This window comes from Pseudoalteromonas sp. NS-SX12 (genome assembly GCF_057367955.1).
On the sequence record NZ_CM170635.1, the window covers coordinates 1,441,788 to 1,499,458 of the forward strand.

At 41.3% G+C, this 57,671-nt stretch carries 60 protein-coding genes (2 of these 60 cut by a window edge); 39 read left to right on the top strand and 21 right to left on the bottom strand.

Features of this window, described 5'->3' with window-relative positions:
* The 4 genes in view from AC2IOM_RS20820 to AC2IOM_RS20835 are tightly spaced (at most 20 nt apart) and all read right to left on the bottom strand, a layout consistent with a single transcriptional unit that may run on beyond the window.
* Nucleotides 1–842: the 5' portion of a carbohydrate kinase family protein gene (locus tag AC2IOM_RS20820; protein ID WP_486360038.1), read on the bottom strand. It extends 151 nt beyond the left edge of the window; only the first 842 of its 993 coding nucleotides appear in the window; the start codon lies at nt 840–842; its stop codon lies beyond the left edge, outside the window.
* A complete protein-coding gene (locus tag AC2IOM_RS20825) occupies nt 839–2,047 on the bottom strand; it encodes a sugar MFS transporter (RefSeq protein WP_486360039.1) in 1,209 nt (402 codons plus the stop codon). The genes AC2IOM_RS20820 and AC2IOM_RS20825 overlap by 4 nt, the downstream gene beginning before the upstream one ends.
* Entirely contained in the window at nt 2,047–4,572 is a 2,526-nt protein-coding gene (locus AC2IOM_RS20830) for a GH92 family glycosyl hydrolase (protein ID WP_486360040.1), read from the bottom strand. Before AC2IOM_RS20830 ends, AC2IOM_RS20825 begins: the two co-directional genes overlap by 1 nt.
* 20 nt (nt 4,573–4,592) lie before the next feature.
* On the bottom strand, nt 4,593–6,926 hold the full coding sequence (locus tag AC2IOM_RS20835; RefSeq protein ID WP_486360682.1) for a GH92 family glycosyl hydrolase: 2,334 nt from the start codon (nt 6,924–6,926) through the stop codon (nt 4,593–4,595).
* Between the two features lie 185 nt (nt 6,927–7,111).
* Between AC2IOM_RS20835 and AC2IOM_RS20840 the strand changes: the two genes are divergently transcribed.
* The gene (locus AC2IOM_RS20840; RefSeq protein WP_486360041.1) at nt 7,112–8,143 is read left to right on the top strand and encodes a LacI family DNA-binding transcriptional regulator; all 1,032 of its coding nucleotides are present in this window, start codon (nt 7,112–7,114) and stop codon (nt 8,141–8,143) included.
* A gap of 54 nt (nt 8,144–8,197) precedes the next feature.
* Here the strand turns inward: AC2IOM_RS20840 and AC2IOM_RS20845 are convergent, their stop codons facing one another.
* On the bottom strand, nt 8,198–9,706 hold the full coding sequence (locus AC2IOM_RS20845) for a serine hydrolase domain-containing protein (RefSeq protein ID WP_486360042.1): 1,509 nt from the start codon (nt 9,704–9,706) through the stop codon (nt 8,198–8,200).
* A 203-nt stretch (nt 9,707–9,909) separates the two neighbouring features.
* Between AC2IOM_RS20845 and AC2IOM_RS20850 the strand changes: the two genes are divergently transcribed.
* Complete coding sequence (locus AC2IOM_RS20850) at nt 9,910–10,302, top strand: MerC domain-containing protein (protein WP_486360043.1); 393 nt, start codon at nt 9,910–9,912, stop codon at nt 10,300–10,302.
* A gap of 46 nt (nt 10,303–10,348) precedes the next feature.
* Here the strand turns inward: AC2IOM_RS20850 and AC2IOM_RS20855 are convergent, their stop codons facing one another.
* Both AC2IOM_RS20855 and AC2IOM_RS20860 read right to left on the bottom strand, forming a co-directional pair.
* Nucleotides 10,349–11,311, bottom strand: coding sequence for a hypothetical protein (locus tag AC2IOM_RS20855; RefSeq protein ID WP_486360044.1), 963 nt, complete (start codon nt 11,309–11,311; stop codon nt 10,349–10,351).
* A 231-nt stretch (nt 11,312–11,542) separates the two neighbouring features.
* Nucleotides 11,543–12,721: an MFS transporter gene (locus AC2IOM_RS20860; protein ID WP_394224536.1), complete on the bottom strand. Its 1,179-nt coding sequence runs from the start codon at nt 12,719–12,721 to the stop codon at nt 11,543–11,545.
* A gap of 120 nt (nt 12,722–12,841) precedes the next feature.
* Here AC2IOM_RS20860 and AC2IOM_RS20865 point away from each other — a divergent pair, with 120 nt between their 5' ends.
* On the top strand, nt 12,842–13,639 hold the full coding sequence (locus AC2IOM_RS20865) for an AraC family transcriptional regulator (RefSeq protein ID WP_486360045.1): 798 nt from the start codon (nt 12,842–12,844) through the stop codon (nt 13,637–13,639).
* A 22-nt stretch (nt 13,640–13,661) separates the two neighbouring features.
* On the opposite strand, the gene AC2IOM_RS20870 is transcribed toward AC2IOM_RS20865, so the two are convergent.
* Entirely contained in the window at nt 13,662–14,405 is a 744-nt protein-coding gene (locus tag AC2IOM_RS20870) for a substrate-binding periplasmic protein (RefSeq protein WP_054979329.1), read from the bottom strand.
* A gap of 178 nt (nt 14,406–14,583) precedes the next feature.
* Here AC2IOM_RS20870 and AC2IOM_RS20875 point away from each other — a divergent pair, with 178 nt between their 5' ends.
* The 4 genes from AC2IOM_RS20875 to AC2IOM_RS20890 all read left to right on the top strand — a co-directional run bounded on the left by AC2IOM_RS20875 (nt 14,584) and on the right by AC2IOM_RS20890 (nt 17,969).
* Nucleotides 14,584–15,273: a hypothetical protein gene (locus AC2IOM_RS20875; RefSeq protein WP_486360046.1), complete on the top strand. Its 690-nt coding sequence runs from the start codon at nt 14,584–14,586 to the stop codon at nt 15,271–15,273.
* A 194-nt stretch (nt 15,274–15,467) separates the two neighbouring features.
* Nucleotides 15,468–16,205: a hypothetical protein gene (locus tag AC2IOM_RS20880; protein WP_010559453.1), complete on the top strand. Its 738-nt coding sequence runs from the start codon at nt 15,468–15,470 to the stop codon at nt 16,203–16,205.
* A gap of 16 nt (nt 16,206–16,221) precedes the next feature.
* Complete coding sequence (locus AC2IOM_RS20885) at nt 16,222–17,229, top strand: sensor histidine kinase (protein ID WP_486360047.1); 1,008 nt, start codon at nt 16,222–16,224, stop codon at nt 17,227–17,229.
* The gene (locus tag AC2IOM_RS20890; protein WP_486360048.1) at nt 17,226–17,969 is read left to right on the top strand and encodes a LytR/AlgR family response regulator transcription factor; all 744 of its coding nucleotides are present in this window, start codon (nt 17,226–17,228) and stop codon (nt 17,967–17,969) included. Before AC2IOM_RS20885 ends, AC2IOM_RS20890 begins: the two co-directional genes overlap by 4 nt.
* Nucleotides 17,970–17,987: 18 nt before the next feature.
* Here the strand turns inward: AC2IOM_RS20890 and AC2IOM_RS20895 are convergent, their stop codons facing one another.
* Complete coding sequence (locus AC2IOM_RS20895) at nt 17,988–18,917, bottom strand: LysR substrate-binding domain-containing protein (RefSeq protein ID WP_486360049.1); 930 nt, start codon at nt 18,915–18,917, stop codon at nt 17,988–17,990.
* 125 nt (nt 18,918–19,042) lie between these two features.
* Here AC2IOM_RS20895 and AC2IOM_RS20900 point away from each other — a divergent pair, with 125 nt between their 5' ends.
* Nucleotides 19,043–19,813 carry an isocitrate lyase/PEP mutase family protein gene (locus AC2IOM_RS20900; protein WP_486360050.1) on the top strand — a complete coding sequence of 257 codons (771 nt, stop codon included), beginning with the start codon at nt 19,043–19,045 and terminating at the stop codon, nt 19,811–19,813.
* Nucleotides 19,814–19,877: 64 nt separating this feature from the next.
* Here the strand turns inward: AC2IOM_RS20900 and AC2IOM_RS20905 are convergent, their stop codons facing one another.
* From AC2IOM_RS20905 to AC2IOM_RS20925, 5 genes are all read right to left on the bottom strand, one after another.
* Complete coding sequence (locus tag AC2IOM_RS20905; RefSeq protein WP_486360051.1) at nt 19,878–20,273, bottom strand: ExbD/TolR family protein; 396 nt, start codon at nt 20,271–20,273, stop codon at nt 19,878–19,880.
* A 268-nt stretch (nt 20,274–20,541) separates the two neighbouring features.
* Complete coding sequence (locus AC2IOM_RS20910; RefSeq protein WP_486360052.1) at nt 20,542–20,877, bottom strand: 5-carboxymethyl-2-hydroxymuconate Delta-isomerase; 336 nt, start codon at nt 20,875–20,877, stop codon at nt 20,542–20,544.
* A gap of 273 nt (nt 20,878–21,150) precedes the next feature.
* Nucleotides 21,151–23,682: a carboxypeptidase-like regulatory domain-containing protein gene (locus tag AC2IOM_RS20915; RefSeq protein WP_138628435.1), complete on the bottom strand. Its 2,532-nt coding sequence runs from the start codon at nt 23,680–23,682 to the stop codon at nt 21,151–21,153.
* 433 nt (nt 23,683–24,115) lie between these two features.
* Nucleotides 24,116–25,249, bottom strand: a complete 1,134-nt coding sequence (locus AC2IOM_RS20920; RefSeq protein ID WP_486360053.1) for a PepSY-associated TM helix domain-containing protein — start codon at nt 25,247–25,249, stop codon at nt 24,116–24,118.
* Nucleotides 25,250–25,977: 728 nt separating this feature from the next.
* Nucleotides 25,978–26,373 carry a VOC family protein gene (locus AC2IOM_RS20925; RefSeq protein WP_010559442.1) on the bottom strand — a complete coding sequence of 132 codons (396 nt, stop codon included), beginning with the start codon at nt 26,371–26,373 and terminating at the stop codon, nt 25,978–25,980.
* Nucleotides 26,374–26,388: 15 nt separating this feature from the next.
* Here AC2IOM_RS20925 and AC2IOM_RS20930 point away from each other — a divergent pair, with 15 nt between their 5' ends.
* Nucleotides 26,389–26,661: a ribbon-helix-helix domain-containing protein gene (locus tag AC2IOM_RS20930; RefSeq protein ID WP_010559441.1), complete on the top strand. Its 273-nt coding sequence runs from the start codon at nt 26,389–26,391 to the stop codon at nt 26,659–26,661.
* A gap of 134 nt (nt 26,662–26,795) precedes the next feature.
* Entirely contained in the window at nt 26,796–27,074 is a 279-nt protein-coding gene (locus tag AC2IOM_RS20935) for a superinfection immunity protein (RefSeq protein ID WP_100914947.1), read from the top strand.
* Nucleotides 27,075–27,160: 86 nt separating this feature from the next.
* On the opposite strand, the gene AC2IOM_RS20940 is transcribed toward AC2IOM_RS20935, so the two are convergent.
* A complete protein-coding gene (locus tag AC2IOM_RS20940; RefSeq protein WP_105171953.1) occupies nt 27,161–27,739 on the bottom strand; it encodes an outer membrane beta-barrel protein in 579 nt (192 codons plus the stop codon).
* A gap of 584 nt (nt 27,740–28,323) precedes the next feature.
* Between AC2IOM_RS20940 and AC2IOM_RS20945 the strand changes: the two genes are divergently transcribed.
* The 3 genes from AC2IOM_RS20945 to AC2IOM_RS20955 are packed head-to-tail and all read left to right on the top strand — an operon-like array spanning nt 28,324 to nt 29,338.
* Nucleotides 28,324–28,641 (top strand): DUF883 domain-containing protein, encoded by a 318-nt coding sequence (locus AC2IOM_RS20945; RefSeq protein ID WP_105171952.1) that lies wholly within the window; start codon nt 28,324–28,326, stop codon nt 28,639–28,641.
* Nucleotides 28,642–28,656: 15 nt separating this feature from the next.
* Nucleotides 28,657–29,082, top strand: a complete 426-nt coding sequence (locus tag AC2IOM_RS20950) for a hypothetical protein (RefSeq protein ID WP_486360054.1) — start codon at nt 28,657–28,659, stop codon at nt 29,080–29,082.
* Nucleotide 29,083: 1 nt separating this feature from the next.
* Entirely contained in the window at nt 29,084–29,338 is a 255-nt protein-coding gene (locus tag AC2IOM_RS20955) for a hypothetical protein (RefSeq protein ID WP_486360055.1), read from the top strand.
* 10 nt (nt 29,339–29,348) lie between these two features.
* Here AC2IOM_RS20955 and AC2IOM_RS20960 read toward each other — a convergent pair whose 3' ends face one another.
* Nucleotides 29,349–29,786, bottom strand: a complete 438-nt coding sequence (locus AC2IOM_RS20960) for an MgtC/SapB family protein (RefSeq protein ID WP_486360056.1) — start codon at nt 29,784–29,786, stop codon at nt 29,349–29,351.
* A gap of 328 nt (nt 29,787–30,114) precedes the next feature.
* Here AC2IOM_RS20960 and AC2IOM_RS20965 point away from each other — a divergent pair, with 328 nt between their 5' ends.
* Entirely contained in the window at nt 30,115–31,410 is a 1,296-nt protein-coding gene (locus tag AC2IOM_RS20965) for a Glu/Leu/Phe/Val family dehydrogenase (RefSeq protein ID WP_138628445.1), read from the top strand.
* Nucleotides 31,411–31,753: 343 nt separating this feature from the next.
* The gene (locus AC2IOM_RS20970) at nt 31,754–32,266 is read left to right on the top strand and encodes an alpha/beta hydrolase (RefSeq protein WP_486360057.1); all 513 of its coding nucleotides are present in this window, start codon (nt 31,754–31,756) and stop codon (nt 32,264–32,266) included.
* A gap of 19 nt (nt 32,267–32,285) precedes the next feature.
* On the opposite strand, the gene AC2IOM_RS20975 is transcribed toward AC2IOM_RS20970, so the two are convergent.
* The 4 genes from AC2IOM_RS20975 to AC2IOM_RS20990 all read right to left on the bottom strand — a co-directional run bounded on the left by AC2IOM_RS20975 (nt 32,286) and on the right by AC2IOM_RS20990 (nt 34,305).
* Nucleotides 32,286–32,687, bottom strand: coding sequence for a DUF3291 domain-containing protein (locus AC2IOM_RS20975; RefSeq protein ID WP_486360058.1), 402 nt, complete (start codon nt 32,685–32,687; stop codon nt 32,286–32,288).
* 100 nt (nt 32,688–32,787) lie between these two features.
* On the bottom strand, nt 32,788–33,012 hold the full coding sequence (locus AC2IOM_RS20980; protein WP_486360059.1) for a hypothetical protein: 225 nt from the start codon (nt 33,010–33,012) through the stop codon (nt 32,788–32,790).
* A 33-nt stretch (nt 33,013–33,045) separates the two neighbouring features.
* Entirely contained in the window at nt 33,046–33,417 is a 372-nt protein-coding gene (locus AC2IOM_RS20985; RefSeq protein WP_138628451.1) for a VOC family protein, read from the bottom strand.
* 57 nt (nt 33,418–33,474) lie between these two features.
* A complete protein-coding gene (locus tag AC2IOM_RS20990) occupies nt 33,475–34,305 on the bottom strand; it encodes a mechanosensitive ion channel family protein (RefSeq protein ID WP_138628453.1) in 831 nt (276 codons plus the stop codon).
* A 179-nt stretch (nt 34,306–34,484) separates the two neighbouring features.
* On the opposite strand from AC2IOM_RS20990, the gene AC2IOM_RS20995 reads away from it, so the two are divergent.
* The 3 genes from AC2IOM_RS20995 (at nt 34,485) to AC2IOM_RS21005 (ending at nt 36,750) form a co-directional block, all read left to right on the top strand.
* Entirely contained in the window at nt 34,485–34,811 is a 327-nt protein-coding gene (locus AC2IOM_RS20995; RefSeq protein ID WP_486360060.1) for a hypothetical protein, read from the top strand.
* An 81-nt stretch (nt 34,812–34,892) separates the two neighbouring features.
* Nucleotides 34,893–35,339 (top strand): YaiI/YqxD family protein, encoded by a 447-nt coding sequence (locus AC2IOM_RS21000; protein WP_054980777.1) that lies wholly within the window; start codon nt 34,893–34,895, stop codon nt 35,337–35,339.
* A gap of 31 nt (nt 35,340–35,370) precedes the next feature.
* On the top strand, nt 35,371–36,750 hold the full coding sequence (locus tag AC2IOM_RS21005; protein ID WP_486360061.1) for an MATE family efflux transporter: 1,380 nt from the start codon (nt 35,371–35,373) through the stop codon (nt 36,748–36,750).
* A 26-nt stretch (nt 36,751–36,776) separates the two neighbouring features.
* Here the strand turns inward: AC2IOM_RS21005 and AC2IOM_RS21010 are convergent, their stop codons facing one another.
* On the bottom strand, nt 36,777–39,368 hold the full coding sequence (locus tag AC2IOM_RS21010; protein ID WP_486360062.1) for an EAL domain-containing protein: 2,592 nt from the start codon (nt 39,366–39,368) through the stop codon (nt 36,777–36,779).
* A gap of 236 nt (nt 39,369–39,604) precedes the next feature.
* Between AC2IOM_RS21010 and AC2IOM_RS21015 the strand changes: the two genes are divergently transcribed.
* From AC2IOM_RS21015 to AC2IOM_RS21115, 21 genes are all read left to right on the top strand, one after another.
* Complete coding sequence (locus tag AC2IOM_RS21015; protein ID WP_486360063.1) at nt 39,605–40,831, top strand: alpha/beta fold hydrolase; 1,227 nt, start codon at nt 39,605–39,607, stop codon at nt 40,829–40,831.
* A 154-nt stretch (nt 40,832–40,985) separates the two neighbouring features.
* Nucleotides 40,986–41,717, top strand: coding sequence for a beta-ketoacyl synthase chain length factor (locus AC2IOM_RS21020; protein ID WP_486360064.1), 732 nt, complete (start codon nt 40,986–40,988; stop codon nt 41,715–41,717).
* The gene (locus tag AC2IOM_RS21025) at nt 41,711–42,484 is read left to right on the top strand and encodes a lysophospholipid acyltransferase family protein (protein ID WP_486360065.1); all 774 of its coding nucleotides are present in this window, start codon (nt 41,711–41,713) and stop codon (nt 42,482–42,484) included. Before AC2IOM_RS21020 ends, AC2IOM_RS21025 begins: the two co-directional genes overlap by 7 nt.
* Nucleotides 42,477–42,731, top strand: coding sequence for a phosphopantetheine-binding protein (locus tag AC2IOM_RS21030; RefSeq protein WP_010559422.1), 255 nt, complete (start codon nt 42,477–42,479; stop codon nt 42,729–42,731). The genes AC2IOM_RS21025 and AC2IOM_RS21030 overlap by 8 nt, the downstream gene beginning before the upstream one ends.
* Before the next feature lie 13 nt (nt 42,732–42,744).
* Complete coding sequence (locus tag AC2IOM_RS21035; protein WP_010559421.1) at nt 42,745–42,993, top strand: acyl carrier protein; 249 nt, start codon at nt 42,745–42,747, stop codon at nt 42,991–42,993.
* A 5-nt stretch (nt 42,994–42,998) separates the two neighbouring features.
* A complete protein-coding gene (locus AC2IOM_RS21040; RefSeq protein WP_486360066.1) occupies nt 42,999–43,598 on the top strand; it encodes a COG4648 family protein in 600 nt (199 codons plus the stop codon).
* A gap of 6 nt (nt 43,599–43,604) precedes the next feature.
* Complete coding sequence (locus AC2IOM_RS21045; protein ID WP_486360067.1) at nt 43,605–44,918, top strand: AMP-binding protein; 1,314 nt, start codon at nt 43,605–43,607, stop codon at nt 44,916–44,918.
* Nucleotides 44,911–45,267: an ApeI family dehydratase gene (locus AC2IOM_RS21050; RefSeq protein ID WP_394228509.1), complete on the top strand. Its 357-nt coding sequence runs from the start codon at nt 44,911–44,913 to the stop codon at nt 45,265–45,267. Before AC2IOM_RS21045 ends, AC2IOM_RS21050 begins: the two co-directional genes overlap by 8 nt.
* A 4-nt stretch (nt 45,268–45,271) precedes the next feature.
* Entirely contained in the window at nt 45,272–46,006 is a 735-nt protein-coding gene (locus AC2IOM_RS21055; protein ID WP_486360068.1) for a glycosyltransferase family 2 protein, read from the top strand.
* A gap of 13 nt (nt 46,007–46,019) precedes the next feature.
* Nucleotides 46,020–46,934, top strand: a complete 915-nt coding sequence (locus tag AC2IOM_RS21060; protein ID WP_486360683.1) for a lysophospholipid acyltransferase family protein — start codon at nt 46,020–46,022, stop codon at nt 46,932–46,934.
* A gap of 13 nt (nt 46,935–46,947) precedes the next feature.
* Nucleotides 46,948–48,501: an HAL/PAL/TAL family ammonia-lyase gene (locus tag AC2IOM_RS21065; RefSeq protein ID WP_486360069.1), complete on the top strand. Its 1,554-nt coding sequence runs from the start codon at nt 46,948–46,950 to the stop codon at nt 48,499–48,501.
* Complete coding sequence (locus tag AC2IOM_RS21070; protein WP_010559414.1) at nt 48,494–48,925, top strand: acyl-CoA thioesterase; 432 nt, start codon at nt 48,494–48,496, stop codon at nt 48,923–48,925. Before AC2IOM_RS21065 ends, AC2IOM_RS21070 begins: the two co-directional genes overlap by 8 nt.
* The gene (locus AC2IOM_RS21075) at nt 48,918–49,457 is read left to right on the top strand and encodes an outer membrane lipoprotein carrier protein LolA (RefSeq protein ID WP_486360070.1); all 540 of its coding nucleotides are present in this window, start codon (nt 48,918–48,920) and stop codon (nt 49,455–49,457) included. Before AC2IOM_RS21070 ends, AC2IOM_RS21075 begins: the two co-directional genes overlap by 8 nt.
* 1 nt (nt 49,458) lies before the next feature.
* The gene (locus tag AC2IOM_RS21080) at nt 49,459–51,702 is read left to right on the top strand and encodes an MMPL family transporter (protein WP_486360071.1); all 2,244 of its coding nucleotides are present in this window, start codon (nt 49,459–49,461) and stop codon (nt 51,700–51,702) included.
* A complete protein-coding gene (locus tag AC2IOM_RS21085) occupies nt 51,699–52,946 on the top strand; it encodes an NAD(P)/FAD-dependent oxidoreductase (RefSeq protein WP_486360072.1) in 1,248 nt (415 codons plus the stop codon). The genes AC2IOM_RS21080 and AC2IOM_RS21085 overlap by 4 nt, the downstream gene beginning before the upstream one ends.
* Nucleotides 52,928–53,467 carry a DUF3261 domain-containing protein gene (locus AC2IOM_RS21090; protein WP_486360073.1) on the top strand — a complete coding sequence of 180 codons (540 nt, stop codon included), beginning with the start codon at nt 52,928–52,930 and terminating at the stop codon, nt 53,465–53,467. Before AC2IOM_RS21085 ends, AC2IOM_RS21090 begins: the two co-directional genes overlap by 19 nt.
* A gap of 1 nt (nt 53,468) precedes the next feature.
* Nucleotides 53,469–54,644, top strand: a complete 1,176-nt coding sequence (locus AC2IOM_RS21095; protein WP_486360074.1) for a beta-ketoacyl-ACP synthase — start codon at nt 53,469–53,471, stop codon at nt 54,642–54,644.
* 150 nt (nt 54,645–54,794) lie between these two features.
* Nucleotides 54,795–55,250, top strand: a complete 456-nt coding sequence (locus AC2IOM_RS21100) for a hotdog family protein (protein ID WP_394228518.1) — start codon at nt 54,795–54,797, stop codon at nt 55,248–55,250.
* Nucleotides 55,247–55,972: a 3-oxoacyl-ACP reductase FabG gene (gene fabG / locus AC2IOM_RS21105; RefSeq protein ID WP_486360075.1), complete on the top strand. Its 726-nt coding sequence runs from the start codon at nt 55,247–55,249 to the stop codon at nt 55,970–55,972. Before AC2IOM_RS21100 ends, fabG begins: the two co-directional genes overlap by 4 nt.
* Nucleotides 55,972–57,195, top strand: a complete 1,224-nt coding sequence (locus tag AC2IOM_RS21110) for a beta-ketoacyl-ACP synthase (RefSeq protein WP_395388650.1) — start codon at nt 55,972–55,974, stop codon at nt 57,193–57,195. The genes fabG and AC2IOM_RS21110 overlap by 1 nt, the downstream gene beginning before the upstream one ends.
* A 3-nt stretch (nt 57,196–57,198) precedes the next feature.
* Nucleotides 57,199–57,671, top strand: the 5' portion of a protein-coding gene (locus AC2IOM_RS21115) for a MipA/OmpV family protein (protein WP_100914972.1). Its footprint extends 331 nt past the window's final position; the window shows 473 of its 804 coding nt (coding positions 1–473); it begins with the start codon at nt 57,199–57,201; its stop codon lies beyond the right edge, outside the window.

The following is a 57,671-nucleotide window of genomic DNA, read 5'->3' on the forward strand; positions in this document are numbered from 1 at the left end:
TCATCGTTTAAAAGTGCGTCTAGGGTGATGCGCTCACTTAATAAATACAAAATTGCACCTATAAAACCGTCACCGCCTGCGGTGGTATCGATTACTTCTGCTTTGGCTGGGCTAATACTGCCTCGGCAATGTTTGGTTATGTATTCAATGTCATCACCACCATTTGTGATAAGTAGCAGCTCGCAATTGCCGTTAAAGCAGCGGTTTATATAATCTTCTGGCTTATTTTGACAAAGCAGTTTGAACTCTTCGTGGGCAAATTTAACGACATCTGATTTTTCAACAAATTCATTAATAAGCGCGACATCAAGTGCTGAATTTGGCCATAAATTAGCGCGTAAATTGACATCAAAACAGATGGTTAAGTTGTTTGCGCTTGCGTGTTCTAGTACCGTTTTTGTGGTGTTTACAGCGTTTTTTTCAGTGAGCGTATTACTGCAAAAATGAACTAGCGAAGTCTGTTTAAACCACTGTGATTTGATTTCATCTGGGCGCAGTTTTAAATCTGCGGTGTCTTTTCGCATAAAGGTAAAACTGCGTTCACCGTGCTCATCTAAATGCACAAACGCAAGTGGTGTTGGGGCACTTTTATGAATTAGCGTACAGTCGGTATTTACACCATAATGACGAAGGCTGTTTATTAAAAAATGGCCAAATTGATCATCACCGACTTGCCCAACAAAATGCGCTTTACCACCGAGTTTTGCAAGGGCAACCGCTGCGTTTGCCGGTGCACCGCCCGGATACTGGCGGTAATCCGATAAACTAATGCCATCTTGTGATTGTTGATGTATTTGTAGAAAATCAATCAAGGCTTCACCGTAACAGATCACCTTGCTCATGCTGGTAATTCCTTTTGAGCGCGAACGCGGTGCTGGCTAATGGCGAAAAACACAATATACAGATACGCAAATACGGGCACTAAAAAGCTAAGCTGCACTGAAAAAGCATCGGCAACAACCGCTTGAATTAACGGGAACACCGCACCACCTACAATAGCTTGGCACAGTAGCCCCGAACCTTTTGCAGTAAGTTGCCCTAAACCGCGAATAGCTAAACTAAAGATGGTTGGGAACATAATCGAGTTAAAAAAGCCAACAGCCAGTACGCTCCACATCGCGATTTTGCCGCTGCTAAATACCGTAACAATTAACAGCACAACCGCCATAATGGCATTGAAGGCGAGTACATAACTTGGCGAGAATTGGCGCATTAACGCTGAGCCAATAAAGCGGCCAATCATCGCGCCACCCCAATAATAGGCCACCATATGACCTGCCTGTGCGGTGGTTAAGCCACCGATTTCAGGTGATTCAAAATAGTTTACTAAAAAGCCGCCAATCGACACTTCGGCACCTACATACAAAAAGATGCCAAGTGCGCCTAAAACAAGGTGCTTATGTTGCCAAATCGAATCTTTAGCTTGAGCAGAAGTTTGCTCTTCAAAATCAAGTTTTGGTAATTCAATAAACTTAAAGGAGCAGGCTATGGTTATCGCAGCAAGGGCGATTAAAAAATACGGTAGTTGTACTTGTTCGGCACCTGCATTTTGTGATGTTGCCGACAAAATAAAGTAAGTACCAAACAATGGCCCTGCAGTATGACCAAGGGAGTTAATTGCTTGTGCCAGATTTAAGCGACTTGCAGCATGCTTTTCCTCACCCAAACAGTTCACATAAGGGTTTGCCGATACTTGCAGCACGGTAATACCGCCTGCAAGTACAAATAGTGCTGCTAAAAATAGCGCATACTCTTTAATACTGGCTGCCGGAATAAACAGCAGACAGCCAAGGGCAAGGGTTGATAAGCCAATAAATACACCATTGCGATAGCCAAACTTTGCAACAACGCGCCCCGCCAGCGGTGATACTAAAAAGTAAGCGCCAAAAAAGCAAAACTGCACTAGCATGGCTTGAGTATAACTAAGCGAAAACTCAGCTTTTAAAAACGGGATTAAAATATCGTTAAGTGCGGTAATAAAACCCCAGATAAAAAACAAGCTGGTCATGGCGTAAAACGCCATGGTTTGATTAATTTGCTTGGCCATTACGGTTTATCTCCAACAAGCTTAGTTGCAACTGTTGATGATGTTGAAAACGACGGTGGACGATGCATTTCAGCTTGGCCAAACGCTTTATTTGGCGTAGTGCTAAGGGTAAATTCAAGGTGCTGTGGCGCGTTTACATGGTTTTCGTTAATCCAGCTTTGCATTGACGGTTGGCCATTTACTTTTAGCGTATCAATGTAAATGTGATCCGCGCTTGCGTTTGGTGCACTTACGGTAATATTGCCAATTTTTGCTTTTTCAAACGCTGGGCTTGAAAGCACCATATCGGCGCGACCTGGATAAAACGGATACATGCCAAGTGCTGAGAACACATACCATGACGACATTTGCCCTAAATCATCTTGCCCTGGAATACCAGATACCGTGTTATGCCAAAGTTGTTTCATGGTTTCGCGCACAGTTTGCTGCGTTTTGTAGGCTTTACCGGTATACAAATACATCCACGGAGTAGCAATTGATGGCTGGTTTGAAACATCAGCATATTCGGCTGAATCGCGATACAGCACCCAGCTACCATCGGGCTTACGGAAGTGGTTATCTAAACGTGATGCCATCACCTCATCGCCACCCAGTAATTCGTTTAGGCCTTGACCGTCAAAAGGTAGCATCCATAAATACTGTGCTGGGCTGCCTTCAACAAACAGGTGGCCGCTAAATGGGTCAAATTTGTCTTTCCAGCTGCCGTCTTGATTGCGCCCTTGAATATAACCTAACTGCTCTGTGGCTTTCGGGTTATAAAGGTTTTTCCAGTAGCTTGAACGTTCAAGCAGTGTTTGGCTGTGTTTAGTTTTGCCAAGGCGAGCTGCCAGCTGCGAAAGCGCAAAGTCAGCAGATACTTGCTCGAGTGTTTCGCTGGCACCTTCCCACGAATTAGATTGATCGGATAAGTAATTAAGGCTTAACCACTCATCGAGTGATGGTTTTTGACCACGACAAAATACCGGGCAGCCGACATTTGATAAATCATATTCGGTTGGCACTGTTGCTGCTTTATAAAGCGATTGATAAGCACCTGCGACATCAAACTTATCAGCGCCAAAGGCTTTAAAGTTGGCAATTGCAATGGTTGAGGGATCACCGCTCATTACCCCTGTTGGGCCATTGTTGTGCGTCCATCTATCCCAAATGCCGTTAAACTGATTGGCTTGATTAAACAGCGATTGGGCAATATCACTTGCTACATTTGGGTGCGTTAAGCTAATTAACTGCAACTGTGAGCGATAGACATCCCAGCCAGAAAAATTGGCATATTGCGCTGTTTGGTTAGCGCTAATTGTGTGAACTTGTTGATCAAAACCGCGGTACTCACCGTTTACATCACTAAAGATATTAGGGTGGAATTGGCTGTGAAAGAGCGCCGTGTAAAAGGTGGTTAATAAATCGCTGTCGTTTGATTTTACCTTTACGCGACCTAGGGCATCATTCCATGCGGCATAGGCGTTGTCTTTTACTTTTGAAAAGCTTTGGCTTGCTTGCTCTTTTTCTAGGTTTTCACGGGCATTTTCAAGGCTTACGTAAGAAATGCCCACGCGCATGGTGACAGGCTGGTTAGCGTTTACGTCTAAATCAACCCAAAGGCCAGAGCCTTTGCCCCATTTTGGCACGCCCGTATCGCCATAACCCATACCGCCTTTACTTGAGGTCGCATTAGGCGAAACTGTGTCATCGACATACGCGCCACTACCGGTAATTGGCGCATCAATTTTGGCAACAAAATGCAGTGTGTAGTAATCGCGGCGATTGTATTCGCCAAGGTAGCCACAAAAGTTACCACTTGTGACATAACCTGACACTTCGCCTTTGGCGGCATCTACTTTGGTAAATGCATCGCCACTGCCAAGTTGCGAGTAAGCCGTTCTAAAAATGAGTTTTGCCTGCTCTTTTGACGCAAAAGTAAATTCAGCAATACCAGTGCGGTCGGTAGCCGTTAAACGCACATCTATTCCTGAATCTAGCCCTACTTGGTAATAACCTGGAAGAGCCGTTTCATCGTCGTGGCTAAAATTAGCGCCATAGTAGGCGTTAATTTTATCGCTGGCAGGGGAGTGTTTAATCGCTTGATTAAAAGGTAGCACTGGTACATCACCTGAGGCACCTAAACAGCCGGTGCCCGATAAACGAGTAAACGAAAAGCCTTTTAAGCGCGTTGCTTGCCAGTTATAGCCACCGGGCGAAACGGGAATGCGCACATTGTCTTCGTTGATACGTTTACTAATGCCTTCACTTTCAGCCATCAGCTCTTTGGTATACGCGTGCTCAGGGCCAAAGTTAAACATACCAAACGGCTTAACCGCACCCGGAACCACGTTTGCGGCTTGGCGATGGTTAAATGGGCCTTTGGTGCCAATAAACGGGTTCACAAATTGCGCTGGGTTTTGCACATAATCAGTTTGTGTTGTGGCGCTGTTTTCACTTTTGCTGGTATCAGCGTGATGCGTGCCACAGGCGCTTAGCGCCAGCAGCGGGGTTAATAGCATCAATGAACGAGAGAGAATCTGTTTCATAGTTGTTTCTTATTAAAATTTTAATGCAATGTATTTGGATTTTTCGGATTACTCAGTGACGGTGGACGCGACGATAACGCATTACCAAAGGTTTTGTTTGGTTTTGCAGACATGGTGAACTCAAGGGTGCCACCTGAGATAATATCGTCGTGCGTAATGTAACTGCGATTTAATGGTTTGCCATTAAGTGATACTTGGCTGACAAATTTGTTATCTGCTGATAGGTGCTTTGCAAGTACAGTAAATTGCTTTTTATTGGCAAGTTTTAAGGTAATTTTTGGTAGTTGTGGTGCACCGAGTGCATAACTTAAATCACCCGGAGCAACAGGGTAAAAACCCATCGCAGAGAAGATATACCATGCCGACATTTGCCCAACGTCGTCATTCCCTGCAAGGCCATCAGGTTTGTCTGATGATAGGGTATCCATAATTTGGCGAATGCGCGCCTGTGTACGCCATGGCTCACCCGCGTAATTGTATAAATAAGCAATATGATGGCTTGGCTCGTTACCATGAGCGTATTGGCCAATTAACCCCGCAATGTCTTCATGCTCTTTGATTTTTTCATAGGCAAGCTCAGTCTCAAAAAGCTCATCAAGGCGTGCAATAAAGGCTTTGTCGCCACCTTTTAGGTTAATTAAACCGTGCACATCTTGTGGCACATAAAAGCTGTATTGGTAGCTGTTACCTTCGGTAAATGCGCCCATGTATTTCGCTTCTTCTGGGTCAAAATCTGGGTTCCAAGAACCATCTTTCATGCGCCCGCGCATAAATTTAACACTTGGGTCAAAGACATTTTGATAATACGTGGCACGCTCATAGTATTCAGCCGCAAGTTCACTCTCGCCAAGTGCTGTTAAAAACTGGCCAATGGCATAATCGTCGTAAGCGTATTCAAGGGTGATCGAGGTTGATTCTGGCAGTACATCAAGTGGTACATAGCCATAGTGTTTGTATTCAGGAATGGCATCGTAATGCGGGTGGTTTGCGGTTGCTAAAATCGCTTCTTTAGCAAGGGCAACATCAAAATCTCGAATCCCTTTTAGGTAGGCATCAGCAATAACCGACACCGCATGATAGCCGATCATGGTCCAAGTTTCGTGGCCGTGGAATGACCAAATAGGCAGCATTTTGTCATAGCTTTGCTGGTAATGATCAAGCATCGAGGCAATCATGTCAGATACTTTGTCTGGCTCGACATACGTTAGTAGCGGATGCAGTGCACGGTAGGTATCCCAAAGCGAAAACAAGGTGTAATGGGTGTGATCTTTTGCTTGGTGAATTTCACCATCAACACCACGGTATTGGCCGTTGACGTCTTGATACACACTTGGTGCTTGCAGCGCATGATAAACCGAGGTGAAAAACTGACGTTTTTGTGAAAGTGAGCCTTCAATGTCAAATTTATCGAGGGATTTATGCCAAACATCGTCGGCTTGCTTTACCACTTTATCGAAATTCCAATGGGGAATTTCACTGTTCAAATTTTCAAGGGCATTGGACTTGCTCACCGCAGAAATACCCACCTTAACCAATAGCGGGTTGCCTTTTAAATTATCAAAATCAGCAACGACTTTAAGGGCTTTGCCTGCGGCTTCTGGAATTTTGTAATTAACAATGGTTGATGGCTTTTTACCGCTTCCTTCACTTAAACAACCATTACAGCGATAACGGCTGTTATCGAGGTTAATCAGTTCAATGTCTTTAAAGGGCTTTGAAAACTCGATAGCAAAGTACATTTGACGATTGTTCGCCCAACCATTGGTTGCACGGTAAGCCAAGATAGTGCGGTCGTTGATAACGCGCACATCACTCCAAATTACTTTGTTTTTAAAGTTATAAATACCATGGGTTAAATCGAGTAATACGCTGCCTTTGTCGTGCTCTTTAAAGGTGTATTTATGCATGCCTACACGTGTGGTGGCGGTTAGTTCGGCATTAATCTTGTAGTCTTCAAGCAATACTTGGTAATAGCCAGGTTTGGCACTTTCGTTTTGATGACTAAAGCGCGAGCGGTATCCTGCATCGGGGTTTTTGGCTGTGCCCGCGTCTAATTTGACCTCTCCTGTAATAGGCATCATCAGTAAATCACCTAAATCAGAATGCCCTGTGCCACTAAAATGAGTGTGAGAAAAGCCAACAATGGTGGTGTCATCATAGTGATAACCCGCACAGCGTTTATAAATTTCGGGCTGAGGGTCGATACCGCGAAACACTGAATCGGTATCAGGACTTAACTGCACCATGCCAAATGGTACAACGGCTCCTGGAAATGTATGGCCGTCACCACCAGTGCCAATAAAGGGGTCTACATATTGGGTATTTGCCGATACAACAGGGATTGTCAGCATCATTGCACCGCTTGCAAACAGGGAAAAAGCGGTGTTTTTTGTACGTTGCCAGTGCTGGCTTATTGTTTTCATTGTGTGCCTCATGCCGAAATAAAACAAAAATGGAACGTTCCAATTTTAATTTGAATATACTGATCAGTTTGTTAGAATACAAGCCATAATAACGAAATTTATAGCTGGTAAGCTGAGTGGTAAATCACACCTCCTCATTAAATAAATCACTAAAAGCGTCCCCTCAACAGGATAAAAAATCCGTTACAGTTCATGATGTTGCCCGCGTTGCTGGGGTGTCCAAATCAACTGTATCGTTAGTTTTACGCGGTAGTGAAAAAGCAAGTGCGAAAGCAAAAGACAAAGTGCTAAAGGCGATTGAAGAAACCGGTTATGTGTATAACCGAGATGCTGCTGCCATGCGCAGTAAATCATCGGACTTAGTGGCAATTGTTATTAACGATTTAACTAACCCCTATTCGGCCAAATTGGCGGTGGCGCTTGAAAAACATATACGCCAGCTGGGGCTAATGGCAACGCTGGTTAACACCAGTGAAGATGTTGAAACGCAAACGCAAATTGTTGCCAAGTTAAAAGAATATCGCGTTAAAGCCTTTATTATCTGCCCTGCGCCGAATACTGAAGCACAGTGGCTTGAAGAGCTGCAAACTATGCAAACCCAAGTGGTGAGCATTATGCGTCAAGTAAGCGGCAGCACTATACCCTGCGTACTTCCTGACAATGAAAAGGGGGTTTACACCGCCACCAAAGCACTAATAAAACGCGGCCATAAGCAAATTGCGTTTATTGGGGGGGATGATGCGATTTCGGATTATCATCAACGATTATTGGGTTTTAACAACGCCATTAATGAACACAAAGATGTAAGCTCTTGGGTGTTTAATAGTGCGACTAACCGCCAAGGCGGACGATTGGCGATGTCGATGTGCTTAGAAAAAGTGCCTTCAATTGAATCGGTGATGTGTTTTAACGATATTGTGGCTTATGGTGTGATGGAATATTTAGCCGAGCAAAATATTAAACCGGGACGTGATATTGGCGTCATTGGTTTTGATGATTTAGACGATTCAAAACTAATGAGTGTGCCACTAAGTACAGTAAAAATTGACGCTGACGATATTGCCAAAGCGGTGTGCGAAATTTTAAAAGGCGATGAGCCGGACAGTTTAAAACAAGTGCCTGTTAGCTTAATTGAGCGTAGCTCTTAAGCTTTAACGTGTTAATCATCAGCCGAGAGTGTCTCGGCTGATGATTAATGCATATTATTTGTTCTTAAGAAGTTTGCTTACCTGTATCTTATTTGAATTTAGCTCAACACGGGTGCTAACCGATTTTCGTGTTGCAACGGCTTGTCGACTGACAAAATAGTCATAGCTTTGCCCTTCATTAGTTGAGACAAAATTAAACGCTAATTGTTGCTCATTCAGTGTTAAAACAAACATATTGGCAGAGACAGGCGTAAGTGTTTCACTGTAGCTTACCCCTTGTGTATCAAGCGCTGGCATGGATACCTGTAGTTTGCCCGAAACATTTGAAATGGTTAAATCCAAACCATAAACGGTGTATTCACCAGCAAATTTATCAAACAGTGCTGTATTAACGGCTGGTAATTCAAACGGCTCTGGTTCTGGCAGCACATTTACATGTTTAAGCGCCGCAATCAATGTACCTGATAAGTTATCTGATTCACCGCTGCTGAGCACTGAAATGGCTAAGTCATGTTCTGGGAATACATAAAACAAGCTGGTATATGCATTGGCATTGCCACCGTGTTCGAAATGCCGAATTGAGTACCATTTGTTGTCGTACATAAAGCCATCGCTTAAAAACATGCCATAGCCATAATGAATTGGCAGCGGATTGGGTATTAACACGTGTTTGTCGGTAAGTGTTTGTGAAGATGCGAGCGTTAGCACGTTCTCATTACCTTTAAGTAAGAGCTTTGCTAAATTAAGCATCTCTGTTGGCGTTGACCAGGTATTGCCACCTGCAGGTAATACTACTTCTGAGCTAAGTAATTCATCAATACTGGTATGTTTTTTGATTTTCTCATTGCCGTCATCAATACTAAGCGCAAAATTACCATCGGCTTTTACTTTTTCATTTGAAAATGTTGAGCGTGTCATAGCAAGTGGTGTAAACACTTCTTGCTCAACATAGTCTGCATAATCAAGCCCACTTTCTAGCGCGATAACGGCACCTAAATATGAATAATTAGGGTTAGAATAGTTGTAGAAAAGACCAGGTTGGTTGTGCAAGCCGTTATCAATGGTGTATTCATCTCGCATAAACGAAATTAAATCTGAATCTTCACTAATGCCTTCATAGTCATCTTCAAATGCGCCCTTGTGAGTCATTAACCATTCAAGCTCAATTGCTTGCCACAAATCTGTGTGTTCAATAGGAAAGTTTATATTGGGCAGGCGATCAACAAGTTTGTCGTCTAGCGTTAAACGATTTTGTTCAACAAGTTGAAGTGTGGCTATGTTGGTAAGTACTTTGGTGGTAGAACCGATTTGAAAAAGGGTATTTTTATCCGCTTTTTCATTACTATTTGGCTGCTTATTGCCAACGGCATCAGCAAAAACGACTTCGCCTTTATGGTAAATAGCAACTGAAATTGCACCCGAATTATTGTTGATGCGGTCTTGTTCTGCTTGTTGCATTAAAGCTGAGGGCGGGGTTATTACCACATCATCGTCTTTTTTTGATGAGCCGCCGCAACCAGCAAGTAATAGTGTAAATGTAATTAAAGAGAGCGTGTGTTTCATTCTATATTCCTTGATAAAAAGTAACATCAAATAGACTATAAAATGCGCAGCGACTGTTTTCTGTAAGTGTTAGTGAGGCTTTGTGAGAATCTGTTGCTTTGTGTAAGTGTCTTGTTGCGATTTTTAGGCTGAACTCATAATCTGTATTGATAACAATTATAGAGATGTTATATTGTTGCATTATTTGTTGTGAGAGTCCGTTTGTGCAGCAACGTTTAGATAAATTAGCCATTAGTATTTCGTCACTGTGCATAGTGCACTGCTTATTACTGCCAATTGGGATTGTGCTTATCCCTTCAGTTGGTTTACAAACGCTTGCTGACGAGGCGTTTCATCAAATGCTGGTTGTGGCAGTGTTACTAACCAGTTGCAGCGCGTTATTTATAGGCTGCAGACGACATAAAGCATGGCGTGTATTAGGCTGGGGCTTAAGTGGGTTATTACTCTTAATTGCTGCAGTATTATTTGGCCATGATTTTGGTGAGCTCTTTGAAAAAGGGTTAACCTTGGTTGGCTCGCTCTTTGTGATTATTGGGCATGTTCAAAATTATCGTTTGTGTAAACAGCTAGCATGCGCTCACGAACATGATGAATGATCTTTAATTTTTAGCCCCAACATGTGTTAGGGCTAGCGAAATTACATTAAATTAAGTTGATGTTACCTGTTTGAACTAAGGTTACATTAGCGGCGGTATTGGTTTTAACCAGCACATGGCAGTTTTTTAAACCTTTGGTTGAAAAGGCGATAGTGTTATTTGCTGTGCTTAAGTCTTCTACTTTGTCATCGCAACGTAGCTGTGCGTTTGACACTTTGCCTTGGTTAACTGTAATTTCACCTTCAGATAAAAACACCTTTCTAAAAAACGGCGCATCACTGGCAATTTGCTTTTGTGCCGCCTGAGTTTTATTCGAAACAATACCGGTTTGAATATCGCTAACGTATTGCTCATGTAGCTCATCGGTATTAATCGCATTTTGCTTTAAAATAGTTTCTAGTTTATTTAATGCAAAACTTGCCATTTGGTAATTCTGATCGCGGTTAAACCAGTTAATAGCACTTTTTAGCGCGGCAACTGAAAGCTCTGCTGGTAAGTTTTGTGCGGTATTAAACACACCCATCATTGCCGTATCGTAATCTGCCCAAGCACGGTGTTTGTGAAAGGCGCGGCTTTTGACCCAGTAATATAAGGCTTGCTCTGCGTCTGTTTTTACTAGCGGCTTTAATTGGCTAGCAATTGCTGTTTTAAGCTGAGCTACAGAACTTGTTGCGATGCTTTGTTCAATTTGCGCATAGGCGTTATAAAACGATTTACTCGCATGTAAGTTTGATGACTTATTTGCAGCAATAAACAGGGTGTTACTTACATGAGATGCAGGTTGTTTACGTAATTGTTTTTCGATTTGTTTGCTTAGGTTTTTAGATACATCGCTAAATTCAGACTGATCTAAAATATCAATGTTGGTGATATTACCTGATGCATCTACTACATAATTTACATAAGCCCAACCCTGGCTGCTATTTTGTTTAGTGTGTGTATTTTTTGCTAAAACACCATGTGCACTTAAGCAAATTACCGCAAGAAAAATCGATTTTAACGTTGTCATAATAAAATCCAGGGTGATTAATTTTTGCGCAATATAATGGTGTTCAGACCAGTTTAAAAGGGCAAATATGCCTGCTGTTTACAAATTGATACATTAGGTGGCTTTTCTAGTTATAAAGTGCTAGCTGGTTATAATTCATTCGGTTTGATTGCTGAATATTGATGCGTTTAACGCAATAAATGGTGTTGCGATAATGAATATAAATAAAGGGCTAATAGATAGCCCTATTAGTTAAGCTGGGTTATTTACTAAACGCTGTTTTGCCAAGTGCGGATTGATAAATTGGCTAAGAACTAATGAACAAAACGCAAGCACAGCACCAAAGTAAAAGACCAGTGAATTATCGTAAAGCCACACTAAACCAAAACTTGCCGGAATAATGACTGCAGCAATATGGTTGATGGTGAAACTTACCCCAGCCGTTGCCGCAATGTCTTCAGGGCGAGCGATTTTCTGGAAGTAGGTTTTAATGGCAATTGCCATCGCAAAAAAGATATGGTCAATCACATATAACACGGCAGCGCCGGTTGCACTTTCGACAATAGCATAGCCAATAAACACAAAGATTAGGCCAATATACTCAATCGATAAGGCGCGCTGTTCGCCAATCTTACCGATCATTTTGCCAATTTTTGGTGCAATAAATATATTTAGTAAGTGATTGAGCATATAAAGCGCTGAAATTTCAGCAACGCCATAACCAAACTTTTCTACCATTAAAAACCCAGCAAACACCATAAAGATTTGACGCCTTGCACCTGAGAAAAAAGTAAGTAAATAGAAGAGGGTGTATTCTTTTCTTAAAATCAGTTTTTTATGCTGCGAAGTGTGTTGTTGAAACTCTGGGTGAGATAACCAAAGCCAAAGAGTAGCAAGTAAGCCAATGCCGCCAACAAACAAATAAACAAATTGATATGAAGTTGCCATAAAGGTAAATAAGAACCAAATAATGGCAAACGCACACAGTGACGCAATTGATTTGATAGACAGTAACTTACCGAGTTTTTCAGGCGCTTCGTCTTTACTAAACCACTGCAAACTCAGTGATTGATTAATCGTCTCATAATAATGAAAGCCAATCGACATCAGCACGGTTGTGGCGTACAAGCCGTAAACGGTGGGGAATAGCCCAGTAAGTGCTACACCGATTACCAAAAGTGCAAGAGAGATAAGTGCAAAGGTTTGCTCTTTTAATACCAATAGTACAAACACTGCAGTAAAGGCAAGAAACCCCGGTATTTCTCGAAGTGACTGCAACATGCCTATGTTCGCGCCGTTAAAATTAGCGGCTTCTATTGCAAAGTTATTTAACAGCGCATTCCACGTTGAAAAGGTAAATGCCATTACCGCACCGGCAATAGCTAAAAAGCTAAAGGGACTGGCTTTATAAGATTTGATAGCGTTAAGCAAAGTGACGCTCCTGTCGGTTTTGAATAAGAACGCTAAAAGTGTAAAGCAGTAAAGCTTTGTCATGTTATCGAATATATGACATTCTATTTATAAAATCAGACAAACTTATAATGCTCGTTAATGAACCAGTGGCGCTCAACTCCTTCTCGTTTTAAAAAGAAAACCCTTGGTAGGCCAGTGTTGCCAAGAGCCACCAATATGCCGCCGTGGGAGCATGTAAAAACCCATAAACATACTTGGGGGCAGCTTGCTTACACCAGTAATGGTGTACTCACGCTTTTTACCCCCGAGGGCAAATTTATTATTCCGCCCCAACAAGCACTTTGGTTACCACCAGAGCTTGAACATGAGAGTTTTTGTCGCTACGGCGGCAAATTTCGCAGTGTTTATATTGATGAAAAGTATACCGAGCGCTTAGGCACATCTGCCAAATCAATTGAAGTCGATAGTGTACTCCGTGCGCTTATTTTAGAGATCTGCACGTGGCAAGATGACTATCAATTAGATGATAAAACTCAGCGTTTTATCGATGTGTTTATTGACCGTATTGAACTTGCCAAAGAAACTAACTTTGTGATGCCACTAAGTGAGGATGTACGTTTAATGCCAATTATTAGTGAGCTTTTAGCTAACCCTGGGAATAAACTCACCATTGAACAGTGGGGTGAAAAGGTGGGTGCATCTAGCCGTACGCTCAGTCGCTTGTTCAATAAGCAAATGAATATGGGGTTTTCACAGTGGAAACAAAAGCTTAAAGCATTTAAAGCAGTAGAGTTATTAGAAGCAGGGTATCGTCAGCAAGATATTGCACATCAACTCGGCTTTGAATCGGTGTCGGCATTTAATACCGCATTTAAACATTATTTTGGCGTCGCCCCAAATGCCTATGTAAAATCACATCACGTAAATAAAAGCTGATTTAGGTTTTCGGTTTTTGTGATTACTTAGCGCCGTATTTAGCCAAAATAGCGTCGATTTTCCCGCTTTTTTGTAGCACCAAAAACGCGTGTTTTAGTTTGCTAACAAGCGCAGGTGAAACGCTCTGCTTGCTGAACGCAAAATAAACCGCTGCCTTGTTTACAATAAGCGGATGAATTTTCAAGTTTGGCATTGCCGTGCCTTGCTGTTGTTCAAACATGATATTGAGTTTGGCCTCAAGGTATCCTGAAATACGCTGCGATTTTAATAAAATGGCTTTGGTTTGATTATTTGTCACCCAAACAATTTTATCTTTATTTCGCTCAGACTGTGCCAAGGTGTTCATAAAGGCTTCACCGTAGAACGACCCTGTTTGAATAGCAACGGGGTTATTTAGTGAAAAAAGCTGTGTTACTTGAGTGATTTCTTCACTCATGGGCGGGCTAACAAATACCAAAGTTTCAAAACGTTGCGGACCAACAAAGTAGGCAAACTGCTCGCGTTCGTCGGTTTTAGTAACCGACATCATCAAATCAATTTCACCATTTTCGAGCAGCTTAAGCGAGCGCGCCCAAGGTAAATCGACAAAATCGAATTCACAGTGTGCTTCATTTAATAATAGCTCGGCGAGTTCAACATCGAGCCCTTGCCAGCGGCCCGTAACTTTCTGTGATTGTGCAGAATATTGCTCAACTCGCACGGTAATGTCACATGAAAACAAATCACATGCAAAAAGAACCAGTGCTAAACAAACATACTTGAGCATAAGGGCGGTCACAACAACTAAACGTAAAGTAATAGCCTACCTTAAGCATGGGTTGCTTTAAATCAAAAATGACTACTTTTTTGCGTTGAATCACAAGAGTGGAAATAATTGTTTGAAGCAAAAGATTACATGTGTAATTATTAGGGTTAAGATTACATTTGTAATTAAAAGGATGTATATGAAATATTTAACGCTCTTATTGTGTTTATTTTTAACTGCGTGTGCCAATACACAATTGCACCTAGTGACAAAGGGCTACTCTAAAAATGAAGTTGCTGCCTTAAAAAGTAGCCTGAGCGAGCAACTCGTAAAGCAAAAAATTGATGTGGTGTTAAGCGATATTCCACTGCCTGCGATGTTTCCTGATGCATCGCTTGCCTTAAACCCAACCTACAATCAGCCAGATGTGATTGCGCTGCTTGATAATTGGCTTTTGGCGAACGGCCATAAAACATCGCGCGAATTTCGCTTTAGCGAAGGCAATCATTATTATTCCAAAGCACATTTAGGGCTTTATTTGCGAAAACCAGGCAGTAAAGAGCAAGTTGATTTACCGCCTTATTTACGCACGCAATATTGCGATGTTGCCGACGGCACACTCGCGCTTAACAAAGACGGACAAGCGGTTTTAGAATATGAACTATTAGGCGATGGCAGCGATAAAATCGACACACTTAGCGGCCAATGGTTTTTTGCAGATAAACATCTTACAGTGGATTTTAAAGAAATAAGCCAAACGTTTAAGTTGGCAAAGGAAGAAAAACAAACGCATTTAGGCCCGCGCCCCGCTGATGTGTATAAACCCACAACACAATTGTCAAAAAAACATATTCTAAACTGTGAATTCTTGATTATTTATATTAACTAGCACTTTTAAACTGCTGATTTCCGCTTATAACGCAGCCAATTTTCGGCTTTTACGGGTGGGAAAATCATTTATTTGATTTTTCCCCCTGTTAATTCGTATTTTCCCCCCACTTGTTGTTTTTGCATTAAAACGCGAAGTTTTTGTGGTTAGTCTAGACCCTATCAGCTCATAACGACTAACAACGAGATAACAACATGAATAACAACAACGTAGAAAAACAACTAACTGTACAAAAACGAATTAACGCAGCTCTTAGCATTGGCTTAGTGTCACTGGCGGGCTATGTTGGCCTTGCTAAGCCAACGGTAGCTGAATTTGAAGAAATTAGTGTCGAGCGCTTAAACATTGTAGAGAAAAATGGTTATAACCGCATGGTACTCGCTAACTCAGATAAATCGCCAGGTGCCATTAAGCAAGGTAAAGAAGTGTTTAAACACAATTCACCGCGCCCAGGTATGATTTTCTACAACGATGAAGGGACAGAAAACGGTGGCTTTGTGTTTCGCGGCGAAAAGGTAAATGACAAAGTAAATCACGGTCTGCACATGTCATTTGACCGTTACAACCAAGATCAAACTTTAATGATGCAACACATCGAAATGGATGATTACATGATCACCGGCTTAACCGTGATGGATAGACCAGACAGCGCAATGGACTTTGACATGACCAACCGCTTTATGGAAGCGCAAAAAGCGGGCGATACAAAAACCATGAATGAAATTGAAAACTACATGGTTGAGAATAAATTACTCGGTGCACGCCGCGCATTTTACGGCACGTTAAATGGTGATTCTCGCCTGCAATTAAATGATGCGGATGGTAAAAAACGTATTCAAATGGTTGTAACGAAAGACGGTGAAGCCAAACTAGAGTTTTTAGATGCCAATGGAAAGGTTATTATGCGCCTTCCAGAAACCGCCGAACAATAATAATAGGAATAAGCACGTGCCAAAGGCAATTAATTATCTGGTTCTATTTGTATTTTCATTGTTAATAGTGCTTTACGCAGCACTATTAACAACCCCGAATGGGCAAAGCCTTAATATTCATTTAGATGCGCCATTTTGGATATTTTTGCAGTGCGTGATTGCCCAGTGGCTAACCCTTAGGGTTTATCGCTTTGTAAAACAAGGTAACAGCTCAATAACGGCGCACATTACTAAAGTGTTTTTTGTCAGTAACTTAGTGTTTAGTACCGTAGTGACTTCGCTTGTTATAGCGCTTGAAATTGCCATTGGCATTCAGCAAGTCGATAGCATGCACATGGTTGCAACGCTTGGTATGAATGCCTTGTTACATGCATTAGTAGGCGCTTATTCGCTGGCTTTTGAGTTGGTAACACGACTACAAAGGCAGCAATTAATTTTGGCGAAAAAAGACAAAGCCTTGCTCGATAGCCAAGTAAAAACTCTGCAACAGCATATCGACCCGCATTTTTTATTTAATAACTTAAATGTATTGTCGGCGTTAATTGTGAAAGATCCCGATGAGGCAGAAGAATATTTAGCCCAGTTCAGCGATATTTATCGTTATATTCTTGAACATAAGTCAAAAAATTTAGTGCCACTTAGCCATGAATTGGCGTTTGCTAACCATTATATGGCACTTATCAATACGCGCTTTAATGGTGCTTACACGCTCAATGTGACACAAGGCGAGGGGACAAATACATTAGAAATTATTCCGTGTGCGCTGCAACTTGCCATTGAAAATGTGGTAAAACATAACGCAGCAAGTAGCGATAACCCGCTTGAAATTACAATAGATATTCAAAGCGATTGCATCGTAATTAGAAACCCGCTTCGCTTAAAAGAATTTAAAGCACACTCGAGCAAAATCGGTTTGACGCATTTAAACGCCCAGTGCCAAGCCATTTTTAACCAATCAATTTTAGTTAATGAAGGCGACGACCATTTTACACTCACATTGCCTCTTGGAGTTGAAGTAGCATGAATATTGTCATTATTGAAGATGAGCCGCTGGCGGCAGAAAAACTGGTTAATTACATCACGCGCTTTGATGCCAATGCCAATGTGCTAAAAATATGCGACAAGGTCGCCGATGTCATTGCGTTTTTTCAGGCTGAACCTGAAGTTGACCTGATTTTTTCTGATATTGAATTGCTCGATGGCCAGGTATTTAACGCCTTTGCAGAAATTGATTTACCGTGCCCCGTTATTTTTACGACCTCATATAACGCATTTTGGACCGAGGCTTTCGATAACCAAGGCATCGCGTATTTATTAAAACCCTTTACTTATAAGCGTTTTACAAACGCAATGACAAATTATGAGTCGTTAAAAGCAAATTTAACTCAAACCAAGCAGCTAATTCAAAATCAAAGTGAAAAACGCTATAAATCGCGTTTTTTACTGAAACACGCCAATGCCGTGAGCATTTTAAATGTAGAAGATGTGGTGTGCATTCGCGCCGCGTCGGGCGTACTTTCGGCGTACGATAGTGCGAGCAATCACCATTTGTTATCGGGCAATTCGATGACCGAGCTTGAAGCCGAACTTAACCCCGATCACTTTTTTCGGCTTAATCGCAGTGATATTGTGAATATTCACTTTGTTACGTCATTTGAAAATTACGGTAAAGAAACGCTGGCGGTAAACGTAAGTCACATTAACGAACCCCTGATCACCAGTAAAACACGCACCAGCGAGTTTAAAAAATGGCTAGCCAGTTAACGGCGCATAGATTGGATTTCACGTATCAGGTGGGTTGTCGTGATCCATTGAACTCATTTCACTTTTTAGCCACGCTGTAAATGCAGCAAGTCGTTGATTACTTTTAAGCGCTGTAGGGTAAACAAAATAGCGCTTTACTGTGTTTGGGTGCGCAATATTAATCGGCACACATAATTTGTTCTGTGCAATTAGTTCTTTGCATAAGTACTCCGCTGCTAAGGTAAATCCATGACCGTTTAGCACAGCGTTGATTGCCATATCGGTACTTGGCACATAGGTCCATTTATTATGAGTTTGATAGTCTAGATTACCGTGAGATTCAAACCACCTTGCCCAATCATAAGGGTTGGGTTTATCTAAACTTACAAGCCAAGTGCTCAATAGGTCGCTTGCTTTACTAAACCTCTGTTGTTGCTGAAGCGACACAGCACACACTGGCAGCACCTCATCCTCACCAAACTGTTCGCATTGATAGTTTTTAGGCGTATGCTGCTCTACTGTTTGCCCAAATCGAATCGCTAAATCAATATCGCTGTTAGCTAAGTCTTCGAAATTAGGTGATGGCACCACGTTTATTTGAATGTTGGGATATAAATTTGCAAATTTACTAAGCCTAGGCATTAGCCATAAGTTAGTAAATGCCACAGTGGAAGTAATGGTTAAACTACCAAATAGGTCGTTTTCGCGAAGTGTATTAAGTGCCGTTTGCACTGTATTGAGTGCGTTAAATGTGGCCGTGTAGAAGCGCTTACCGTGTTTTGTCAGTACCATGTTTTTGTTTTGTCTGTTAAACAATGTAATACCTATAGCTTGCTCTAATATTCGCATTTGTTGGCTAACTGCGGCTTGTGAAATGCATAACTCTTGCGCCGCCAAGCCATAACTTTGGTGGCGTGCAGCTGCTTCAAACGTACGTAATAACTTTAGGTTAGGCAGATTTTTAAACATGACTTTAGGTTATCGTTTTTTAGTATTATAAGTTTATCTTATAATACAAGTCGATTTATATCGTTGGTTTAGTAACACTCCATTACGCACACTACGCCTAACATTTATTTAGTTAGGAAAACATAATGACTTATACACACTTCAATCAACTGCATTTTGGTCAAACAGCAGTATTAATAGCTAACGTGTGGGATGTACCTAGCGCGCTCGCAGCAAAACACGCTGGTTTTAATGCTATTGGTACATCAAGTGCTGCGGTTGCCGCTCAATTTGGCTATGACGACGGCGAAAGCATACCGTTTGAAACGTTACTAATGGTTGTTGAACGTATTTTAGTAAATACCGATTTACCACTGACGGTCGATTTAGAATCTGGTTATAGCGATGATCCAGAAGCGGTTGCAGCCAATATTATGCGACTTGTAAACCTAGGTGTCGTAGGTATAAATATTGAAGACAGCAAGGTGAATAATGGTACCCGAGTGCTCAAAAGTGCAGATGAGTTCGCCTGTTTTCTTTCACACATTCAACAGGTATTAAAACAACATAACTGTGATGTGTTTATAAATGTGCGCACTGATACCTATATTTTAGAGTGCGACGATAAACTACAAGAAACCATTAAACGTGGGCAGCTCTATCAGGCAGTTGGCGCAACGGGGCTGTTTGTACCGTGTATTACTGACCTTAACGAGATTTCAAAAGTACGTGAATGTGTATCACTGCCGTTAAATGTGATGTGTATGCCAGAACTAGCTGATTTTGATACGTTAGCGAAGCTAGGAGTAAATCGTATTAGTATGGGAAATTTTATGTTTGAGAAGCATCAAACTAATTTATCGATACTTTTATCAACAATTAACAAACAAAAACGCTTTACAGCACTTTTTGGTTAATTTAACCGTTTGGGTAATATTTGCTGTGTGAAACAAGGCTAACCATACGGTTAGCCTTTTAATTTTATAGTGCGCTGCCCAGTGATACCGGTGCTGAGGTATAGCCTTTAATTTCATTTAATAAATGCACTAAGGTGTTATGCATGCTTTCTTTATCGGCAGTTACTGAAATAGCGGTAATCTCGCCATTGGCATCGAGCCGAGCCAGATTTATGGCAATTGATTGCGAGTCAATTTGCTTATTATTTAGCATTACCCGATTATCTTTGGTGATATGAAATTGCGGTGTAGCTGTTTGCGTAAGCGTTTGTTTGTTTTCTTTCATACGGTTTAAATCAAGCGCAGTTGGCCGATTAAAGCTGGTGGTGACAATAAAAAAGATAAGCAGTATAAACACAATATCAAGCATTGGGTTCATATCTACTTCTGCGTTATGCGTATTTACCTTGTGTTTGGTCATGTTAGACTCCTCGTTGATTGTTATTTTTCCATCAACTTAAGCCTAGGCAAGAGTTGTAACCTGCTATTTAACCCATTGTTAATATTAATGTTTGGTTACATTTTATTTATGCTTATTCGTTACAGCTTAGTAAGCGGGTAGGGTGTCGGAAAACTAGGGTATGGCTAGAAAAGCTGATACGCGGTGAGATGTATTAACGTTGCGAAACTGAGACGGCCGTGTTTTATGGGCTAAACGCTAACAGTTTCGCTTGTAAAACTAGTAAGCCTTATACAATTACTTTTGCATAGCTAGCGCGGTCAATATCTTGCACTTCCACTGAGATTGAGCAGTTTGTAAGTGAAAGGCCGCTTAATTTATCTAAAACGGTATTAGATAGCATCGTTTTTTGTTCGACCGTGCGCCCTGAGAGTATTTTAAGTGTCACATGCACAAACTTAAGGTCGACAACGCCAGTTTTGTACTCTGAAAATGAAGTCGCCCTCACTTTGATATCGCTGCCCGTCGGTTCAAATAATTCAGACGCTAACGCCCCTTTATGAACAGCTTCAATTAACATATTTCCATCAATATTATCTGAATGCTCAATTACACAATGTGGCATTAGATTCTCCTGTATTTAATTTTGCAAAATGCCCAGCTATCGGGCCAGTATTTTTTTGTTAAAAAGGATGAGTTTCGACTCAAACACAGCCATTTCGAGTAGTATTCACAAATAGCTTAGGTGCTTATTAATGAAACATTCAAGTTTCTAAGAACGTCCTTAAACTTAATGGCTATCTCAGGGCAGTTGCCCCTTTCCGAGACTTTTTGGTAGTTAAGTCCAGAAAAATTGTTGGTTTACCTGCTCCTGAGAGATGTGTTTTAGGGTTGATTATTAAGGGTAGAACTCTATGTGGATATGATTGCTATGGCCTTTATAATGTTCTACTTTGGGGGACTTAGTGCTCCAAGGTGTTAAACCATCTACCAAATTACCATTTTCATCTTTTCCCTTATTCAACAAAGTTTTTAACCACATCTGTTTGGCAACATATACCTTTTTAACGCTTGTACTCGAAGTGATATTGTCAATTGCACCTCTTGCTTCCATGACCCAGTCTTTAACCTCTTTTGCAACAGCAGGGTTATTTACTGTCTGTCCAAGCTTGGATCTTAGATTTATGATTGGATTATTCATAGTTTTTGTTGGGTAACGGGTATCAACTGAAGTTCCATCTCTATGAGAATTATGGTCACGAATGGCTTTAGAGCAACTAGTGTTCTTGTTGTATGAAGTATAATTTGCATCACTTACATAGCACCCACCATGTTCTCTTGAAGCATCGTTATATACTAGCCTGCTATTGCTCATATATTGAAGAGTGTTTGCACGCATCCAATCATCTTGGCCGATATCACGCGAACCATATCTAGAACCTGTTGAATAGCGAGTTAAAGGAATTAAACTATCTTTACCTGCTGCCATTTCCATGATTGACGGCTGACTTGTTGATATTACATTATTTTTGCTATTAATTGCTTCAAAATCACATTCAATTTTTCCATGTGTGTTTCCTAGTGAAGGTACAGTAATACCTGAAAACCCCATTTCAATCTCAGCTTGACCAGGGTTCTTTTTTACAATATTAAAATTATCGATTAAAAACTCTTGAGTTGCAGTCTTAAATTTACATTCTGCTTTATTCAGATCACTTTCTTCTGGAGAATATACAATTGTTGCCGTCCATTGCTTATGAGTACTCGGACCAACACCGATATGCCAACGACCAGTTTTTCCTAACCCCAGGCCTTCCTTGTGCCTAAACTCTTTAATAGATAGTTCCTCGCCAGCTTGGTAGATTTCTAATGTCACAGATGTTGGAACTACATCATCGCCAATATTTGTTGCGCTAGCAAATAGAGTAACCTTTTCTGCGGGAGCATTAGGGTTTTTATTGACTTCGTATACTTCAGAGTTCGATATAGTGCCAGCACTGGCGTGTGTAGAATTTACGTTTCCTTGTTTGAATTTTGTTCTGGTTCCAATTAGATAGCTATATTGCCAAGCATCGTTATACTCACTCTGCACGGTTGTCCATTCAGGAAATTCAGTTGACGTTACTGTCGAAACAACTTTAATTTCAGTAATTTCTTTAGGTATTACGAATGTTTCTTTTTTTGAAACAGACACCCCTTGAGACGCACTTGTCGCAGTAATCGTTCCAATTAGTTCTTCATCAACAGCTTTTAGCTGAAGTTCTTTTTTGCCGAAAGAATGCTCTTTAGCGTAATGATACTGAAGGCGCTCTGGGGATGCTTTTAGGGTAGCAGAGAATTTTTTCGCCTTAACACCAGAATTAGTATCAGCGGTTTGTAAATCAATTACTTGTGGGGAAATTTCAATATTAGGTGAACTAAAGTCGATTAGCACAGAGCTGACAGCAATTTTAAAGTCGCTTGTCAGAAGGTTGACATTATATGTGTCTGCAGGTAAATCAATAAATTCAAAAGTACTATCTGCTTTGATAATGGCATTATAGGTTTTGCTATTAAATCCTCCCCTGATTTCAATCGTTTCGCCTTCCAATCCTCCATAAGCATTTCCATTTTCATCAACTAAAGTGCCTTTGATCACGCCGTAGCCATAATAAAAACTAACTTCTTTTGAAATATCAAACCCATATGAATCATAGCCGCTAATGCCAAGCTCAATTAAATCATTAGTTTGCTGTAGTAGGCTTGTGAAGTTAAAAAGACTTTCTTCTTTCACATACAATAAGTTCTTTGTTTCATCAAAGTTAAAAAAATCTGTAATTTTCACCGCTTCACCCGAGTGCAAAGTAATCTCGGTCTCTTCATCAAACTTAAAAGTTGCTCCTGTATTGGATGTAAAATTAATTTCAAATTTATTGGCAGATGCTTCTAAGACACCTCGTGAATTAATACTCTCAATTGTTAAAATTAGATCGGAATCGGGGGCTTCTTCTGAATAAGAACCATCATGTTCGGATACATCATTAATAATCTGAGCTGTAGATGTGGGAACTGTGATAGTCGTAGTATATGAAACATTCTCCTTTCCATCATTGACAATTGCTTTTACTTCAAAAATTTGTTCTAAGCCATTGTCTAACGGCATTTTTAAGGAGAGTTCAGAGTCTGTAGGTTGCACCTGCCACAAAGGAGTTCCTGAAGTCTGCTCCCAGATAATGCTCAATGCATCATTATCTGCGTCTGATACACTAGCTTTTATTATCAGTTCACCCAATGCGGGAACAATATAGCTCTCGTTTATACCAGAAATAGTTGGTGGTGTGTTGTTCGTTGGATTTGGAACATCGTTTTTTTCATCCTCGCTTCCTCCACAGCCTACTATGACTAAAGCAATGGCCATTAACATAGTTTTTAATAAAATCTGTATTTTCATTTTCAATCTCCTTTTGTAGAATCCTTCGCATCTTTGATGCTTAACAGATTATAAGACTCCTTCCATTATCAAATTCAATGAAATCATTGATACATATCGCGGGATTTGGAGGCTATATACTGTAGTTTACAATACTATAGTTAGCGTTGGTTTAGCAAAAATCTTATTCAAGTTTTGTTTTTCATAACAATAAGGTGAGTGCTAATTTAGAAATGACACCGTATAACTTTACGGGTGGTTTGGCTAAGCAGTCAAAGCCATTTATCATATTTGGGTCTCGTCGCACATCTAATTATTGGAAACAAAAAATATTAGGCTTTGGATACGATGCAGAATTTAAAATCTGCACAAACAGATAATGTAAAAGTACTTTAGGAAGAGAGAGTTGTAAATAAAGTAAGCTAACCCTTCGGTTAGCTTTAAAGTAAAATTATTAAGCGGTTTCTAGCGCTAATTTAGCTTTGCGTGCGCGATAGTTTTGCCAGCGGCGCCATGAAAGCATGATGCCGGTATAAACGAGTAAACATGCAAGTAATGAAGCAAGGCCTGCGATGGTTTGGCCGATAATGCCGTACGCTTCGCCAGTGTGTAAAAAGCGAATGTAACTGCGTGCTTTGCGGTAGCTTGATAAATCATCAAAGGTGAGCGTTTGCAATACCTTGCCAGACTGGGTATCGATTGTTACCGTTAAGCGTTTTTGTGGCTCGCCCCCTGTGCCAGTATCAAGGCTAAACGCTATTTTATCCATAGGTTTAGTAGCAAGTGTAAACTGTGCGCGTTGCCATTCTGGTGTGTAGTTAATTGCATTTTCAAATAGCACATTAAGTGATTGTGGTGTGCCGTTATTTAATGGCGACGCTTTTAGCTGCTCAACTTTCGCATCGATAGATACCATTTCTTTTAAGGTGTTACCCGGCCATTTAAAAGAGAAAAAGAACGCAGTTGCAATAAGTACCGCAAGTACCGGCGCTAAATAAATACCGTACACATTATGCCATTGGTAATCGCGCGCATTGGTGTTTGGGTAAGACTTAGCAAACGTAAGTTTTTGTTTAAACGCACGTTTATTAAAGCGTTTTGGTAACCACAAATAAAGGCCCGAAAGCACTAACACAAAGAAAATAATATTAGCGATGCCATTAACCCAGCGACCTGTCTCACTAAACTTACCATCAAGGGTTAGCCAGCGATGAAAAGCACGCAATTTACGCATGAATGTTTTAGTTGCAAGCCCCGGTTCGTTAATGTGTTCACCGTTGTATGGGTTTAAATAGGCAAGGGTTTTGCGGCCTTCTTTAATTTGAATAAAGGCGTTTTGTTCGTTTCTAATCGCAATACTTAACGGCTTTTTATGTTCTAAGGTATTGGCAATAGCCTTTATTTGTTCAAGCGTCAGTTTTTGTGTGTTAGCAGAAGGTGCTTGGGGATAATCTTGTTGCTCTGCGCTATGAATAATTTGGCGTTCATAGGTAAGTAGCGCACCGGTGGCCGACATTAAAAAAATAAATAGGGCAGCGATGCAACCAATAATTAGGTGAAGCCAAAAAAAGGCTTTTCTTATACTCATATTTTATTGCTCATTATAACGGTAGCGGCGAGCTAAGCTTGTGTAACTCGCTGCTTTACATATTTGATTGACGGACCAAATGTGCTTTAAACGCTTCAGTGAGGCAAAATGTGGCGGACAAGCTGTATTTTTAAGTTAGCCGTTTAATTTTGCTTTAAGTAAACGTTATTTTCTTTAAAGGTTGCGGGCATTCTAAGCAAGTGGCAATAAAATTGGAATAATTAATGATAATAATTATTGTTAATTTTGCACTGTCGAAACTATTACCTGATACGTTCCTGTTATAGGGTAAGTTATTGTTCTATGGTTAAATCGACTAGGGTCTGTTGATCTTTGCTGTTCTATTTTTGTTCTTTCTGAGCGTGCTTTTATCGCGGCGCTCGACGTGTGGCCTAGTAATCTAAGCGAATATCGAGCAACAATGAGAAAAGTGCGCTCAAAAGAACCGTTCGGCAGCGCTTGGTTGGGTTTTCTACTGTGTTATCGGCTGACTCACATAGAATAACTATGCCACGCAGCCTCTGCCTTGTATAAAACCCAATCAAACTGCTGCAAAAACGAACTTGAAAGGTCAACAGACCCTAGGTTTTATTAAAGCGATAAATATTGTTGTATGTAGCATTAAGTACGCTGGTAAATATGAGTGAACACGCAAAATGGCGATTTTGTGTATCAGAAGACGCGAATACAGCGTAAGCACTTGTTTTACTCTGTATTCGCATTGTGATTTAGTTAAACGTATCTGAACGCTCAATTACTTCAATCGCGTAACCGTCTGGATCGTTGATGAAAAAGAATTTCGCAACGAGTGAATCACCGTTATAAAACTCTTTAACGTCTTTTGGTTGATAACCAAGAGAAACGGCTTTTTGATGCAGTGCTTCTATATTTTCGGCGCTTACTGCGAGGTGGCCGTATCCGTTACCTAAATCATACTGTGCTTTTTGGTCAAAATTTACAGTCAGTTCAAGTTCAAAATCTGATTCATCATTACCTAAGTAAATTAAGCAAAAGCTATCGAAAGTAATCCGGCGTTTTTCTGTTAAGTTAAGTATGTTTTGATAGAATTGCAGTGACTTTGATTCGTCTACTACGCGGATCATACTGTGAATCATTTTTGCCATTGTTAGGAATACCTTATGTGTGAATTATATGCTCAAGAGCCGCAAACATCTTACGATAGCACCAAGCGTTCAATACGCATTCAGGGGGTGGTGACAAGTATTTCGCTAGAAAATAAAATCTGGCAAATTCTCGAGCGTATAGCAGCCGATGAAAAAGTAACAGTGCCGGAGTTTATTTCCACCTTGTATCAAGAGGTAATTGAACGCCATGGTAGTGTTAAAAATCTCGCATCAATGCTGCGTGTAACGTGTTTAACCTATGCGCTAAATAGTAAACCACTTGGTTAATTAACGGGTAGTACCTAGGTACTACATTGGGTGTTAACCATTAATCACCGCATTTTGCCGCTTAGCATTTTTTGCCAAGTTATTTCTCATAGCCAAGTAGTCTGGCCCCAGTTACTTTTATTGAGAATACGATTATGGAAACACTTACTTTTTTTGAAGATCTTTTTGCCAACGCAGATCCGGTGTTTATATTAGCTGTTGCATTAGCAACCTTGGTTTTATGGTTTTTACCGGCTGTTCTGGCGTTTTTCTTTAATCGCAAACATGCAAAATTAATCGCAGCGGCATGTGTGCCAGCGGGTTTTTCACTCATTGCGTGGTCAGGCCTGATGATTTGGGCTGTCACCGGTAAAAGTGTTGAAAAAGCGGTGACTAAATCGCGCAAACCTGCGTCGTCAAGCGAAGCAAGCTAATATAAAACGCCCTTTTTACAGCATTAGCAGTAAAAAGGGCGAAAATATTAAAAATCATCAGCGGCCGTTAGCGCTGATTTTATTGATTAAAAGGTGTATTGCACCGAAAGACTTGCGTAGTCGACTTCACCATTAAATTTATCTACATTTGAAAAAATGCCAATCTCATCATCTTCAAATTCAAAGTCGTATCGGGTGTAATCTAGATTGAGTTGCCAGTTTTTTGAAATAGCAAATGATGCACCAGCGCCGTAAAATAACTCGTTTCCATCAAGTGATAGCGTATTATCAAATCCGCTTAAATCGGCATCCCACCAATAATTACCGCCTTTTACAAACAGCGTTACACGTTCAGTAACAGGTAAACCAAGCTTAAGTCCTAACGTATAACCATCGAGTTTGGTGTTAAAGGTATCGTTGCCAAACTTACCAAAATCCAAATAGCCCGCTTCTAAACTGATCATTTGATTAAACTGGGTGCCAATAAATACATTGTACGCGTCGTCGTCATCATCAAAATCATCGTCACCACTGGCACTTATTAATCCATAACCGCCACCCACATAAACACCGCGATGATCTACTTGCTTGTTATCTTTCGCTAGTAACGGCTGTGCAAAAATAGCTGATGATAAGAATAATGTTGTAAGTAGTTTACTTTTCATAAAAATTCCTTGTGTTTATTTGCGTTTAATACAGCCAAAGCGTTGCAAAGCCTAGACCAAATTTAAAATTGTAAATAAAACAACAGGTTAATGCTTTTTTGCGAGTGTTTTGAGTATTTGATGAATGTAAAAAACACATTAATTATGAAAGATTTACATTAATACCATGAAGTATGAACACACCGTACTAAAAAGAAAAAAGCAGTTAGGGTAGGCAACTGATAAATAGCCTTTTATAGCGACTATTTTGTATTTTTAACGGCTTAAACCAAAGCTAAAAGTGTATGTGCTAAATAAGCTTCGTTTACTTACTACTATTTTAGAGAAGTGCTTTTGTACTGTTACTCGCATGTAAGGCTATTTGTTAACGCTAATTTAGCCCATGTGTAAAAAGTAAATTGTGTTATGCAAAAGCTACAATACAAGGTGTAATTTTTTCATGGTTGTTATGACTGACTACAAAGTAAATTTTGTTATTTTACTGATTTTATTGGTTATTTTTTGTTGGAATCATAGTTGCTTGAATATTAGTAAGTTTAAGAAATATGAGAAACAAATTTTTAACCAGGAAAAGGAACCTTGAAATGGCTACATCAAATCAAAACACCACAAATGGTAAAGCAAAGCAAAATTCAACTCAGGCGCACCCAGTTGCCGATAAGCTCAACGAATCACTTCATGAATCAGTTGATACCATCACTGAAAAAGTTGGCACAGCTGAAGAAACATTGCGTGAAACTGCGCATTCAAGCTCTGAAAGTTTGGCGCAAAAGCAGCAAGAAATGAAAGCTAAGTGGGAAAAGTCAGCCGTTAAAAAATACGCAGTAGAAAATCCAGTAGCAACAGCAGGTATTGCATTTTCACTCGGTATGTTGGTGTCTGCAATTATTAAACGTAAATAATATAGGTTCGAGACGATGGACAATATAGGTCCCGAGCAGGGCGGTTTTAACAATCAAAGCGAGCCAAATCAGCAGCCTGAAAACGAGGCGAAGCTGGCGCAAACATTCGAAAGCGTAACAGCATTGCTTGAAAGTAAAGTTGCCAAGCTCATTACGTCAAAAAATCTAGTAGCGGCTGAGGCTAAAGTTAGCCTCAGCGCTGCGTTACTCTCATTCGCGATTTGTTTAACACTGGTCGTGATTGTCAGTGTAATTTGGCTCTTGCTTAACGCAGTGGTTGGGCTAACTATGTATAAAATGTATCCCAGTTTAGCCTTGGTAATTGGAAGTTTGTTACTTCTTAACAGTGCATTAGCTGTATGGCTATTTATTCAGCTTAAGCGTATATGGCATCGCGTGGGGTTTAAAGCGAGTGCGTCTTTACTTTTAAACGGAGACTAACATGGAGTTTTTACTTAAAGATGACCTACACCAACTTGAAAATGCCAAAGCTGAATACCTCGCGGTAAAGGCGTTTGATGACTACAATACACAAGTTGCAAAAACGAATGTGAAATCGATTTTATCGTCAAAAGAAGGGCTTATGGCATCTTTTGGGGCGGGCTTTGTAAAAGGATTAATGGATAATCCTGATAACCAAAAATGCGGTTCATCCCATTCCGAGTTAATTAAAATTATCAGCTTATTAATAAAGTAACGCGCTATTGTTATTTAGCGTTTTGTTTTGGCTTGAGTACTTCAGAAAAATGAAAGATTAAAAACCCAATAAACGACAACACAATACTAATTTCATAGCGACTGTATGCTACTGATACACCAATTGCACCCGTATTCCAAAGCCCGGCTGCGGTAGCTGTGCCTTTTACGCTGTCTTTATCTCTGAAAATAGCACCGCCACCGATAAATCCCATACCTGTGATAATGCCATACATTACCCTTGCTTCGGCGTCAGAACCTTCAAACACATTAATACCAACCAGCATAAAAGCGCACGAGGCAATGGTTACGAGTGGAAATGTTCGAAGACCAGCGCCGTTTTCTCTTGATTCACGGTTTAATGCAATCGGTAACGACAGCAAAAATGCGATACCAAGTTGTTTAAAGTGAAACATTATTAAGGTGAAATCTAAATCTATCTCGAACATCCGTTTCTCATCTTTAACATGGGTTTAATACACAGTGTGCGCAGGCAAACTGATCGTAACGTTATAAAACAGTGTATTGGATAAGGTCTGTAATAAAACCAAACACTTATATAAATAGCAGCGTGTCGATTAGGGCCACTCACCTAAAACAGTGTAACGTAATTTATTATCCAAAGTCGATTGGCAACGACGTGATGGGTTTAACCAGGTGAGTTATTACTGTTACCCTAAAGTAGCCTAGACTGTAAAGTTCAACACGCTCTAGTATTAGGCTAGCCACGTAACAATAATGGCTGTTAATTGAAGTGTTCATAATTAAGGATAGTGTATGAGTAATTCTGTATTGGTAAGTGCAATAGAGCGCTTGCAACGAATTGGAGAGCAAGCAAATACCTCCAAGCAAGTGATTGAAGCACTGAGTCATCCACATGCCACATTAGCGTGTAATTTACCCGTACGTTTAGACAGTGGTCGTTTAGCTTATTTTAAAGGCTATCGTTGCCGTTATAACGATATCTTAGGGCCATGCAAAGGCGGTATTCGCTTTCATCAAGCGGTGAATCAAGACGAAGTAGAAGCCCTCGCGTTTTGGATGACACTAAAATGCGCAGTGGTGGGATTACCACTTGGTGGTGGTAAGGGCGGTGTTACGGTGAACCCGAAAACGTTATCGCCAATGGAGCTTGAACGATTATCGCGTGCGTATGTGCGCGCGATGGCCGATTTTATTGGCCCCGATACCGATATTCCAGCACCCGATGTTTATACCAACGCGCGTATTATGGGTTGGATGATGGATGAATACGAAAAAATAACGCGCAGTAAAGCCCCTGCGGTGATCACCGGAAAACCGATATCATTAGGCGGTAGTTTAGGGCGCGAAAGTGCAACAGGTCGCGGGGCATTTATTTGTACGCAAATGTTGGTTAAAAAACTGGGCTTAAACCCACAAGAGCTCACTGTGGCGATACAAGGTTTTGGTAACGGTGGTTACCACTGCGCTAAATTGCTGCAGCAAGCAGGCTTTAATATCGTTGCTATAAGCGATTCGCAAGGGGGGATTTATCGAGAACAAGGACTGGATGTCGATAGTATTTTCCAAGAAAAGCAGCGCAGCAAAAAACTCTCTGCGGTGTACTGCGAACAATCGGTTTGCGAAGTGCAAGAGTTTAAACACATTAGCAATCAAGAATTGCTTACTTTAGATGTTGATATTTTGATCCCTGCAGCGCTCGATAGTGTGATCACCCGTGATAATGCCAATGATGTGCGCGCTAAGTACATTGTTGAAATTGCTAATGGTCCCGTTGAAAGCGAGGCAGATAGTGTTTTGCAGCAAAATAACGTAACAGTGGTGCCGGATATTTTGGCAAATGCTGGTGGTGTTATCGTAAGTTATTTTGAATGGCTGCAAAACAGACAAGGCGAGCAATGGTCACTCGATAAAGTGGAAGAAAAGCTGCATCAAAAGCTTGAAAAAGCGTTTGAAAACGCTTGGCAAATTTATCAAGAAAAAGACATCACACTACGCGACAGTGTATATAACGTAGCGTTGCGTGCTTTAACCGAAGCCATTGAAGCGCACGGCACCACCGATTACTTTAATGCACAATCGAAACGTTAATAATCTTTTTAGCTATTGAACTAAGCGCGATTCACAATCGCGCTTTGTACACTTAAGTACGTATCACTTTTTGGTCTTGTTTCGTTTTCTTACAAATTGGCGATATACAAACAGCTTTTGTATTAATAAACTAAGCGCATAATTTATAAAATAAAAATAATATCTATATGCAGCTTTTCCCTCGCTTAAACGCCTTTTCTTTTTTCTTTGTGCACTCCTTTCAAGTTTTGTAAATGCTGCTGAGGTTGTCGAGAAGTTACCCGAGCAATTTGAGCCAAGCGATAAATTTGTTTTCTACTCCCATGGTTATATTGTTGAAGGAGACAACCCAACGCCCGTTGAAGTGAAAAATGGTTGGGGTTTGTATGATTTTCCAAAGGTAAAGCAAGCGCTTGCTGATGATCGCTACACGTTAGTTGCGGTTCATCGTAAAAAGAACACAGATCCATTTGACTATGCAAAAGCGCAAAGCGCGACAATCCGAAACATGATTAAAAATGGGGTGCCCGCCAACAACATTACCTTGATTGGTTTTTCACGTGGCGCGTTTATTACGGGATTAATGTCAAACCACCTAGCTGATTTTGGCGTAAATACTGTATTACTAGCAGGTTGCGGCCGTTTAATTTCAAGCAAGCATGATGATATAAAAGTGTATGGGCATGTTTTATCAGTTTATGAAAAAACGGATAAATCAAATACCTGCAAAAAGTTAAAAGACAAAAGTGGGCAGGTACAATCATTTAAAGAAGTAGCGATAAACACCGGTTTATCGCATGGCGCGTTTTACCGTCCATTGCCACAGTGGGTTCTGCCGGTAAAAACGTGGATGAAAGAGAAAATGGATATTCGCTAAATTGCGCTGAGTGCAGCAATTAGCTGGTGGTTTCTTCGCTTAAATCGCGAGGTGTAAAGTTTGCTTTAAAACTAAATGCATAAGGTGTATCACCGTGCTCACGAAGATGGTTTAGTCGTGATATCGCTTCACTTAGCGATGGAATATGGCCATCTTCTACCCACCAAAGCACGTAATTATCTTCATTTAGCTTTTCAAACCACTCGTTTTTCCTGCGCATGAAGTCACGATGGTTGGTTCTAAACATAAAGTTTTTCAGGCTATCGACATTTTGCCAAACCGACATATTGACCAGCATATTAGGGTTTTCAAAAGCTTGAATACTGGTTGCATCGCCAGAATCATCTTTAAGGCGCCATACAAAACCATCGGTTTTTTCAGCGAGTGAATTTACTTTATCTAGGGTCTGTTGACCTTTCAAGTTCGTTTTTGCAGCAGTTTGATTGGGTTTTATACAAGGCAGAGGCTGCGTGGCATAGTTATTCTATGTGAGTCAGCCGATAACACAGTAGAAAACCCAATCAAGCGTTGCCTAACGGTTCTTTTGAGCGCCCTTTTCTCATTGTTACTCGATATTCGCTTAGATTGCTAGGCCACACATCGAGCGCCGCGATAAAAGCACGCTCAAGCAGAACAAAAATAGAACAGCAAAGATCAACAGACCCTTGGTTATCAACAAAGTCTTTTATTTCAGGGGCATCAAGTGCGTATTTTGCAAGCGCGATATTAAGTTGAGCTAATTGCATCGTTATCCTTAGTTCGTCGTAACGGTATAAAAATTAGTTTTTAACACGCCACGGCGGGTTTAAACGGTTTTCTCCTGCCCAATAAAGCTTGATTTTATTGCCTGAAGGGTCAAATAACACGGCTTCTCGCCACAGGTATCGTTCATCAGTTGGTAGCTGGGAAAATATAACGCCTTTTACTTGTAATTCGGCAACCCAGTTATCGAGTTGTGCATGTTCAAAATAAATCGTGGCACCATTAACGGCATTTTCTTCAAGTGACAGCGAAAATGTTGAATCGCCCTCTGGGCAGGCAAAACGCGCATAATGCGGTGTGTCGACAATAAGTTCAAAACCGAGCGTTTGGTAAAACCTAACGGCATCACTCATTTGCGTTACCGGTAATGTTACTTGGTTTAAGTTCATTTAAATCCTTAAAACTAAACTGTAGGCATGCGTTTTAAACGCATGCCTATACGTTATTTATTTGTTCTCATTAACTAAAATAACTTTACGGTGAGGGAATGGAATTTCAATATTGGCATCATCAAGCGCTTTTTTAATTTGCTCGGGTACCGAATACAAAATATCGAAATAATGTTCACCCAAACAAAACGGACGTACTAAGAAATCGACCGAACTATTGTTGAGGGTTTCAACTTCAACAAAAGGTTTAGGGTCATTCAAAATATGTGGGTGCGTGTCTAATACCTTATTAATAACTGTGCGAGCTGCGTCGATGTTCTCGTCATAGGCGATGCCAAAACGCATATCAACACCACGTATCTCATGGTGAGAGTGATTGACAATTTTATTGCCCCAAATATCGCTATTAGGAATGATAATACGCTGGTTATCAAAGGTTTGTAAAATGGTGGTGAACATGTCTATTTCAGCCACTTTGCCGAATTGGTCGCCCGTTTCAATAAAATCATCCACTTTATACGGTCTAAATATAAGCAGCATTACACCCGCAGCAAGGTTCGATAACGTGCCCTGAAGTGCTAAACCAACCGCAAGGCCAGCGGCACCTAGCAGTGCAATTATAGAGGCTGTTTGCACACCAAAACGGTTTAACACAGCAATACCGACAAATGCCAAAATGGTGTATTTAGCTACACTGCCAAAAAACTTAAACAAGGTATCGTCTAGTTGTGCATGACGATTAGAGATTTTGATGATGGCTTTATTTACTTTGCCGGCAAGCCAAATACCAATAATTAAAATGGCGAAGGCAAGTAATAGGTTAGTTGCCCAATCAAGTGCTGTTGGCAGATATTGATTGAGATCGAGTTGAGCGATAAATTCTTCCATGTTTTGTTAACCTGACGTTAAAAACTATACACTAGGCTATCTTAAACTGCGCTTCAAGCGTCATAGCGATAATTTATACACATAGAAAGTTTATTAAACATTAACTTGCGGTTTGCAGTGTTACATCACATAGTTTGTAAAGTAGTTTTATTCTATGTTGCGTGTTTAAAGGAAGAGGTATGTCCTATTTGAAATTAGCAATACGCTTTCGTTTAGAGCCTGGGTGTTTAGGGCCAACGGGTACTGATTACATTGAAGATTTTTGCCGATTGATAAATCGGGTTGATTTTACCTTTCCGTTTGTCACCCTTGATGTGATCCCTCGCTATGATAAAACCTTGCCTGAATGGGAGTTTTTACTGAACGGTAAGTTAATTTCAGAAGAGCAAGCCGAACGTGTGTTAAGCGTAAATGACTTTACTGTCGACAGCATGGAAGAGCAGGTAGAGCAATTCCTGACCTTAAAAGTAGAGCAGTTTATGTTGTCGCTTAAAAATAAGCGTTAACACATTTCGCCGTTAAGAATCACTCGCATTTAGTTAGTCGCTTCCGTATACTGCATTTTTATTTAAGAGCCTAGGAACGTTATGAATATCTGGGTCGATGCAGATGCATGCCCTGTTGCAATTAAAGAGATTTTATTTCGTGCAGCAGAGCGTACACAGATCAACACAACCTTTATTGCTAATCACAGTTTCCGCATTCCACCGTCTCGTTTTATCAAGCGATTACAGGTCGAAAAAGGATTTGATGTTGCCGATAACGAAATTGCTAAACGTGTAGTCGCGGGCGATTTAGTGATTACGCAAGATATTCCACTCGCCGATGAAGTGATCACTAAAGAAGCGATTGCACTCACCCCGCGCGGCGAGTTATTAACAGCCAGTAACATTAAAGCGCGTTTAAATATGCGTGACTTTTTTGATACTTTGCGTGCCAGTGGCGTTGAAACAGGTGGCCCGAGCGCGTTATCAAACACTGATAAAAAAGCCTTTGCTGATGAGCTCGATAAAGCGCTTGCAAGGCTCGGTTAGCCTTATTAATTAAAGGGAAAGTTGCGCAGTTATGCACGATCTTACGAAAGGAAGCATTCCAAAACACATTATTTCAATGGCAGTGCCAATCGCCATTGGTCTGCTTATTCAAACGCTGTATTTCTTAGTTGATTTGTATTTTGTTGGTCAACTAGGTAGTGCCGCGATTGCCGCTGTGAGTAATGCATCAAGTGTGTTTTTCTTTGTTATGGCATTAACGCAAGTACTCAATATTGGTTGTGCAACGCTAGTATCGCATGCGGTTGGGCGCAAAAAGCAGCGCCAAGCCAGTCACGTATTTAATCAAACGTTAGCGCTTGCCAATTGGGCAACCCTGTTTTGCGCAGCGATAGGCTATGCATTTGGTCACGTATTTTTTGCGTTTATGACCGCCGATATTGCTACACAAGCATTAGCCGAGAGTTACTTTTATTGGTTTTTACCGTCGTTACTGCTGCAATTTGTGTTTACCGCATTAAGTGCTGCGCTGCGCGGTACTGGTATTGTAAAACCGGTTATGTCGATTTCGGTGATTGGTATTATCGCTAACATTATTCTATCGCCTATTCTGATAACGGGGTGGGGTCTTGGCATAGAGCTCGGTGTCGTTGGTGCGGGTCTGGCGAGCAGTATTTCAATGTTGCTATCGTTTGTGCTTTTGGTGCGTTATTTCAATAAACAAGAGCAATATCTTCAAGTGCGCTGGTTATCGTTTGCGTTAAAAACGAAAACGATACGCAAAGTACTTAATATTGGTTTACCGTCGGGCGGTGAATTTTTACTGACCTTCTTGTATATGTCGTTGATTTATTGGGCGCTTAGTCGTGTATCTGCTGAAGCACAAGCCGGCTTTGGTTTAGGTGGGCGTATTATGCAATCGCTATTTTTACCGGTTATGGCCATTGCCTTTGCTGCGCCTGCCATCGCTGGACAAAACTTCGCAGCGCGAAAAATCTCACGCGTATACGAAACCTTTCACATCACCGCGTTTTTAACGTGCTCATTAATGGGCATGTTAATGGTATTGTGTTTATGGGTACCTGAGCTATTTGTCACCGGTTTTAGTGACAATGCCAACGTGGTGTTAGTTGCAGCAACGTTCTTGAGTTTTGTTGGCCTTAATTTTGTTCCTGCTGGCTATGTATTTGCCATTTCAGGCATGTTTCAAGCGCTTGGAAATACGTGGCCCGCGTTACTGAGCACCTTTGTGCGCTTGTCACTGTTTGCGGTTTCAGTTATTTATTTAGTCAACCAAGAAGACTTTTACATTGAACAAATTTGGTATTGTTCAATTGTTACTGTGTTTATTCAAGCTTTGGTCAGCCACCTGTTAATTCGTCGTGAATTTAATAAAAAGCTGGTTAAAGCGCCAAGTAACACGCCAGAGCAAACTTGCGCCGTGGCAAAATAAATCAGTGGTATAGCTGAAAGAGTATGCTAACTGTTGTGCTCAGTGAGTAATTCTTTAATCGTTAACGCATCAACGGGCTTGGCAAACCAATAGCCTTGAATTAGCGAGCAATCCGATGCGGTTAACCAGTGCATCTGCGCATTGAGCTCAACGCCTTCGGCAATTACTTCAAGCTTTAAGCTCTTACTCATTGCAATAATGGCTTTGGTAAGGGCTTGGCTTTCGGCGTTATGTTCAATGTCTTTAATAAAGCTTCTATCAATTTTGAGTTTATGCACCGGGAATTTCTTTAAGTAGCTGAGCGATGAATAGCCGGTGCCAAAATCATCAATGGCTATTTTTACGCCTAAATTAGCTAACATAGTGAGCTGGGCAATGGTTTTTTTATCGTTTTCAATGAGTAAGCTTTCGGTAATCTCTAATATCAGCTTGTTGCTTGGCAAGCCACTGACTTCAATTGTATTTTTAATAGTGGCAATAAAATCATCACGTTGGAATTGAATAGTAGAAATGTTAACGCTAATACCGGGCGCATTTTCATATTCATCTTGCCACTTTGCTGCGGTAATACAGGCATGTTCTAAAACAAACTCACCAATATTGGCGATTACACCAATTTCTTCAGCAAGTTCAATAAATTGGTCAGGTGAAACAAGGCCCTTGGTAGGGTGATGCCAGCGTACTAATGCTTCACACGCATAAATAACATTATGTTTAGCATCAAAAATGGGTTGGTAATCAATGAAAAACTGTTGGTTATCGATGGCGGTTCGCAGTTCGCTCTCAAGGGTGCGCCTTTTTTGCGCTTTTTCGTCCATTTCGGCAGTAAAAAATTGAAAATTATTTTTACCTTTTGCTTTCGCTTTATACATGGCGCTATCGGCTTTTCGCATCAGTGTTTCTACGTCTTGACCGTCGTTTGGATAAGTTGTTATACCGATGCTAGCAGAGACAAACCCTTGTGCGTTATCCAGTTGATACGGGGTGGCGATTGCCGCCTGAATTTTATGGGCGACTCGGTCAACTTTAAACTGATTGTTATCGCTTGCGATAAGTACCGCAAATTCATCACCACCCAAGCGAGAAATAGTATCTGATTTACGTAAGGTTTCGCTCAGGCGCGTTGCTGTTTGCTGTAAAAGGGTATCGCCTTGTGAATGACCAAGGGTATCGTTAACGTGTTTAAAACCATCTAAGTCGATAAACAATAGCGCCAGAAATGAGTTCTCGCGCTGTGCTTTATTAAGAGCTTGCTCAAAACGATCTGAGAATAAGTTGCGGTTTGCAAGCCCAGTAAGTGAGTCAAAGTTAGCTTGCTGGTAAATTTTATTTTCTGCCTTTTTACGTTTTGTGATGTCGCTAAACAGTGCTACAAACGCATCAATCTCGCCGTTATTATCACGAAGGGCGGTGATTGAAAGCCATTCATAATAAAGCTCACCGTTTTTACGGCGATTGCAAATTTCACCTTGCCATTGGTTATTTTCATCAAGTTGGTGCTGCATATTGGCGTAAAAAGGTTCTGTTTGCAGGTTTGAGCTCAATATATCTGGCGTTTTATTTAATACTTCGTCACTGCTGTAGCCGGTTATTTCAGTAAAGGCTTCATTGACTGCTTGAATTTTTGCGTTTTTGTCGCAAATCATTACGGCTTCATTGGCGGTACGAAATACTGTTGATGTAAGCCTAAGCTGTTTCTCAGCCTGCTTTTGTTTTGAAATATCATTGAGAATAAGTACATAACCGTCTTTCTTTTGCTGGTTATTTATCAGCGGATAAAGATGCACATGGAGCCAATGTTGTTCTTGCCCTAAATTAATGCGGTCAACCCAAGGGGTATTGGTGCTAATTGCGTTATCAAATTCGTCGCTGCGCTGCGTTAAATTACGTAATTCATCAAATAAGCTTTGTTTACTTGATGATAATTTTGCAAAAAACGCACTTTCAGAATGTTTATTTTGATAATCAATATAGCCCTGTAAATCGGTTGTGATAATTGCAGAGGGGCTTTGCTCCACTATTTGGCTGAGTTTGGTACTGTATTTTTGCGCTTTTCGGGTGATGCGTAGCAAATAGGTTAAAAACAGTGCAAGCGCAATTAACACCACTAAGCCGGCAATGTATATAACATGTATTTTATTGTTTTTGGTTTTAATAATCGCAACTTGGCTATCAACCATTTGTTCTAGATTTTTTTGATATTGCCAAATTTCGCTTTGATATTGCCGTTGTGTGGAAATATCTTTAATGACCGAATAGAGCAGTGTTGCGCCATGAAACTCGATGGGGATGGAATAAACTTCAACGGTTTTAATATCACCCGCTGCTGTTTGATGGCGAAAGATGAAATAGTTGCGCTTTTGTCGATGGGCGTTTTCACGCTCTTCTGCGACTTGCTCTGCGGTAAATAAGTTAATTTCTTGAATGGTTTTACTTTGCAGTGCTTGCGAGCTGTAGCCATAAAAATCCGCCGCGGCTTGATTGGCTTTTATAATTTTTCCTGATTTTGGCTCAATCAACAGCATCACAGCGGTGTGATCATCAAAAATCTGCTCAAATTCGGTATTGGCAAATAAGAAAAGCGGAAAAAATAACAAAAAAGCAAATACTACGGGCATAATTAGTTAAATTTGGCTAACGACGGTACATTATTCAACTATAGTCGTAATTATTGCAATAAGTTGATGTAATTAATCGTTAACAAAAGGGTGTACGATCACGTTTATCGCAAGTTTATTGCGCTACACATGATGTAACAGCACAAATATCAAGCAGATGTAGCGCCTTTGCTGATTGTGATAATAAGATATTTATCAACAGGTAAGTTGCGTGTGACTAGCGCGAAGGGAATTCGATGAGACATATTTTACTACTTTGCTGTGTTTTGAGCTTAATTGGCTGTCAGCATTTTCGCCAAGCTAAACAACAATCTCAATTACTCGACAGTGTTGCTGAAATAAATGGCCGAGTTGATTATCAATCTAATTCAGATGGTGGCGAACTCGTAGTTGCTGTATTAAGCCGTAACGACAACACCTTCTCGATAGAAAATCAGAAACTACTTGATAGCAATGGGCAGTTTAAATTCTACTTAAAACCAGGCACTTATTACGTTGCTGTATACCAAGACAGTAATCACAATTTGACCTACGACGACAATGAAGTAGGCGTTGCTTATGTTGACTCGGTTGGCATGTTACAAGCAATTACGCTTACCGATAAAGCCAAGTACAAAGCTAAACCAATTCACTTCGCAAAGCCCGTTAAAAAGGGGTATGCGGTTCAATACAGTGATAATTACAATATTAATAATATCGGCAAGTTAGCGAATTTAGAGCACGCTATGTTCGATGCTCATAATGTTGATATGGGATTTTGGCGACCGCTTGATTTTCTTGCACAAGTGGAATCCGGTTTATTTATGTTGTCTCCGTATAACGCTAAAAAAGAGCCGCTTATTCTAGTGCACGGCATGATGGGCAACCCGCGCGAATTTTCCGCTTTAGTTGCGGCGCTTGAAGATTCTGACTATCAAGTGTGGGTATTGTACTACCCAAGTGGCGTAGGGTTGCATTTGGTTAAAGACTATTTGTTAGAAAGTATTGAGGTTATGCAAAAACGCTATGGTTTTGATGCGGTTTCGGTGTTAGCGCACAGCATGGGTGGGCTGATTACCCGAGGTTACGCACTAAGTCATCAAGGTCATGCACGTAACTATAAAATTAATCATTTCATTACGGTAAACAGTCCGTTATTGGGTATGCAAAGTGCTCGAAAAGGGGTTGAAAGTTCGCCCCTTGTAATTAACTCATGGCGTGATGTTGCAACTAACAGTGACTATGTTAATCAGCTGCATACTCAGACACTGCAGCCAGAAATTAATTACGCTTTGGTATTTTCCTATCAAGACGGTGCAAGTGATGATGGCGTTGTGGCATTATCTAGTCAAATTCCGCCTAATATTCAGCGTGAAGCAAATAAAATGATGGGCTTTAATGCATCGCATGCAGGGGTGTTGAAAGAGCCAAAGTTTATTAATTTTATTATGAGCACGCTGTCAAATTCAGCATCCGCCAACTGAAACATGCTATTAACATGTCGTTAAATACAGTTATTTGAGTTAAAAATAGTCTAAAGTACGCATAAATTTAACATTCTTGCGTTTTAGCATTGCTTCTTTTGCGCAGTTTTTTTATAGTTTCGCCTCATTTTCAAACAACATGGACGCACATCACATGAAAATGGTGCTCTCACATTTTAATTATTGGTGTAAAGCTAAGGACGAAGCACAGCTCGCCAACGCAAAAATTGAAATGTTTGATCCAATGAGCAAAAGCCCACAATTGGATTGGGTTCCAGCAATGCAGCGCCGACGACTTAGCCACTATGCAAAAATGGCGTTGTTTGTTGCAGCAAATAGCGCCGAGAAAAGTGGTGCAGAATCGATGCCCGTTGTATTTGCATCGCAACATGGCGACTTTCACCGTACATCAAGTATTTTAAAAGATTTAGCTCACCAAGAAGTGATCAGCCCAACATCGTTTGGCCTATCTGTTCATAATGCAGTCATTGGGCTTTATTCGATTTTGACGAATAATCAACAGCCAATGAACAGTATCGCGGCTGGCGAGAACACCCTGCTGATGGCATTAATTGAAGCAAGCATTCAGTTAAATAACCCGAATATATCCGAAGTACTCGTTGTGTATTGCGATCAACCACTACCAGACGATTATGCACGATTTGACGATGTGAATAGTTGTGATTTGGCGTGTGCATTTGTCGTATCTAAAGACAATGAACAGGGTATTACGCTGTCGTTAACTCCTAGCGATACGCCTAACAATACACCGTTACAGGCAAAACAGTTTGTGGGATTTTTAGCGACAAACAAAACCAACGACGCGCTTGTACTCGGCAGTCAAAGTGCGTGGCACTTGCATATTGATGAGGTAACGCCTTGTTAACCAAGCTAGGACGCTGCTGGCGCATTGTCGCAACCGGATTTTGTTTTGCGGTGTTTGGCTTAGGTGGATTGTTAGTTCCGCTAATTGTATTGCCTATTCAGTACCTTATTTATCGCGATGAAGAAAAGCGCCGCAAGGCAGCGCGCTATACAGTGCATTTGCTGTTTAAGTTTTTTGTTGGCTTGATGGGCGCATTAGGAATCTTTAAATTCACTATTGCTGATCGTACTCAGTTTGCCAATTTAACAGGCAAGTTAGTACTTGCTAATCACCCGACCTTGATTGATGTTGTGGTACTTATTTCGCTTATTCCCAATGCAGATTGTGTTGTTAAAGCACATTTATTTAGTAACCCATTTATGCGAGGTGTGATAAAATCCACCGGTTATATAAGCAATGAAAGCCCTGAGGGCTTACTAACGGATTGTGCAGCATCACTTGCTGCGGGAAATAACTTGATAGTGTTTCCCGAGGGCACTCGTACGACACCTGGTCAAGCGTTAAAATTTAAACGAGGCGCGGCAAATATCGCACTGCGCTGTCGTGCTGATATCGTTTCGGTGTTAATTCATGTTGCACCGTCAACGTTAACCAAGTCAGAAATGTGGTACGAAGTGGCGCCTACGCAGGCTAAATTTGATCTCGCAATGACGAAACAACAATTGCAATTACCCAGTTTTGAAGCGTCGAAATTGACGCAGCATGCGCGTAGTTTTACCCGCGATATGCAGGCATTTTTTCAAGGAGAATTAGACAGCTATGAGTGATTTAAAAATTAAAATCAAGAAGCTCATTATTGAATCATTAGATTTAGAAGATATTACCGTTGATGATATTAACGACAGCGAACCACTTTTTATTGATGGTTTGGGCCTTGATAGCATTGATGCGCTAGAGCTTGGCTTAGCGATTAAAAAAGAGTTTGATATTAAAATTGACGCAAACTCAGAAGAAACAAAACAGCATTTTGCATCGGTTGATGCGTTAGCAGCGTTTATTGAACAAAACGCATAACAGCGGGTAGGGTATGAAAACACAACAAGAAATCTTCGCAGTATTAACTGATATCTTGGTGGAAGAATTTGAAATAGATCAAGACGATATTTCGCTTGAGGCAAACCTTTATCAAGATTTAGATCTCGACAGTATTGATGCCGTTGATCTGGTAGTGAAATTGCGTGAAATCACAGGGCAAAAGATTGATCCTGAAGCGTTTAAGCAAGTACGCACTGTAGAAGATGTGGTAAACGAAGTAAGCAAGTTGGTTTCAGCGTAAAACACATGATAAAAGCAATACTGAATACAGTATTCATTGTATTATTACTGGCCTACCCAGTGCTTATTTATTTTGGCCTGCAGTATGCGAGTATTTCCAGTATTGCACCTGTTTTACTCATCGCCATTGTTGGTCGCTATGTATTTACACGAGCGGCCAGTAGCACCATGCCATGGCTTTTACCGGCAACGGTATTAGGCAGCGTATGTGTTGCATTGGCGTGGTTACTTGATAACAGCAAGGTTACCTTGTTTTACCCTGTGCTTATATCAGGCACTATGCTTGTCACGTTTGCGTATTCATTGTTCAAAGGACCTACGGTGATAGAAACCTTTGCGTTACTCGATGAAAAGCGTAAAAGCAAAGACAAGCAAAATGTAACATTACCAGAACATGTTATTGCCTATACGCGAAATGTCACCAAAGTGTGGTGCGTATTCTTTAGCATTAATATTGCACTTGCATGGTACACCATATACCTTGGAGATATTGCGCTTTGGACGCTATACAACGGATTGATTGCGTACATTTTAATGGGCGTACTAATGGCAGGTGAGTTACTTGTTCGTCATGTTGTAAAGCAGCGTCACGAGCTTGAGCATTAAATTAGTATGCATACAACCAGCCCTTCGATTTTAGATAGAGATATCTGTGCTAATGCGGTAACGGCACTTGCCAATCAATTACGCTTGTTTAAACAACAAACCGGTGCGCAGTCTTTGGTGTTATACCATGCTGCAAGTGATGTGTTTTTGGTACGTTTGCTCGCGGCCGCACACGCAGGTTTTGATGTTATATTTCCAGCTAACGGGCAGCCAGAAAATATCCAGATCGCCAGTGAAGATGCCGACTATGTGTTGGTCGATGAATTTAGTGGCGACAAACACCTTTCACTTGATTCCCTTACTTTTGCTAAATCGTTACAGCAGCCTGCCGATGCGTTAACGCTACCAGAATCTGGAAAACTTACATTTTATACATCGGGCTCAACAGGTTACGGTAAGCCTGTGGTAAAGTCTTGGCAGCATATTAATGCTGAGCTTACAAATTTGTGCAATACCTTTGAATTTGATTCTGATTGCCAAATCGTTGCGACGGTATCTCATCAGCACATTTATGGACTGCTATTTAAGTTATTTTGGCCGTTACGTGCTAATTACACAGTAAACCTCACATTTGTTGAATTTCCTGAACAATTACGCGCCTTAGTCGCGACACAGCCTTCGGTTATTATTACCAGTCCCGCATTTATTGACCGCCTTATACGCGACAATGTATGTGTTTCAGTTAAACACAATATTGCGGGAGTATTTTCATCAGGCGGACCGCTTAGCGACAACAGTGCAGTGACCTTGTTTCAACAATTGGGCGTTGCGGCGACGCAAATATATGGCAGCACTGAAACGGGCGGCATTGCGTATCGCCAAGTCTCTGAGTTTAAAACTGAACCATGGCAGTGCTTTGACGGTATAACGGTATTAAAGCATCAGCAGCAGCTTGCAGTTAAATCGCCTTATTTTGATGATGCAATGTTTGTCACTCAAGATTGTGGTGAGATTTTAGAAGATGGGCGCTTTAGTTTGTCCGGTCGTTTAGACCGCACCATTAAACTTGAAGAAAAACGCGTTAATTTAGATGCACTTGAGCGTGTATTAAGCGACGATAGTGCGATTACCCAGTGTAAAGTGGTTTTGTTAACGCACGGATTTCGCCAGCAACTTGGATTAGTTGCACAATTGTCGGCTGCTGGGCTTGGCGAATTGAATAAAAACGGTAAACTAGCGGTCAATAAGCGCTTAAAGCAAGTACTTGCTGGGCAGTTTGAGGCGGTGTGCATGCCACGTAAATTTCGTTATGTGGATGAGTTGCCAGTTAACAGCCAAGGTAAGTACGTATTTGCAGAATTGGAGAAGTTATTTGACTAAGTTACAAGAATCATTACCAGAAGTTCGCGCCGTTGAAGAGCAAGACGGTACGGTAAAACTCACTCTTTGGGTTGACGGTAGTTTAGATTATTTTAACGGTCACTTTCCACAAGCACCGATTTTAGCCGGTGTTGTGCAGTTAGATTGGGCAGTAAAATACGCACAGCAATACTTTTCATTAAGTTCTGCGCTGGTTGATTCTGTTGAAGTATTGAAGTTTCAAGTGGTGATTGTTGCAAACTCAGAGGTTGAGCTGACTCTCACCAAGAAAAACGACAACAAATTTACCTTTAGTTTTCACTCAGAACATGGCCAGCATTCATCAGGCCGTGTAGTGGTGCACAGCTAACGTTATGCACGCTTGTATTGTTATTCCAAATTATAATCATGTTGCTGTGATTGAATCGGTTCTAACGGAGCTAAGTGCCCTCGATTTACCGATTATTATGGTTAACGACGGCTCAACAGCGGATGCGAGCGCTGTCATGCGTCAATGTGAGTCTCAGTTTCCGTTATTAACGTTGATTGAGCACAGTGAAAATCAGGGCAAAGGTGGCGCGGTACAAACGGGTTTACTAACAGCCGATAAATTGGGTTATAGCCACGCAATACAAGTTGATGCAGATGGTCAACACGACCTAACCGATATTCAAACCTTAATCTACCTTGGCAAAAAGTATCCCGACAGCGTCATAAGCGGCCAGCCTATTTACGATGAATCTGTGCCGAAAGTGCGTTTATACAGTCGTTACATTACTCATTTTTGGGTGTGGATTGAAACCTTATCGTTGAGTATAAAAGATTCAATGTGTGGCTTTCGCTGTTATCCAGTGAAAGAAACGGCTGCACTGCTGCGTGATAAGCAGCTTGGTAAGCGTATGGATTTTGATATTGAAATCATGGTGCGCCTATTCTGGCGTGGTACGCAAAGTCGGTTTATGCCAACGAAAGTTATCTACCCAGAAGGCGGTAGCTCACACTTTCGTGCATTTGAAGATAACGTGCTAATCAGCTGGATGCACACACGCTTGTTTTTCGGCATGTTACCACGCATTCCATTACTGCTTTGGAGAAAACTGCGTGGCTAAACATTGGTCGACAATGCAAGAGCGTGGTACCTTGCTTGGCATGCGTATTTTACTGGGTTTTTATCGCTTGGTAGGGCGTCGTGTATTGTGGTTAATGTTGTTTCCCGTGGTGTTTTATTTTTACTGCACAGGTAAAACGCAACGAGCGGCGAGCATCGCGTTTTTAAACCAAGTGGCTCAGCATAACAATCAGCCAGTCAATGCTGGTTTTTGGCAAGGGTTAAAACATTTTTGCAAATTTGCTGATTCAGCGTTTGATAAAATTGACGCGTGGCTTGGCAAAATCTCACTCGACGCCATTCAATATCAAAATCATGAAGAATTTGCTGAATTACAAAAAAGTAAGCAAGGTGCCATTTTTATTGGCTCTCATTTAGGTAATTTGGAAGTATGTCGGGCGCTCAGTCAAGGCCGTTACGCAGTAACCATAAACGTTTTAGTGTTTACCCATCATGCAGTTGAATTTAATAAGGTGCTGCAACAAATCAATTCCGATGCCAAAGTAAATCTCATCCAAGTTACGGACATGAGCCCAACCTTGGCGATTTTACTGAAACAAAAAATTGATGATGGCGAAGTAATAGTGATTGTTGGTGACCGCACTAGCTCAAGCGTCGCTGGCAGGGTAAACTATTGTAATTTCATGGGTAAACCAGCACCGTTTTCACAAGGGCCATTTATTCTTGCGAGTTTACTCGAATGCCCGGTGTATTATTTATTTTGTTTAAAAGCGCATAACCGCTATTTAGTTATTTTTGAAAAAGTTGCGGATAAGTTAAAATTTAGCCGTAAAACACGACAGCAGGATCTACAAACAACAATTCAGCATTTTTCAGATCGTCTGAGTTTTTTTGCGAGTCAGTATCCTTACCAATGGTTTAATTTTTATGATTTTTGGACTGACGACAGTAAAGTCAGCCGAGATTAGTTCGGAGTAAGAAGTGATTAATCAACAGCAAACAGGGCCACTGACATTCGGCCAAGGACCGCTTTCAATTGAAGATATTGTCGCGATAGCAAAAGGACACACACAGGCTAAGCTGTCGAATGATACCGGATTTACTCAACGCATTGACGCAGGCGTTGCCTTTTTAGATAAATTACTCGCAGAAGACGGCGTAATTTACGGTGTAACAACTGGATACGGTGATTCCGTAACGCGTGCCGTACCACTATCGCTAGTAAATGAATTACCATTGCATTTAACGCGTTTTCACGGTTGTGGTTTAGGCGATGTATTTTCGAAAGAGCAGGGCCGCGCAATACTCGCGACCCGATTAAACTCTTTAGCACAAGGTTACTCGGGTGTTAGCTGGGATATGCTGACGCTGTTAAAAGAATACCTAAACCACGATGTTGTGCCTGTTATTCCACAAGAAGGATCGGTGGGCGCAAGTGGTGATTTAACCCCACTTTCATACGTTGCTGGCGCCTTAGTTGGCGAACGCGATGTGTATTTTAATGGTGAAGTGGCAAATAGTGGCGATGTGATGAAAGCCCTCAACCTAATGCCGCTTACGTTAAGACCTAAAGAAGGCTTGGCGATTATGAACGGTACGGCGGTGATGACAGCTCTTGCATGTCTTGCTTACGACCGCGCCGAATACCTTGTCAAACTTGCGACTCGCCTTACGTCACTAGCGAGCTTAGGGTTAATGGGAAATTCGCACCATTTCGATGATATTTTATTCTCGGTAAAACCGCATGCAGGGCAGCAACAAGTGGCTGCTTGGATCCGTGACGACCTAAATTATCACACTCACCCGCGCAATGCCGACCGTCTACAAGACCGTTATTCTATTCGCTGTGCGCCGCACATTATTGGCGTGCTAGCAGATACGTTACCTTGGTTGCGTCAGTTAATTGAAAACGAGCTAAACTCGGCAAACGATAACCCAATTATTGATGGTATTGGTGAACACGTGTTGCACGGTGGTCATTTTTACGGTGGCCATATTGCAATGGCAATGGATACGCTGAAAACGGCGGTTGCTAACTTAGCTGATTTAGCCGACCGTCAAATTGCGTCATTAGTTGATAGTAAGTTTAACAATGGCTTGCCAAGTAACTTATCAAATGGCGATCCAGAGCGTCAGTACATTAACCATGGCTTTAAAGCTGTGCAAATTGGCGCATCTGCATATACTGCTGAAGCGCTAAAACTAACAATGCCGGCGAGTGTATTCTCTCGTTCTACTGAATGCCATAACCAAGATAAAGTGAGCATGGGCACCATTGCAGCGCGTGACGCACTGCGCGTTATTCAATTAACAGAGCAAGTATTAGCAAGTACGTTGTTAGCGTCAATTCAAGCATTACGTATTCGTAAAGAGCGCGGCGAAGTTGATGCCGACAGTCTTGCCAATGGATTAACCGAAATGTATCAAGATATTACTGGTTATTTCCCGAATCTTGATGAAGACCGCCCGCTTGAGCGTACTTTGCGTGACACAGTCGATGCAATTCAACAGCAGAAATGGAAGTTATATGAATAGTCGAGATGCGCTATTAACTACGCAGGTTGAAATTGATGTACCGTTCCACGATTGCGACCCAATGCAAGTGGTGTGGCACGGTAACTATGCCCGTTACTTTGAGGTAGCACGTTGTGAACTGTTGCGCTTGTTTGATTACGATTATGATGAAATGGCAGCCTCTGGCTTTATGTGGCCGATCATCGATATGCGTTGTAAATACATCAAACCTGCGCGTTTTCGCCAAGTGATTGTGGTAACGGCGTATTTAAAAGAGTACGAAAACCGCATCAAAATTGATTATGTGATCAGCTGTAAAGAAACTGGCGAAAAGCTGACAAAAGGTTATTCGGTTCAGGTTGCGGTGGGCATTAGTGATGGTGAAATGCAGTATGTGAGCCCGCCAGCACTGATTGAAAAACTATCAAAGGTGTTAGATGCGTAGCGCATTGTTAGTTTGTATTGCGTTTGCGGCATTTTTTGCAAACGCAAATACCACGCTTGTTGATGCGTTTAGTGAGCTAAAGCTTGTTAATCAGAGCAAGGTTAGCGGACAATTTGAGCAACACAAAAAAATTAAAGTGTTAAAAAACAGTATTGTTTCCGCTGGTAGCTTTAGTGCCGATCAAAGCGGCTTTGTGTGGCAGCAAAAAACACCGATTGCTTCAATAATCCGCATGGATGAACAAGGCATTTACAGCAAAGATCATCGTGGAAATGAAAGCCAAATGACGAATGCTGATCTTTATATTCCGCTGCTACAAGCCTTATTGCTGCAAGATCCGGTTAAGTTGTCTGACTATTTACAGGTTCAATCGGTGGTAGATAATTGCATAAACTTGTCGGCAAATGAGCCGCTTGACCAAGTGTTTAGTGAGGTAAAACTGTGTGGAACAGGCACCATCTCGCGAATTGTGCTCAGCGAGCAAGCGGGGCATACCACTGAGATCAATTTAACCTATGCCGCGGCTAATTAAGTTGAATTCTCACAGAATTTCCATCGCGCTTGCCTTTATTGTGATTGCTGCGTTGTTTTGTGCAATTATCGCAAAGCAATTTACCAGCGGCGACACACAATTTAGCAGTGATATTTTAGCGGTGGTGCCACAATCTGATGTACTTACGTCTCCTGCGATTACGCAAGCGAAGGCAATTATACAGCAGCGCTCATCAGGGCAGCTGGTGTTTAGTAGTGGCAACAAACACGCGTTACTGGCGTTTAAGCAAAGGCTAGAGCAAAACGCTGCGCTGACTTACATACCGCCACCTGATATTAAGCTCGACGAAGTGGTGGCGTTTTACTCCCGTTATCCAGGCAGTTTAATGTCGAGCAGTTATCCTAGCCAACTGTCAGAGCCCAGTGAATTACTCAATTACACTTTGGCAGAATTAACCAAGCCTGACAGTACTTTAAGTGCAAGCTCGCTATCGAGCGACCCAACATTAGCATTGGCAAGTTTTCTAAATGGCGTGTCGCATATGGGCAGTATGGGGCAGCAAGACGGCTTGTTTAAAGTTCAGTTGTCACGGTCGCAACAACAGGTTTTTGCCGTTGATGACGCGCACAAAACCTTTTATCTTGCGCGTTTTATGCTAACTGAAAACGGCGCAGACTTTTCGCAAAATATCGCATTAACGCAACAAATTACCGGTTTAATTAGCCAGTTTGAGGCTGAATATAACAGCCAGATTTATTTCTCAGGCTTTGCCTTTCATGGCAGTGAAAATGCGCAGCAAGCAGAATACGAAATTTCGACATTTGGCATCATTAGCTTGGTTGCAGTGGTGTTGCTTGTACTCGTATTTTTTAGAAATTTAATTGTTATTGGGCTGATGCTAGTGACAATTTTAAACGCCTGTATTTGGGGCATGGCCGCACTGGTATTAGTATTCGATAACATTGAATTGATTGGTTTAGTGTTTTCAGTGACCTTAATTGGCGTCGCCATAGATTACTTATTCCATGTGCTGTGTGCGGAAAAAAACACTATTACAACGAGCTTGGTTCTTGGCTTTGTAACAACTGCCGCAGGTTATGCACTTTATAGCTTTTCACCAATGGCCTTATTACAACAAGTCGCAGTGTTTATGATTTTTGGTCTGCTTGGTGCGCTTGTGTTTTCTCTTTTTTGTCAGTATGCACTTGATCTTAAACTTAAAAAGCCGCGTATTGCTTGGGCGAATGTGTTAATGCTATTAAACCGTGAAAAAGCTAAGTTATTGGCAGTATTAGTTGTATTGTTCTCCCTTGGCTTTTTAGTGAAACCGATTGTGCATCAAGATGACGTGGCTGTTTTGAGTAATACAAGTGAGACACTTAAACATAATGAAATGTTTAACCTCGCTTTACTTGGCCAAAGTAATAAGCACCACTTTTTACTGACTGCTGACTCCATGCAGTCGGCGCTTGAAAAACAAGAGACGGTAGTTAAATGGTTGGAAAAAAACGCCAATCAGGTTGAAGTAAACAGTTTGGCAAATTACTTGCCGTCACTAAATGCGCAGCAAACTACCTACACCTTACTACAAAATAAAGTAGTGGCAGGTCACTATACTGAGGTGAGTAATTCGCTTGGTATTAATGTGGGGGTTGAGCAATATTCGCCATTAACGGTGAGCGAATTTAAACAGTCGCCACTTAAGCAGCTGTTACCGCTTCATTTAGTGTTTGAAGATGCGCACAATGCGGTGCTTTGGTTTAATGTTGATACATTAACGAGTGATACCCTGAATGAATTATTAAACGAACATGGAGATTTCTTACATTTACTTGATAAACGTCAAGAAATTTCAGATGCATTAGGTCATTATCGCTCTACAGTAATGGGACTTATGGCATTAAGTGCGGTGGTTGCAATGCTCGTTATGGCACTACGTTTTGACTTGGTTACGGCGTTATTGTCGGGACTAATCATTGGTTTAGTGACGCTGTGTGCATTGTTACTCTCGAGTTGGATACAAGGTGCGGTGAATTTATTTAATTACCTCGCAACAATTTTAATTTTAGCGCTGGCAATTGATTATCTAATTTTTTATCGTAGTAAAGGCTTGTGCCAAAGTAACTTGCAGGCAATAAGTTTATCATTATGTTCATCATGTTTGGTGTTTGGCATATTAATATTGAGTAAAACACCGGCTGTTTTTAGTTTTGGTTTAACCTTAGTTATCGGGTTAGTGAGCCTTTACCTATTGGCTCCCTGTATTGTCAAGGAAAGGAAATGAAGGTAGAAAAAGTTGATGTAGTTGTAATTGGTGCAGGTCCTTCAGGCGCAGTTGCAAGTAGTTTATTAAATAAACAAGGAAAAAAGGTTGTCGTGCTTGAGCGTGAAACATTCCCACGCTTTTCAATTGGCGAGAGCTTATTACCTCAGTGTATGACCTATTTAGCTGAAGCTGGCTTAGTTGAGAGTTTAAATTCACAAGCGGAAGCACTTGGCTTTCAGTTTAAAAATGGTGCCGCATTTGAAAAATCAGGCGAACATACCTTTTTCGACTTTACCGATAAATTTACCGAAGGACCAGGTACTACGTTTCAAGTAAAACGTGCAGACTTTGATAAATTACTTGCCGATGGTGCAGCGCAGCAAGGGGTGACAATTCGTTATCGTCATACCGTAATTGAAGTGACTGAACACGCTGATTTTATGCGTTTAATTGTGATTGACGAAAGCGGTGAAACCTATACGGTTGAGGCAAAATTTGTATTAGATGCGAGCGGCTTTGGCCGAGTGTTACCGCGTTTACTCGATTTAGAAAAACCGTCAAAATTCCCTGTACGCAGTTCTTATTTCACGCATGTTGAAGACAATATTGATGATGCTAACTTTGATCGCAATAAAATTCTGATTACTGTTCACCCAGAGCATCCAGATGTGTGGTATTGGTTAATTCCATTTTCAGATGGTACGGCAAGTATTGGTGTAGTAATTGAGCCTGAAAAAGTTGTGGCAGCTGAGCGCGAACACCAAGAGATTTTGTTTGATTATATCAATCAAGTACCAAACTTATCTCAATTGCTAAAAAATGCCAAAGCGATTGCACCTGCACGCCAAATTAAAGGCTATTCAGCGGACGTAACACGTTTACATGGCGAGCGTTTTGCGCTGCTAGGCAATGCTGGTGAGTTTCTAGATCCTGTATTTTCTAGTGGTGTAACCATTGCACTTCGCTCTGCGTGTTTAATTGCACCTGTAGTAAATGATTTGCTCGATGGCAAAGAAGTAGATCTTGCTACACAATATGCAGAGCCGCTTAAGCAAGGTGTTGATTGCTTTAAAACCTTTGTTACCGCGTGGTATGACGGTCGTTTCCAAGACGTTATCTTCCATAAAGAGCAAGATCCGCAAATCAGACAAATGGTATGCTCAATTCTTGCTGGTTACGCGTGGGATACAAGTAATCCATACGTTGCGCATAGCGAACGTCGTTTAGATGTATTAGCGAAGTTATGCAAAGAGTATCAGTAACCTTACTAATACTGTGTTTATTGGTAGGTTGTTCAAGTGCACACCGTATTGATACGGTGTCGCTTGATCACGAAATTCACTATAAATTACAAGCAGTACCTGAGAGTTGGCCAAAAATGTCTGCATTGCAATTGGTCACAGTAACACGGGGTGATGAGCAAAATACCTTGTTGTTACAAAGCGAACGTTCCGAGCAGCAACTCAATTTAGTTGCGCTAACAGCGCAAGGAATAAGTTTATTTTCATTATCGCTGTTCAAAGACGGTAATTATCACGTTGAAAACCATTTACCCGGCATTAATTTGTACCCAAGCCATATGCTAGCCGATATGCAATTGGCAACATGGCCGCTTACAAATGTAAAGCAAGGGCTACTTGGTGCATCCATTACGCAGCAGCAAGACGAACGCATTATTAGCGACCTAAATGGCGAGGTAATGCGCATTCGCTACACAGACACCACTACGACAATTACCCACATGCGTCGTCACTACACAATCACTATCGAAGAGATAAACTAATATGGCAATCGGTTTAAATGACTTAGGGCTTGTTTGTAGCCTAGGCGACAGTAAGCAAAGTGTGATGGCAGCACTGTCAAACAGTGAACTATCACAGCCGCAATTACTGACCAAATTTGATAAACCGGGCAATGACGGGACTGAATTTTTTGTCGGTGCTGTAAGCGCAACGTTACCAGAAATTTGCGAACCACAGTTTAATACGCGCAATAATCAATTGCTGTTAACCGCGTTCAAACAAATTGAGCAAACGTTTACAGCGCTTACAGAGCAATTTGAAAAACAGCGTATTGCTATTGTTTTAGGCACCAGCACTAGTGCTATTAGTGAAGGTGAAACCGCCTATCAGCAATTTACAGATGCGGGTGATTACCCAGCGCATTTTAATTATCGTCAGCAAGAATTACACGCACCGAGTGAATATTTAGCGCATATTACGGGTGCGAGTGGACCTTGTTACACTATTTCAACAGCCTGTAGCTCAAGCGGTAAGGCATTAGTCAGTGCGCGCGGTTTAATTGAATCGGGTATCGCAGATGTGGTGCTTTGTGGCGGCGTAGATAGTTTATGTAAAATGACCTTAAATGGTTTTAAAGCGCTTGAATCGACCGCGGCTGAATACTGTAAACCGTTTCACAGCGAGCGTGATGGTATTAATATTGGCGAGGCAGCGGCACTTTTTGTGATGAGTAAACAGCCTGCTACTGTGCGTTTATGTGGCGCGGGTGAGAGCTCTGATGCGTATCATGTTTCAGCGCCTGAACCGTCTGGCCGTGGTGCGATTGCAAGCATGACGAAAGCTTTGCAAGACGCTGGCATCGATGCCAAAGAGATTGGTTACATAAATGCCCATGGTACCGGCACACCGAAAAACGATGAAATGGAAGCGAATGCCATTCATTCTCTTGGTTTTGATTGTTTAGTGAGTTCAACCAAAGGTCTTACCGGTCATACACTTGGTGCGGCAGGGGCATTGGAAGCGGGGATCTGTTGGTTGCTACTAAGTGATTTCAATAAAGACGAGATTATTCCTGCCAATTACCCTGTAGCGGAACTTGATGAAAAACTTTCGCCAATTAGACTCGCAGCATCGAATTCTTCTGGTAAAATACGCTTTTGTTTATCCAACTCGTTTGCGTTTGGTGGCAATAATGTGTCACTTGTTTTTGGTAATTAGCGCATCAACGGAAAAACACCGAATTAAAAATATAACGCTAGGCATCAGTGCTAATTACTAAGTGCCAGCGCAAGTAAACTCGATTAAGTGCTCACGCTCTATTTGGGCGTTGTTTATTTTGCATCCTTAATCCGAAACTTAGGTTAATTCATGACACATTATTCGATTGAAGCGGTGCTACCTCACGCCGACCCAATGATCTTACTCACTCGCTTGGTGAGCTATGATCAAGACTCTGCAGTTTGCGAGGTCGATATCTCTGCACAATCAGCGTTTTTTAACGAACAAACTCAATCAGTTGCAAGTTACATTGGTACTGAATATATGGCACAATCTATCGCAGCATACGCAGGTGCTTTAGCACTCGATGACAATGCTGCGGTTAAAATTGGATTTTTAATTGGTTCGCGTAAATATAAGACATTTACTCCTAAGTTTACGCTAGGGCAGACGTTAGCTGTTTCGGTTAAAAAACTGTTTCAAGAAGAAACAGGGTTAAGTGTATTTGAATGCCAAATTCTGCATGCAGATACGGTTCTTGCTGAAGCTAAAATCAATGTCTTTCAACCAGATGATCCTGTGCAGTTTTTAAAGGAACAACAATGACAAAACGTGTATTAGTAACTGGCTCAAGTCGCGGAATTGGCAAGGCCATCGCATTAAGATTGGCCGAAGACGGATTCGATATTGCGCTTCATTGCCGCAGTGGCGTTGACGCGGCAATGCAAGTAAAAGAACAAATAGAAGCACTTGGCCGTCACGTTAGCCTTGTTCAATTTGACGTATGTGACCGTCAAAAAACGCAGCAAGCATTGCTTGCGGATGTCGAAGCCCATGGAGCGTATTATGGCGTTGTCTGCAATGCCGGTGTAACACGCGATACTGCCTTTCCTGCAATGACAGGTGAAGAGTGGGATGAAGTATTAACTACAGGATTAGATGGTTTTTACAACGTAGTGCAACCTTTGGTGATGCCGATGATCCAAACTCGTAAAGGCGGCCGCATTATCACTATGGCATCGGTATCGGGCATTGCTGGTAACCGTGGTCAGGTTAACTACAGCGCAGCAAAAGCGGGTTTAATTGGTGCAACTAAGGCATTGGCGCTGGAAGTAGCAAAACGTAAAATTACAGTAAATTGCGTCGCACCGGGTTTAGTTGCAACCGATATGGTTGATGATTTACCAGTCGATGAAATTTTAAAAATGGTACCTATGCGCCGTATGGCAGAGCCAAAAGAAGTGGCGGGTACAGTGGCATTTTTAATGTCAGATGACGCTGCCTATATTACGCGTCAGGTTATTTCGGTAAATGGTGGGTTAGTTTAGTGAAACGCGTTGTTGTAACAGGAATGTCTGCGATTACTGCGCTAGGCGATGATTGGCAAACGTTTAAAAGTGCCTTAAAAACAGGTGAAAACGCAGTAGAGACAATGCCAGATTGGACATTTATTAATGGCTTAAATACCAATTTGGGCGCGCCAGTCAAGCATTTTGAAAAGCCTAAGCATTATTCACGTAAAAAGATCCGTTCAATGGGACGGGTATCACTTATGGCAACCCGTGCAACAGAATTAGCTCTCGAACAAGCTGGCCTTTTAGAGCACCCATCGTTAACAAATGGCGATACAGGTATTGCGTACGGTTCATCAATTGGCTCTACTGCGCCGCTTATTCCATTTGGCCGCATGATGGACAGTGGCGAAATGACGGGTGTTACAGCAACGAGTTATATTCAAATGATGGCCCATACCGCGCCAGTTAACGTGGGCGTATTTTTTGGTTTAAAAGGCCGTGTTATTACTACAAGCTCGGCATGTACATCAGGTTCACAAGGTTTGGGCTATGCTTTTGAGGCGATTAAATTTGGTCGACAAAAGCTAATGGTGGCAGGTGGCGCAGAAGAGCTGTGTGTAACCGAAGCTGCAGTATTTGATACCTTGTACGCAACCAGCTGCAAAAATGACACGCCAAAACAAACCCCACGCCCGTTTGATAAAGACCGTGACGGCCTGGTGATTGGTGAAGGTGCATGTACCTTTATTTTAGAAGAGTTAGAACACGCACAAGCGCGAGGCGCACATATTATTGCCGAAATTGTTGGCTTTGGCTGTAACTCAGACGGGCAACATGTAACCCAACCAACCAGCGAAACCATGCAAGTGGCGATTGAGCAAGCAATTGCCGAGGCGGGTATAGAAAAATCTCAAATTGGTTACGTAAATGCTCATGGCACATCAACTGATCGTGGTGACATTGCTGAATCTCATGCAACTTTCAATGCGTTAGGTAAGGTGCCGATTAGTTCGTTAAAGAGTTATTTAGGACACACCTTAGGTGCGTGCGGCGCTATTGAAGCGTGGGCGAGCATTCATATGATGCAAGACAATTGGTTTGGTGGCACGACGAACTTAGATAATGTAGACCCAGAATGTGCGCCACTCGATTACTTAAGTGTAGAGGGGCGTGAAATCAACACCGATTATGTGATGAGTAACAACTTTGCGTTTGGTGGGATCAATACCTCGTTAATCTTCAAACGCTGGTCGTAAATCATGTTGATGCGATGGATTGCACTTAGCTTACTGTTTATCTCAACACACAGTGTTGCCGATGAAGTCACGTTTGGTATTGGCGCGTTTTATTCATCGCTCCCGCATTATTTAGGCGCGGAACAAAACGAAAGTTATGTGGTTCCGCTGCCGTACATTCACATTGAGAAAGAACACTATAAAGTAGAGCGCAACGAATTCGAATCATTTTATGAAGTTGCACCTAATCATTATATTAGTGTCAGTGCAGGTGGTGCGATTGCCGTATCAAGTAAAGATAATCGTGCCCGCGAAGGCATGGACGACCTTGCCTGGGTCGGCGAAATAGGCCCAAGCTATCAATATTTTAGTTTTGGTAATCCTACCTCAGACGACTATTTATATATTTCACCTTTTATTCGAAAAGCTTACGCATTTGATGGCGGAGATATCGATGATATCGGCAGTGTGTATGGCGTTATGCTAGAAGCGGGGCA

Coding starts and splice junctions, on each gene's coding strand:
- AC2IOM_RS20960 (WP_486360056.1), bottom strand. CDS start 29,786: ATGTTCGAGATAGATTTAGATTTCACCTTAATAATGTTTCACTTTAAA.
- AC2IOM_RS20980 (WP_486360059.1), bottom strand. CDS start 33,012: ATGCAATTAGCTCAACTTAATATCGCGCTTGCAAAATACGCACTTGAT.
- AC2IOM_RS20890 (WP_486360048.1), top strand. CDS start 17,226: ATGAATATTGTCATTATTGAAGATGAGCCGCTGGCGGCAGAAAAACTG.
- AC2IOM_RS20905 (WP_486360051.1), bottom strand. CDS start 20,273: ATGACCAAACACAAGGTAAATACGCATAACGCAGAAGTAGATATGAAC.
- AC2IOM_RS20935 (WP_100914947.1), top strand. CDS start 26,796: ATGGAAACACTTACTTTTTTTGAAGATCTTTTTGCCAACGCAGATCCG.
- AC2IOM_RS21020 (WP_486360064.1), top strand. CDS start 40,986: ATGAAAATGGTGCTCTCACATTTTAATTATTGGTGTAAAGCTAAGGAC.
- AC2IOM_RS20965 (WP_138628445.1), top strand. CDS start 30,115: ATGAGTAATTCTGTATTGGTAAGTGCAATAGAGCGCTTGCAACGAATT.
- AC2IOM_RS20955 (WP_486360055.1), top strand. CDS start 29,084: ATGGAGTTTTTACTTAAAGATGACCTACACCAACTTGAAAATGCCAAA.
- AC2IOM_RS21010 (WP_486360062.1), bottom strand. CDS start 39,368: ATGCCCGTAGTATTTGCTTTTTTGTTATTTTTTCCGCTTTTCTTATTT.
- AC2IOM_RS21035 (WP_010559421.1), top strand. CDS start 42,745: ATGAAAACACAACAAGAAATCTTCGCAGTATTAACTGATATCTTGGTG.
- AC2IOM_RS20940 (WP_105171953.1), bottom strand. CDS start 27,739: ATGAAAAGTAAACTACTTACAACATTATTCTTATCATCAGCTATTTTT.
- AC2IOM_RS21040 (WP_486360066.1), top strand. CDS start 42,999: ATGATAAAAGCAATACTGAATACAGTATTCATTGTATTATTACTGGCC.
- AC2IOM_RS21060 (WP_486360683.1), top strand. CDS start 46,020: ATGCAAGAGCGTGGTACCTTGCTTGGCATGCGTATTTTACTGGGTTTT.
- AC2IOM_RS20985 (WP_138628451.1), bottom strand. CDS start 33,417: ATGAACTTAAACCAAGTAACATTACCGGTAACGCAAATGAGTGATGCC.
- AC2IOM_RS20875 (WP_486360046.1), top strand. CDS start 14,584: ATGAAATATTTAACGCTCTTATTGTGTTTATTTTTAACTGCGTGTGCC.
- AC2IOM_RS21070 (WP_010559414.1), top strand. CDS start 48,494: ATGAATAGTCGAGATGCGCTATTAACTACGCAGGTTGAAATTGATGTA.
- AC2IOM_RS20830 (WP_486360040.1), bottom strand. CDS start 4,572: ATGAAACAGATTCTCTCTCGTTCATTGATGCTATTAACCCCGCTGCTG.
- AC2IOM_RS20835 (WP_486360682.1), bottom strand. CDS start 6,926: ATGATGCTGACAATCCCTGTTGTATCGGCAAATACCCAATATGTAGAC.
- AC2IOM_RS21090 (WP_486360073.1), top strand. CDS start 52,928: ATGCAAAGAGTATCAGTAACCTTACTAATACTGTGTTTATTGGTAGGT.
- AC2IOM_RS21100 (WP_394228518.1), top strand. CDS start 54,795: ATGACACATTATTCGATTGAAGCGGTGCTACCTCACGCCGACCCAATG.
- AC2IOM_RS20990 (WP_138628453.1), bottom strand. CDS start 34,305: ATGGAAGAATTTATCGCTCAACTCGATCTCAATCAATATCTGCCAACA.
- AC2IOM_RS21005 (WP_486360061.1), top strand. CDS start 35,371: ATGCACGATCTTACGAAAGGAAGCATTCCAAAACACATTATTTCAATG.
- AC2IOM_RS20900 (WP_486360050.1), top strand. CDS start 19,043: ATGACTTATACACACTTCAATCAACTGCATTTTGGTCAAACAGCAGTA.
- AC2IOM_RS20950 (WP_486360054.1), top strand. CDS start 28,657: ATGGACAATATAGGTCCCGAGCAGGGCGGTTTTAACAATCAAAGCGAG.
- AC2IOM_RS20930 (WP_010559441.1), top strand. CDS start 26,389: ATGTGTGAATTATATGCTCAAGAGCCGCAAACATCTTACGATAGCACC.
- AC2IOM_RS21075 (WP_486360070.1), top strand. CDS start 48,918: ATGCGTAGCGCATTGTTAGTTTGTATTGCGTTTGCGGCATTTTTTGCA.
- AC2IOM_RS20925 (WP_010559442.1), bottom strand. CDS start 26,373: ATGGCAAAAATGATTCACAGTATGATCCGCGTAGTAGACGAATCAAAG.
- AC2IOM_RS20915 (WP_138628435.1), bottom strand. CDS start 23,682: ATGAAAATACAGATTTTATTAAAAACTATGTTAATGGCCATTGCTTTA.
- AC2IOM_RS20845 (WP_486360042.1), bottom strand. CDS start 9,706: ATGAAACACACGCTCTCTTTAATTACATTTACACTATTACTTGCTGGT.
- AC2IOM_RS20945 (WP_105171952.1), top strand. CDS start 28,324: ATGGCTACATCAAATCAAAACACCACAAATGGTAAAGCAAAGCAAAAT.
- AC2IOM_RS21055 (WP_486360068.1), top strand. CDS start 45,272: ATGCACGCTTGTATTGTTATTCCAAATTATAATCATGTTGCTGTGATT.
- AC2IOM_RS20825 (WP_486360039.1), bottom strand. CDS start 2,047: ATGGCCAAGCAAATTAATCAAACCATGGCGTTTTACGCCATGACCAGC.
- AC2IOM_RS21030 (WP_010559422.1), top strand. CDS start 42,477: ATGAGTGATTTAAAAATTAAAATCAAGAAGCTCATTATTGAATCATTA.
- AC2IOM_RS21015 (WP_486360063.1), top strand. CDS start 39,605: ATGAGACATATTTTACTACTTTGCTGTGTTTTGAGCTTAATTGGCTGT.
- AC2IOM_RS20865 (WP_486360045.1), top strand. CDS start 12,842: ATGAACCAGTGGCGCTCAACTCCTTCTCGTTTTAAAAAGAAAACCCTT.
- AC2IOM_RS21045 (WP_486360067.1), top strand. CDS start 43,605: ATGCATACAACCAGCCCTTCGATTTTAGATAGAGATATCTGTGCTAAT.
- fabG (WP_486360075.1), top strand. CDS start 55,247: ATGACAAAACGTGTATTAGTAACTGGCTCAAGTCGCGGAATTGGCAAG.
- AC2IOM_RS20855 (WP_486360044.1), bottom strand. CDS start 11,311: ATGACAACGTTAAAATCGATTTTTCTTGCGGTAATTTGCTTAAGTGCA.
- AC2IOM_RS20995 (WP_486360060.1), top strand. CDS start 34,485: ATGTCCTATTTGAAATTAGCAATACGCTTTCGTTTAGAGCCTGGGTGT.
- AC2IOM_RS20880 (WP_010559453.1), top strand. CDS start 15,468: ATGAATAACAACAACGTAGAAAAACAACTAACTGTACAAAAACGAATT.
- AC2IOM_RS20910 (WP_486360052.1), bottom strand. CDS start 20,877: ATGCCACATTGTGTAATTGAGCATTCAGATAATATTGATGGAAATATG.
- AC2IOM_RS21085 (WP_486360072.1), top strand. CDS start 51,699: ATGAAGGTAGAAAAAGTTGATGTAGTTGTAATTGGTGCAGGTCCTTCA.
- AC2IOM_RS21000 (WP_054980777.1), top strand. CDS start 34,893: ATGAATATCTGGGTCGATGCAGATGCATGCCCTGTTGCAATTAAAGAG.
- AC2IOM_RS20870 (WP_054979329.1), bottom strand. CDS start 14,405: ATGCTCAAGTATGTTTGTTTAGCACTGGTTCTTTTTGCATGTGATTTG.
- AC2IOM_RS20895 (WP_486360049.1), bottom strand. CDS start 18,917: ATGTTTAAAAATCTGCCTAACCTAAAGTTATTACGTACGTTTGAAGCA.
- AC2IOM_RS21095 (WP_486360074.1), top strand. CDS start 53,469: ATGGCAATCGGTTTAAATGACTTAGGGCTTGTTTGTAGCCTAGGCGAC.
- AC2IOM_RS20920 (WP_486360053.1), bottom strand. CDS start 25,249: ATGAGTATAAGAAAAGCCTTTTTTTGGCTTCACCTAATTATTGGTTGC.